Consider the following 55,681-nt stretch of genomic DNA (forward strand, 5'->3'; position numbering starts at 1 on the left):
GCTGCCGGGGGCGCGGCGAGGTCGGTGGTCGGTGTCGTCACCCGGTCGCTCCGCCATCGGGCGAAGGGCGTGCGGACGCTCGCGCGCGGCTTCGGGATGATCGCCGGTGCCGTGGGGTATTCGTACGAGGAGTACCGACGCGTCGACGCCTGAGCGGTGTCCGCGCGCCGGATGGGCTCGAGCAGCTCAGATCGCACGGACGTCGGCCTTCCGCGCAGCGGTGCCGGACGCGTCCGGTCGATCGTGGCCGAGCGCCGATCGATACGCCGCGAGGTGCAGCTCGCCGGACAGATCCCAGTCCCGGGCCGAGAGGTCGGGGGAGCTGCTCCGTGACGGATCGGAGACGATCCGGAGGGCGCGCTCGAGGTCGGCGGCGTCGAGGTCTCCCTCGTACTGCACGACCCAGCCGGGTCCCACCTCTGCGGAGAGGCGCTCGTTGACCGCATTGGACGGGACCAGCACGGGACGGTCGACGGAGAGCGCGGCGAGCGCGCCGCCAGAGTTGTGCATCTCGCGGTAGGGCAGGACGACGAGCTGTCCCTGCCGCGCGACGTCCACGAGCTCGGCGTCGCTCAGGAACTCGAGGCTGAGGTCGATCCGGTCGTCGTCCTCCGCCAGGCCGCGGAGTTCGGCCGCGAGCTCGTCACTGGACGGCCGTCCGGCCACCCGGAGGCTGTGCTCGCCCCCGGGAAGGGCCGTGAACGCACGGAGCAGACCGTCGACGCCCTTGTACCGACGGATGAGGCCGAAATAGCTCAGGCGACCGCTCACAGCGTCCCGCTGCGGGAACCGCGCGTACCAGTCGCGGTAGTGGCCGTGCGGGATGAGGGCGGCACCGACGCCTGCAGGCGGGACCGTCTGCTCGTTGAGCACGATGACGAAGGACGTCCGGCGCTCGAACAGTCCGAGGAGTGCGTGCTCGACCCGCGAGATCCCGGACGGCCGGTGGAGGTTGTGGAGCGTCCGCACGATGGGCGTCCGCGTGAGGGCGAGCCTTGCCAGCAGGACCAGCGTGAGGAGCTGACGGACGGCGCGTTTGGCCGCCGAGGATCCGGACACCAGGATCTCGGGCCAATGGGCGTGGAAGACGTCGTACCGACCGAGGATGGCCCCGCGCCAGGAGAACGTCCGCACCGCGACGCCGGGCGTCGTCGCGAGGTGGTCGCGCAGCATGACGATGTACGGGTTCGTGGTCTGCCGCGGTTCCGGGAAGGACTGCTGGACGGTGATGGTGCTCGGGTGCTTGGTCACGGGAATGGCCTCCGGAGGCGGGGTACTCGCGGTCCGACCGTCGCCGCTAGGCTCGCAGTCGGGGAATTCGAGGATCGGATGGGTCGATGGGACGACTGCGTGCCGTGCGAAAGCACTTCTGGAGCTATGCGCGTGGCGTGCTCCGCGGACACCCGGGCGCCAGGATCGAGGCGGGCGTGAAGCTCGGCGGTCCGGGGACCTACCGGCTCGACCGTGGCTGCACGGTGTCGAAGGGCGCGCAGATGTGGGTCGGCGAGGGCGCGACGCTGCATCTGTCGAAGGGATCGAAGATCGGCATGCGCACCATCGTGAACGTCGAATCGGGCCTGGATATCGGACCGGACGTCCGGATCTCCTGGGAGGTGCAGATCCTCGACACCGATTTCCACTGGACGACGTCGCCGACCGGACGACGCCGCGCCCACACCGCGCCGATCGTCATCGAGCGCAAGGTCCTCATCGGGACGCGCTGCCTGGTGCTGAAGGGCGTGACCCTCGGCGAGGGTGCCGTCGTCGGTGCGGGCTCGGTCGTCCGCCGCGACGTGCCACCGCGCACCGTCGTCGCGGGGAACCCGGCCGTGGCCGTCGGCGAGGTCTCCGACTGGGGCAGCGCCGTCGGCTGACCGGGCCGGCTCAGCGGACATCGGCGTGCCGTCCGCGCGTCGGAGCAGGAGCCGGTCCGCGGAGGAACCCGGGCGCTTCGTAGAGCACCCGTGCCGGCCCGCGCATGGCGGCCCCGCTGACGAGCAATGACCCGGCGATCGCCAGTCCGGCCAGCACCGGCGGGAGCCCGGGGGCCACGACCGCGATCGGTGCGACCCGCGCGAGCAGTGCGAGCAGGTAGGCCATGACGATGATGAGCGGTGTGTGGGTCAGGTAGACCGGTAGGGTGTTCGACCCGATGGACACCAGGCGCGGGATCCGCGCGAGCCAGCGGCTGACGGTCACCCCGGTGACGACGCCGAGGACGCAGTTCACGAAGTACAGGCCGGGCACCCAGCGCAGTCCGAACACGGCGACCACTGCGGAGACCGCGACCCAGGAGACCATCAGGGACACCAGGAGCGCCCCCACTCGCGCGCGGCTCAGGCGGAACACCGCGTCTTTCAGGTAGAGACCGGCGAGGAAGAAGAAGCAGTACTTGATCGAGCCGCTCCACCCGATGTTGGCGGTCTCCCACCCGCTGAGCGCGGCGGCCGAACAGACACCGGCGACCGCCAGCTGGATCCGCCAGTCGATGCGTCGGATGAGCTTCGCGACGACGAAGAAGATCGCGAGCGCCCAGATGAACCACAGCTCGAACCGCGGCGCGATCGGTGAGACGACCAGGTCGCGGATCGTGCCGACGAGGTTGATCGGTTGTCCCTTCATCGTCAGCCCCAGGAGGAACACCGCCGAGCCGATGACCTCCCAGACGAGGAACACCCAGACGAACAGCGAGAGCTTCGAGCGCCACAGGGCCCGCCAAGAGGCGGTCAGCCACTTCGCGGCGAAGAGTCCGGCAAGCATGAAGAACAGCGGCATGCGCAGCGAGGAGAGGGCCTCGTTGACCTGACGCCACCCGTCGATCTCGAACCCGGCCCCGAGGAGCCAGCTCGCCGAGTGGTACGTGGCGACGAGGGTGATGGCGAGCCCCTTGCCGGCGTCGACCCACTCGAGGCGCGGCTTGGCCTCCGGCGTAGCGGCGGTCATCTGCGCACCGCCGACCGGGGGCTCGGCAGGGTGCGCAGCGCGACGGTCCCCGACGGATCGGTCCGGTGCCGAGTCGCCACCGGGACGAAGGCCACCCCGAGGAACAGCATCGTGAGGAGCATGGACGAGTCGATCGGGCTGAAGCACAGGTTCCACAGCATCCTGATCGCGAGCCAGACCACGAGGGCGCTGGCCGCGCGGCGGGCGAGTCCGTCGCCGATGGCGCGGAAGGTCAGGACGAACAGGAGCACGACCAGCGCGGCCCCCAGGAGTCCGAAGCGCACCCACAGGTCGCCGATCATTGAGTGGACCTCGTAGCCGTTGCCGAACATGTACCGCTCGACGTACCCGTTGTTCGGCTGGTAGCCGATGAAGGACATGCCGGTCTTCGCCGACAGGATGTCGGACAGGGTCGGGAGCGCTCCAGAACCGTAGCCGAGCGGACGGTTCGCGACGAGCTCGACGGTGGCGGCGGCCTCAGGCCTGCCGCCCACGATGAGGTTCCCCGAGGTGTCGATCTGCGCCTGGGTGCGTTCCTGGGTCCGCTCACCGAGCAGCCCGCCCAGGATCACGGCCTGCGCGATGGTGTACACGGCCGCGGCGAGGACGCCGAGCCCGAGGAGTGTCCGGACCGTGGAGCCGCGCCCGCCCGGGCTCGACGGACGCAGTTGCCAGAGCACGAGGGCCGCCGTCATCACGAGCATCGCGCTTCCGGAACGGGCGTCGTTCAGGGCGCCGATGACGCCGATGACGGCGATGACCGCGAACTCCATGAGCCGCGAGCCCCAGCGCCACGCCAGGGCCAGGAGCAGGACGGTCAGCGGCAGGGACAGTCCGAAGCGCCAGACGTTGACGCTCGAGAGTCCGTTCCCGAGGGGGATGGCCGCCACCATGCCGAGTCCGAACCAGACCGCGACCGTGGGGGCGCCGATCACCGTACGCGCCCAGAGCAGCGCACCGGTGCCGGCGACGAGCCCCAGCACCATGAAGGAGTTCCCGGCCAGCAGGGTCTGGCTGGTGGACTGTCCGGCGCTGCTGAATGCGGTCAGGACGGCTCCCATGGCGATCGCGGCGAGTCCGAGGACGCCGAACAGGCGGGCCTCGCGGTACCGGGCCAGCACGGGGAGCCACACGGGGATGAGGAGGAGGGCGAAGACGTAGCCCACCTTGAGTCCCTGCGGGAGGTCGATCGACATCGCGAGCAGGACGGCCGCCGTCGCCGCCGCAGCCCGGTCCATCCACGTGTGCGGTCGGAGCGGTCCGCCGGGCTCGACGGCCGTCGGGGTGGGCACGGCCGGGGGAGTGGCGGGGCGGGTCGCTCGGATGCTCGGTCGTGCCGTCATGATCGCCCCCTCATGGCTCCGGTCGGATCGTCGGTTCGCCGGGGCCGTAGGGTTCGAGGACGTTCGGGCGTCGTTCGATTCGGGAGGGCCTGGAGTGGGGATGCGCCGGGTCAGCATCCTTCCACCGGTGCTCCGATTCTACTGAAGGGCACCCCCGAGGGCCTTCCCCCGTTCGCGGGGATGTTGCCCCCAAAGCGAGGGGTGACGACTGAACGGCGTGTGCCGGAGCACACGCCGTTCCGATCATGATCCGAAGGTGATCAGGGGCTGAGGAGGCTCCCCGCCCGCGCCGGGGCGATCCCAGCCTGCAACCCCAGCAGGCCGGCGATGGAGCTCGGCACGGCGACCACGACGAGCGCCGACTGGACGAGTGCCGCCGGCGTCAATTGGTAGCCCGCCGTCGTGACCGCAGTGCCCTCGACGAGTACCGACCGCCGTTCCTGGCCGGTCGCCTTCGTGAACGCGGCCACCGTCGCGAAGCTCTTCGCGGTCGCTGCACCCTGTCCCCAGCGCACCGCGAGCGACGGGGCGTTCGCGGAGGCGCGCTGGTAGACGTTGCCGTTCAGCGTGAGCTTCATCTGCTCGGCAGTGAACTCCTTCGACTGGTCCTCCACGCAGACGAGGCACCCACCGCCGGCACCCGAGATGACGTTGTTCGACACCGTGACGTTCTTGATGATCCACGGCACCGTCATGTCGGGCAGCGGCTGACGCCGGTCGTGGCCCGCGGAGTTCACGTTCGTCTGGCGACGCTTGTCCTGGGTCAGCTGCAGGGCGGCCATCGAGTTGCCCGTGATGGTGTTGTTCCACACCTGCACGTTGCCGGTGTTCCCGATCCACAGGCCGTACCGCCCGTTCGAGGCGATGACGTTGTTCGTCACGGAGAACGTGTCCGAGATCTCGAGGATGATCCCGGTCGCTCCGTTGCCGATGGAACGGTTCCCCGAGACCTTCCCGTTGTACACGGACTCGTCGAGCCAGAGGCCGACGGTGGTGTTCTTCTGGAAGTCGTTGTCGGTGAACGCGACGGTGCGCGAACGCGTGATCTTGAACCCACCGGACACCGGCATCCGGTTGAAGTTCTGCACGTTGTTGCCCGAGATCACGGAGTTCTTCAGCGTGAACTTATCGGCCGAGTTCGCTCCGCCGCCCATCATCCCGTTGCCGGTCGCGGTGATGTTCGCGAAGGTCACGCCGGTGCCCCACGCGTACATGCCGATCGTGGCGTTGTCCTGCACCACGAGGTTCTCGAAGGTGATGGCGTCGTTCTGCGCCGTGATCGCACCCATCTGGTAGACCGAGTTGCCGTAGTTCCGGACACCGAGGCCGCGCACGACGCTGCCGACGCTCTTCACGGCGAGTGCCGTCTGGAGCTTGCTCGCCGTGACGGTCTTCCCGGAAGGGTCCGTCCCGAGGATGAGGCGCTTCCCAACGCGGTCGACGAAGAAGGCACCCGCTCCCACCGCTCCCTCACTGGCGACCTGTTGCTGGGCGACGCCGTCGACCCATACCTGGTCGGGGTAGGCGGCGAGCGGGTAGGCGGGGTTGATGAACTTGATGGCCTCGGCACTGCCGTCCGACGCACCCTTGGTGAAGGTCGGGCTGGTGTCGAAACCGGTGTTCCATCCGGAGACGGCCCATCCGACGGAGCTCTTCTTCCAACCGGTCACGGTGGAGCTGCCGTCGAGCCAGACCGCCTCCTTCGGGTACGACTGGATGGTGAGCTTCTTCGAGCTCGCGATGACGACGCTCTCCCGGTAGGTCCCGGCCCGGAGTACGAGGGTGGAGCCGCTCGGAGCCCGATCGACGGCGTGCGCGAGCGAGGTGTAGGGCGAGGCGAGCGTCCCGGAGCCCCCGGCGCGCGAACCGGGAGACACATAGAGCGCCTTAGCCGGAATGGCGTAGGACGTCGACCCGACCGGTGCTGAACCGCGGCCCGTCGAGGGGACCTGCGAATCGGGAGCAGTGGGTGTGGTCGGCGTGGTGGGCGTCGTCGGTTCGGCCGGCGTGGTGGGCTCCGGCGCCGGTGTCTCCTCGGGGTCCGTGGGTTCCGTCGGCGCGGGGACCTGCGTCGTCGGTTCCGGTTCCGGATTCGCCGACGTCGACGTGACGGGGGCGGCGCTCAGCGCGCTGATGCCGAGGCCCTGCGGTGCGGCCGCGCTCGACAGATACCCCCAGACCCCGATGCCGCCGGACTGGAGACGCTGCGCACTCGCATCAGTGGCGATCCGCTGCCAGGACGGCTTCGCGCCACCGACGACCCACGCACGACTCGCGATCGTCACGGTGGCGGACGATCGGGTGCGGAGGTCCATCTGGAGCGACTGCCCCGGCTGGAGGCCGGAGGCGATGAGTGCCTCCTTGGAGAGCCTCGTCTGGTCGGCGGTGGAGCCGTCGACGCGTGCGGTACCGAGGTAGACCGAACCGTCGGGCGTGACGCGCAAGGTGCTCTGGTAGTACCGCTCGCCGTCGGAGCGGGCTTGCAGCCCGAAGTACAGTCCGCTGCCCGCGGTGGGGAGGGCCGGGACGGTGATCGTCGCGGTCGACTGCACGTCGGCGATCTGGACAGCAGAGAGCAGTGCCTGCCGGGCTGTGCCCGGGGTGGCGAAGGACATGCTGCCTCCACCTGCCACGGCCAGTCCGGTGGTGACCGGGGAGGTGTAGGCGCCTCCGAGCTCTGCGGTGCCGAAACCGCTCGCGACCGTCCGGGCGAAGGTGTCGTTGACGACGGGGGAGCCGACCTTCCAGGTCTCTGTGGCGGCGCTCGCCGGCGTCGCCACCGTGAAGGAGGCGAGGATCAGCGCCCCAGCGGCGGCACCGGCGGCCAGCAGTGAGCCGAGGCGTCGGGTACGTCCCTGTCGCTCAGGTGTCGCGGCTCGGCGGCTCGTCGTCTGGTTCAGGTGCCGGCGGTCGGCGGGGGGACCGGCTGCGTACGGATCGGAAGTCAAAAGGGGGTTCCTCACGGGGATCGGGAGCGTCCGATCCCTCGACGCGGAGCAGGGGCGGGGGTGATGCGATCGCGTCGTGCGGGGCGGACTCGGCCTTCGGGAGGCCGTTTCGGTCGGGTGGCGCTGGAGTGTTGTTGAGGGATGCTACAGCAGGGATCTGTGACGGGTCCATGTTTCGGAGGCGAAGATCCGAGGTGGTCGTCCACCTCCGGACCGGGACGGAGAAGACGCCGGGTACCGAACGGAGAAGTCGGTGGATGCCTAGTGATACGAGGATCGACAGCGCGGTGAGGGAAGGAGGGAGTGCTACCAGCTGCCAGGATGCCATCTCATCGGCGACCGGGTGCAGCGCTCCGGCGACGGCAATCATAGGAAACGTATGTACGAGGTAGATCGGAAGGGTCCTGGTGCCGAGGAAGGCCAGGAACGCCCCCGCGCGCACGCGGGACAACACCACGGCGAGCGCGATGCCGGTCGCGGTCGCTACGAGGCCCGCCCCGAGCAGGACGAAAGGGAGGAACCGCCACTCGGTGCGGAGGACGACGGCGACGATGGCCCCGTAGACCACGACGAGCGCGAGGAGGTGTCTGAGCCGGAGCCGCGGGGCGATCCGTCGGACGAGTGGGGCCGCATGCGCGGCGAGGAGGAAGAAGCAGAAATAGCGCCCTGCCTTCTCCCACGGCACGCCGAGCGACGAGAACATCCCGGTGCCGAACGCAGCGGAGACGACCGCGGCGAGCCCGAGCTGCAGGAGACGAGGCCAGCTGCGGATGAGCCAGGCGATCGTGAAGTAGATCGGCAGGGCGTAGATGAACCAGAGGTTGGGGTGCGGCTGGACGAGGATCGAGGCGAAGGACCACCAGGTCACCGGGTCCGGTATGTCGCTCATGGGGGGCATCACCGCGCCGTATGCGGTCTGCACGGTGCTCCACACCACGTAGAGATAGAGGAGCAGCACCAGACGCTTGCGGAACAGATCCCCGAAGGAGCGGGCGATGGCCGAGGGCGCCAGCAGCCCGGAGACGAAGAAGAACAGCGGCATCCGGAAGGTGTCGAGGGGCGTGCTGGCGAGCGCCCACGGACCGGCGATCCCGGCCACACCGAGGTACATCACGGCGTGGAACAGCACCACGAGGATGATGGCGATTCCGCGTGCGGAATCGATCCAGGTTTCTCGGGAACCGGCGCCCGTGGACGGACCCGGCCGCGCGTGTCGGGCCGTTGCGGACATCGGGCTACCGCTCTCCGGCGGTCTCCGGCATCGGCTCGGAGGCCGAGGACGCGGACGATCGCCGACGCGGGCGGAGGGCGTGGCTGCTCTGACGGGGTCGGGCGTTCTCGTCGTCCGTGTAGTAGGTGGTCCGCTCGTGGTGCCGCACGTCGTTCGCCACCACGCCGAGGACGCGTGCGCCGACCGAATCGAGGTTGGACAGCGCCTTCTGGAGCTGCTGCCGCTTCGTCCGACGCTCTCGGACGACGACGATCGCGCCGTCGGTCTCGTGGACGAGCCAGAGCGGGTCGGTGACCGGGATGACCGGGGAGGTGTCGATCACCACGAAGTCGTATCTCGCTTTGAGCGCCTCGAGGGTGCCGCGCATCGTGTCCGAGGCGAGGAGCTGGTTGGGGTTCGGCGGCACGGCGCCCGCGACGAGGACGTCGAGGCCGGGGACGCCCCAGGGCTGCACGGCGTCCTCGAGCGAGGAGTCGCCCAGAAGCACGCTGGTGAGGCCGACCGATCCCTCGAGGCCGGTGTAGTCGGCGATCGAGGGGTTCCGGAGGTCGCCGTCGACGAGGATGACGCTCCCGCTCGACTCGGCCAACGACATGGCGAGACCGACCGAGACGGAGCTCTTCCCCTCGCCGGGGAGTGCGGAGGTGACCACCACGGAGGCCACGGGCTTGTCGACGTCGGCGAAGGCGAGGCTCATGCACAGCGACCGGAACGCCTCGGCGGTGACGCCGTTCGGGCTGGAGCGGACGACCTGGGCGATGCGCCGGTCGCGCGAGGTGCGGCCGATCTCCGCGAGGAGGGGCAGGTCGGTGACCAGGTCGATGTCGGTGTTGCTCCGGATGCGGGTGTCCACGAGTTGGCGGAGGACTGCCCAAGCGAGGCCGAGCAGGACGCCGACCGCAGCGCCGAGACCGGTGATCAGCCGGACATCCGGCGACACCGGGTTCACCGGTGCCGATGCCGGCGAGATGATGGTGAGCTGCACCGAGGCGGCCTGCGCCGCATCCTTCGGGGAGATGTTCGCGACGGCGTCTGACAACGACTTCGCGATGCCGTCGGCGATCGCCCTGGCGAGCTCCGGGTCGGAGTTCACGACGGAGATGTCGACCACGACGGTGTTGAGCGGGGTGTCGGCCGTGACCGTCCGGGCGAGCTGGGCGACCGTCAGGTCGAGACCGAGGTCGTTGATGACCGGCTGCAGGACGTACGGGGATTTCGCGATGAGGGCGTAGGACTGCACGAGGTTCTGCACGTAGGTCGATCCCTGGACGAGTTCGCTCGTCGACTCGCCGTACGCGGCGGAGGCGTAGGCGCTGCTCGTCGAGCGGTACATGCTCGGCATGGACTGCGCGTAGACGTAGCCGCCCGCTGCGCCGAGGAGCGCCAGGATGAGGATGACGGCCCACTGCTTGCGGATCGCGCCGAGGTAGTCGTGAACGGTCACGTCACTGCCCTTCTGCCGGCACCTGGCCGGGGCTGTGCTGCGGGCGGCGCGGGACGGCCGCCCTGGTGGTCCCACTATCATGTGGGGAGGACGAGGGGAGCAGGGATCTGGACGAGCATCGTGACCAGACACTGTTGGTGGTGTGCGCGGCGAACGTCTGCCGCTCGCCGCTGGCGGAGTTCCTGTTGCATCGACGGTTGAGCGGTCTGGCCGGCTTCGACGGCGTCGTGGTCGAGAGCGCCGGGGTGTCGGCCAGAGCCGGCTCCGAGATCTGCGAACGGGTCAGGCGGGTGGAGCGCGGCGACGGCTTCGCTGCGTTCGCCGGTGCGCACCGCTCACGGCCGGTCTCGCTGGAGATCGTCGAGGGTGCGTCACTCATCCTGACCGCCTCCACGGCCGAGCGGTCGGCCATCGCCGCGCTCGCACCGGCGGCGCGGTCTCGGACGTTCACCCTGCGCGAGGCGGCTGCACTGGCCACCGTGCCGGGCTTCGCCGACGAGGCCGATGTCGAGGCCGACGGGGTGTTGGACCGCTTCGCGACGATCATCCACGGGCGCCGCGGGTTCGCACCCACGAGCCGGAAGCCCACGGGCCTCCGGCGGTTCGGGCGGAGGACGACGCCTGCGGACCCGTTCGACATCGCCGACGGCCACCTGCAGGGGTCGGCCGCCCACGACCGCACCATTGCGCAGGTCGGAGCGGTCGTCGACGCGCTCACGGCCGCGCTGCCGGCCGCGACACCCCGCGACGCCGCCTGACGGGCTCCACCGGAAACTCGACCCGGACGACGGTCGGCGCTACACATGGACGCGTCCGCTCCGCCGTCCCCGGATCGGGAGCCCGACCACGGAGTCGATGATCCGGTCCTGGTAGGAACGGACGGAATGCCGGTCGGCGGCGATTCGCTCATCCGTGATGGCCGCGCTGGAGCGGGTGGCCCAGTCCGACCGGATCTCGGCGAGGGCGTCGGCGATGGCGGTCGCGTCTCCAGGGGTCACGAAGGTCGCGGCACGGTAACCCGCCGCGGCCTCGCGAAGCCCTGAGGTGTCGCTCACCACGACCGGCCGGGCGGCGAGGATGCTCTCGACCGCGGTGTTGCCGAAGGGCTCGTCGAGTCGGGACGGCACGACGAGCACGTCGCTGGTCGCGAGCGCGGCCCACGGAGACGGCTGGAATCCGTGCAGCGTGACGCGCCCCTCGAGCCCACGCTCCGCGATGGAGGCCAGCAGCTCGTCCTCGAACCACTCGTAACCGGGGTAGACGGCGCCGACGATGTCGGCTCGCGCTCGGATACCGCGGCGGGTGAGCTCGTCGACGGCCTCGATCACGAGGTCCGGCCCCTTCCGCGGCGAGAGACGGCCGACGAAGAGCACGCGGAGTTCGTCGAGCACGTCCACGCGGGGCTGCGTCACCGCGTCGGGGCCGGGTACGCCGTTCAGGACGACGCTCGTCCGACCGGCGAGTCGACGGTAGGAGCGCTGGAGCGTCTCGGCGCTGTAGCGGCTGTTCGCGATCAGCCGGTCCGCGAACAGCAGGGGGAAGGCGAGGGCGCGCATGACGACGGGCTTCGCCGAGCCCTCCGCCTCGTGGACGTGCACGACGGACGGCAGGCGGTGCAGGCGGGCGAGTGCCGTCCACAGCGGGATCGTGATGGTGTTGGTCCACACGAGGTCCGGCTGCACCGAGCGGAGGAGCCGTCCTCCTGCTCGCAGCCCGCGGACGGTCTGCGATACGAGCGCGCCGAACCCGCGGGGGGTCAGCAGGCTCTTCCGCAGCACCAGCGTCGGCACGATGTGCACCCGTGCGCCCCGCTCGACGAGCAGCGCACGCAGTGGCCCGTCGGCCGGCATCGTCACGACGACGTCGGAGCCGTCGCGCACGAACGCCTCCACCGTCTCCAGGAACACGCGGTCGGATCCGTACAGGTCCGCGCTCGGATGCGCGAGCAGTAGTGTCCTCCGTCCGGTCGACGCTGCAGTCGACCGGACGGACCCCCCAAGGCCGTTCATCGTCGGATCAGCTCCGGACGTCTGCGGCGGGAGCCGCTCCGAGACGGTCCATGTCTCGGAACCACTTGACGGACGCGAGCAGGAGGTGACCGGCGTTCGCGATGAACATCAGCGTGTAGGCGGCGAAGAAGAGGGGTGGGAAGCCGATGAGGAGGAAGATCATGCAGAGGAAGCCGTAGTCGGTCGGGATGACGAGCAGCGAGCGCATCGGCGAGCTCCGGCGGGCGTCGAGGGCCGGCTTGTAGCCGTAGGCGGCCTTCAGCTGGTCGTTGAGGATCATCGCGAAGAACGAGACGGCGGCGACCACGGTGTAGCCCATCGGGATGAGGTACAGCGCCGGGTTCGTGAAGTCGAAGTGGCGGAAGACCATGATGAGGACCGCGAGGTGCAGGGTGGAGATCTTCGTCGCGTCGACGACGTGGTCCAGCCATTCGCCGCTCGCCGAGCCGCCGCCGCGCAGGCGGGCGACCTGGCCGTCGGCCGAGTCGAAAGCGTACCCGATGGCGAGGGCGAGCCAGACGGCGACACCGACCCACCAGGCGGGTGGCAGGATCGCCAGCATCGCGATACCGGCGAAGGTGAACAGCGCGCTGATCGCGGTGACGACGTTCGGGGTCAGTCCGACCTTGTACGCTCCGGCGGCGAGATACCGCCCCGCCTTGCGGTTCACGTAGATGGAGTAGGCAGGTGCCCCCGGTGCGCGCTTCTTCTGGGCGCCGGCGAGGCGGGCGATGATCTCGGTGTAGGACTCGGTGGTCGAACGGGTGTCGGCAGTGATTCGGGTCATGCCAATCCTCCGGTGCTCTCGGTGATGCGTGTCGGGTGGATGCCGGCGACGGGTTTCGGGTTCCAGTCGATCGGCAGACGGTTGAACCGTCCGGTGCCGTGGATGGTCGCGCCGTCGGCCAGGCGCAGGGCGAGCGCCTCGTAGCCGTCGGCGATGGTGTCCCAGCGGTATACCTCGGCGGCGCGTGCCTGGAGCGCTCCTCCGAGGGCCGCCGTGCCCGCCTCGTCCAGCTCGGCCTGCTCGATGAGTCGGGCGACCTCGTCCGCCGTGGCGAAGAAGGAACCGGTGCTCCCGACGACCTCGTGGTTGAAGACGGAGTCGAAGCCGATGACGGCCGTTCCGGCACCCATGGCTCGGAGCAGCGAGGGGTTCGTGCCGCCGACCGAGTGGCCGTGGACGTAGGTCAGTGCCCCCGCGTACAGCTGATCGAGGAGCTCCTGGTCCCAGACCCCGCCGAGCAGGTGCACCCGGGGGTCGCTGGCGGCCAGGGCCGCGATGCGTTCGCTGTGCTCGGCGCCATAGGGTGCGGAGCCGACCACGACGAGCGGGTGTCGCGCCTCGCTGCGGATGAAGCCCTCGACGATGAGGTCGACGTGGTTCTCCGGTTCGAAGCGGGCGACCACGAGGTGGAACGCACCGGCCTCGACGCCGGCACCGGAGCCGAGCAGATCCGTCCGAGGCTGTTCGAGGATCTTGGCGCCGTAGGTGAGGAGTTCGGTCGGCACGCCGAACTGCTGCTCGTAGTAGTCGGCGATCCCCGCCGCGTCTGCGATGAGCGCGTCGGCGGTGCGCACGGACCGCTCCTCCGCCCACCGGTAGTAGCGCTTGCCGGAGCCGCTCCACTTGGCGCGCTTCCATTCGAGGCCGTCGACGTGCACGGCGGTCGGTACGCCCTTGGCGCGGATGACGGGGACGAAAGGTGCGTTCGCCGCGTTGAAGACGAAGGCCACATCGTGGCGTCGGGTGACCGCCATGTGGAGAACGGACAGAGCGGTGTGGCTGAGGGTCTCGAGGACCTTCTTGCGGACGGCAGGCAGGTGCACGAGTCGCATACCGAGATGCTCGGCCGGTTGCTCAGCCGCGGTGCGGCGGCAGTAGACCGTGACCTCGTGGCCACGCGCGGCGAGCCTGCTGCCGATCTCCTCGACCGCGGTCTCGAACCCGCCGTAAGCCGCAGGGACTCCTCGCGTGCCGACCATCGCGATGCGAAGGGTGCCGTCGGACTGACGTCCGTGGGCGACGCCCCTGCGAGAGTGGCCAGTCATCGGATCGTCGCCGTTTCGCCGGTCGTCGAGCACTGCTGAATGGAGATCATGGGTGAGTTCGGGTTTCTCATGGGTTCGCTTCCGCGGCAGTGTGTCCGGGTCTGCGTGGCGAGGCGGGATGTCGACGCTGCAAGCGTCGTTGCTCGGATGGTGGGCGTCGCGTACCGGGTCGGGTGTCCCTGCACGACGACGATGGTGCAGCGCGTGCGCGTTCGCCCGGTACGTCCGCTTTCGGGTGCGGACGGCGTCGAAGGTCGATTCGCTCGGGTAAGCGTCACGGATATCGATGCACGATCGGGTTCGTGCGCGCGAGCGGCGTCATTGACCAGGTGAACCGACTCGACGGATTCGGGTGTTTCGGGTGTCGAGCGGCTCACCGGTTCGCGGTGATGGAGACGACTGTATCGAACTGTTGTCCCCTCTGGAAGGGGATTTGTCCTCTTTTCGCAGGACACCCCTCGCTTTGGGGGCATCACCGACAGAAGCCCTGGCATCAGTACGCGCCGACCGGTTTCAGGACCACTTTGACCGTCTGCCACATGATCATCAGGTCGCCCGTGATGGACCAGTTCTCGACGTAGTAGAGGTCCAGGCGGACGCTCTCCTCCCAGGTCAGGTCGGACCGTCCGGAGACCTGCCACATGCCGGTCAGGCCCGGCTTGATGTGCAGCCGACGGTGAACATCCTTCTCGTACTCCGCGACCTCGCTCGCCAGCGGCGGCCGGGGCCCGACGAGGCTCATGTCGCCGGTGAGGATGTTCCACAGCTGCGGGAACTCGTCGAGCGAGTACTTCCGCAGGATGCGGCCGACACGCGTGACCCGCGGGTCGTTCTTCATCTTGAAGAGTACGCCGTTCCCCTCGCTCTGCGCCATCAGGGCGGGGAGCGCTGCTTCGGCGTCGGTGACCATCGACCGGAACTTGAACATCGTGAACCGCTCGCCGTTGCGCCCGACGCGCTCCTGACGGAACAGGACGGGGCCAGGACTGTCGAGCTTGACGGCGAGGGCGATGAGTGCCAGCAGCGGCGAGATGAGCAGCATGCCGAGGCTCGTGAGACCGACGTCGAGCGCTCGCTTCATGATGTGGTGGCCGCCGTCGAACTGTGGGATCTCCACGTGGATGAGCGGCAGCTCCTCGACGGGGCGGAAGTGGATGCGCGGGCCGGCGACGTCGGTGAGTCGCGCGGCGAGGACGAGCTCGGTGGCCGTCCCCTCGAGGTCCCACCCGAGTCGTCGGATGTACTCGGTGCCCCCGTCGACGGGGCCGGCGATGATGACGGCGTCGGCGGTGAGGTTCGCCGCGGCCTGGGCGACGCCGTCGATGTGCGCGATGACCGGGACGGAGCTTCCGCGGCTGGAGAACGGTTCGGCCGTCTCTTCGTCGGTCACGGCTGCGCCGACGACGGTGTAGCTCATGCTGTGCTGCTTCGCGACCTGTTCGAGGACGTAGGCGACGTCGTCCCGCTTGCCCACGACGACGGTCCGTGCGGTGTACTCACCGACTCGGCGACGGCTGAGGAGCCAACGGCGCCACATCCAGCGGGAGACGAGGAGCGCGAGTGTCCCCGCGGGGAGCGCGAGGATGAAGTACCCCCGTGCGATGTCGATCTTCAGGATGAGGAAGGCGATGGCGAGGATGCCGAAAGCGAACGCACTGGCGTTGACGACACCCTTGTACTCGGCGACGCCGGAGCCGATGATGCGGCTGTCCCGGGTCCTGGTGAACCCCAGGAAGGCGAGCCACACGAGCACGATGACGCCTGACAGGAGAGCGTAGAGCTGCTGCGCCTCCGGGCCGACGGGTTCGTCTCCGAATCGCACGACGAAGGCCGCTGAGACGGCGAAGAGCGCGATCGCGCTGTCGGTGAGGACGACCCGACGACGGTATCGCTTCGACCACTCGCGTTGCGTCAGCGAGGCGACCGCGGCGGGGGAGGAGGCCGCGACGGCTCGACGCCGGCGCAACCCGATGGGGCTCGCGATCGGACCGGTGATCGGGAAGGCGTGTTCGTTGACGTCGGTGCTCACGCGCTGGTCCACCGTTCCGAGCGGTGCGGGAGGGTGGCCGCGGTTCGGGTGTGCGGACATGGGCGTCGGAGGGTCCGACGGCGGTTCGGGTACGTCGTCATGAGGGCTGCTATCCACTTGTGGGGTCGGGTGTGATGCTGGTGCGCGGTGCGCACGGGCGGTTCGGGCCGCCCGCGGAGAACGCGACGTCACTCGTGTGCCCACGACCGACCGGTGAACCCGGTCGAGATGAGCGTCCCCCTTAGATATCCCTCAACTGTAGGAAGCGGGGGTCATCGGCGGATCCCCCACTCCAGGGGGGTACCGGCCCCCAATTCTGGGGGTGAGGGCGATGCTGGACGCGTGATTCCGTCGTCATTCGTCGATCTGGCCACGGACCCCGTCGGCCGCTCTCGTCACCACCTGGTGGGGGACAGCACGGGCCACCGTCGTCACGCCGGTGGTGAGTGGCGGCTCGGCCGGACGCGCAGCGACTACATTGGTGCCATGGATGGAGCGCGCGCGACGGATGGCGTGATCGCCGACGATGCCCGCGATCCCATGGCCGATTGGCCCACCGGGCGCCTCCTGTCCACGGCCTCGCGACTGATCGAGCACACCTGGCAGCAGGCCCTCGACGGCATCGGTGTCACCCACGCCGGTCTCATCGTGCTGCACCTGCTCGACAGCGGCCCCGCCAGTCAGAAGGAGCTCGCCCGACGAGCCCGCGTGCAGAACCAGACGATGTCCCGAACGCTCGACCGACTCGAACGGGCCGGTCACATCGAGCGCATCGCCGCGGCCGACGACCGTCGTCGTCACGTGGTGAGCCGGACGCAGGCGGGCGACGAAGCCTGGTTGGCCGCACATCGACTCGAAGCCGACGTGTTCCCCGAACTGCCCGACGAGTCGGCGTTGCGGTCCCAGTTGCTCGCGATCATCCGTTCCGGCGAGTCCGCCCGCTGGTCGCCGGAGGACGTCGAACCCGCCTGACCTGCCCGCCAGATCGCCCTTCCCCGGTCGCTGAGCGTGCCCTCACCCGGTCGCTGAGCTTGTCGAAGTGTCCCCGGGGAACCGTCGTGATGCGGGGGTGTCCGGCCGGGGCTGCCCTTCGACAGGCTCAGCGACCGGACAAGGTCCGGGTGCACCGTTTCCGGTCGCTGAGCTTGTCGAAGTGCCCCCGGGAACCGTCGTAATGCGAGCGTCTCCGGCTGCGGCTGCACGTCGGGCGTCCACTCGGGGGTCGATCCTGGCGCACGCGTACCCCGTCCGGGGGCATTCGAGCTGGTGCTCCGGGACGAGAGTGGCTAGTGTGATCAAAGTTTCTATTGTGACTGTTGTGACAGGATGACGGCCGCGACCCGCCGAGGTCGCCGTGATCGTGTCGTCGGACTGGAGAATGATGACCCCCGCACGAACGCCCGGAGCGCAGTACGGCCGCCGCCGTCCCTGGCTGGCGATGGCCCTCTCCGTCGGCGTCGTCACGGCGTCACTCACCGTCGGTGCCCTGCCCGCTCACGCGGACGACTACCCGAGCTGGGCCGACGTCGAAGCGGCCAAGTCGAGTGAGTCCGCGAAGGCCGCCGAGATCACGAACATCACCGCACTCATCACCTCGCTGCAGGAGCAGTCCGACGCCGCGTTCCGCACCGCGCAGATCGCCGCAGAGGCCTACCGTCAGGCGCAGGACGCCGTGACCGAGGCGACCGCCCGCGAGTCTGCGCTGCGTGAGCAGGCCGAGGCTGCCGCGGCCGCCGCCAAGGTCTCGAAGCAGCGCGCCGGTGCGCTCATCGCGCAGCTGTCGCGCGGCGGTGGTGGCGACGTCTCGCTCGACCTCGTCCTCGGCGCGGGGAAGTCCGACGACCTGCTGTCGCGGCTGTCCGTCATGGACAAGCTGGGCGAACGGAACGCCGCGAGCTACGCCGAGGCGGTGACCGACCGCAACGCGGCGAGCGGCCTGACCGACCAGGCGGAGGTCGCCAAGACGGAACGCGAACGCCTCGAGGGCGAGGCGCAGACGAAGTACGACGAGGCGGAGAGCGCCTCGGCGGCGGCATCCGCAGCGGTGGCGGCACAGGAGCAGCAGGCCGACCAGCTCTACGCGCAGCTCGCCTCCCTGAAGAACACCACCGCCGAGACCGAGCGCGGGTACGCGGCCGGCGAGTCCGCTCGCCAGGCGGCGGAAGCGGCTGCAGCGGCGGCAGCGGCGGCCAACACCCCTCCCGCGTCGTCCGGCGGTTCGTCCGGCGGCGGTGGATCGAGCGGTGGTGGTGGCGGCGCGTCCAGCGGCGGTGGCGGCGGTGGCGGCTCGGTCGCACCTCCGAACTCCGCCGGCGTCGAGTCGGCGATCGCCTTCGCGCTCGCCCAGGTCGGCAAGGGCTACCAGCTCGGCGGTTCCGGCCCGAACGTCTGGGACTGCTCGGGCCTCACCCGCGCTGCCTACGGGAGCGGCATCGGCACGCACTCGGCGACGAACCAGTACTACACGATGCAGTCGCAGGGACGCCTGGTGCCCTACAGCCAGAAGCAGCGTGGCGACCTCATCTTCTGGTCGAGCGGCTACGACTACTACCACGTCGCCATCTACCTCGGGAACGGCCAGATCGTCGAGGCGGCCAACGAGCGAGCCGGCACCCGGGTCGGCGGTATCTGGGGATCCGGCGACGTCGCACCCTACGTCGGTCGCCCGACGGGTTGATCCCATGAGCTCCGCCGAGGTCGACGCCTACCTCGCCTCCCTCACGCACCAGCTGAAGCCGGCGGTCGTCCGCTTGCGCGAGGCGATCATGGCCTCGGACGAGGGCTTCTCGGAGCACCTGAAGTGGAAGGCGCCGAGCTTCGTCTACGACGGCGAGGACCGCGTCACCTTCGCGCTTCACCCGGCCAACCGCATCCGGATCATCCTGCACCGGGGCGTGCAGCTGCGGGACGACGCCAACGCCTTCCGCTTCGACGACCCCTCCGGTCTCGTGGTGTGGGCAGCACCCGACCGCGGTGTCGTGACCTTCGCCAGTGCCAAGGCAGCGGCCGAGGCGGAGGCCGCGCTGCTCGAACTCATCTCGCGGTGGGTCCGGACCTGAGTCGCGCTCCGTCCGCGCCGGGCGCCCGGCCACCCGAGCGGTCCGGTCACCCGAGCGGCAGCACCCGGAGGTCCCGGAAGGACACGGTCGTGGTGGCCGCGGCGGAGCCCGAGAGGTACAGGCCGAGCCCCACGGCTCCGGCTCCCTGTAGCGCCGGGGTCTCATCGACCACCGCTAGCTGGAACGCCGTCGGTTCGAGGTCCCCGGTCCACGCCTTCGCCTCGATCGTGGTGCCGCCGGCGCCGCTGGTGCCCGTCGTCCGGGTCACGAGGTGGACCTCGGCACCCGCGCCCACGGACGTCCCGGCGAGGTTGGTCGCGGCGATCGTGCTGCCGTTCCGCTGCACCTGCACCTGGATGACGCCGGACGCCTGGATCCATGCGCGCGTGACGTATCGGTCGGAGCCGATTTGCCGGGTGATGAGCGAGATGAACTGCCCGCCGCCGCTCGGTGCCTGGTCGAGCGAGAAGGTCACCGAGGTCTCGGCCGCTGCGACTGTCGTCGCCGAGAGCACGGCCGTCCGGGTGGCACCCGGGGCGGCGGCGATCGTGCCACGGTTCGACGAGACGCCGAAGCCGGTCCGGCCGCCGGCGAGCGTCCAGGTGCCACCGAGGTTCGCGTCACCCCAGCCGCTGGTCACCTCGCGGGTGAAGTCGTCGGAGACGACCGCCGCGGGCTCGGCGGGCGTCGTCGGGTCCGTCGGCGTGGTCGGATCCGTCGGGGTGGTCGGATCCGCTGGCTCGACAGGCTCGGCAGGATCCGTCGGCTCCGCGGGCTCCGTCGGCTCAGGGGCGGGCGCCGCGGTCTCGCGACCACCGGCAGGGACCGCGTCGAACGCGTCGATCGTGAACGTGACCGGCCCGTTGCTCGCCGAGGCGGACACGTAGCCGGAGAGCCCGACCGCACCCGGCGCCTGGAGCGCCGCAGTCGTGTCCGCCGCCATGACCTGCCACTCGGCGGGTTCGGGGGAGGACCCGGCCCACACCTTCGCGGTGAGGCTCGTCGCCCCGTCCACCGGTGCACCGGCGACGGCTCGGAGGTGGAGCGCCCCGCTCGCCGTCAGCCCGTCGATCCGCTGCGAGACGAGCACCGTCGAACCGGCGAGCAGCTGCAGGCGCACGTCGTTCGCCGCGCGGTACCAGAGCCGGGCGGAGTACGCGGCGGAGCCGACCTGGCGGGTGATCACCGAGGCGTAGGCGCCGCCGCCGTTCGCGACGATCGACGGGGCGACGTCCGCGAGCACGTCGGCGGAGGCCTCGGCGACGCCGTTGAGGCGAGCGGTGCGGAGGCCTGCTGCGGGAGTCTGGATCGTCGCAGTCGAGTCGGACACCGCGAAGGCGGTCTTCCCACCGGCCACGGTCCACATGCCGCCGACGACGGCGTCGCCCCAGCCGTTCGTCGTGGAGCGCTCGAACGCGTCCGAGGCGAAGGGCTGAGCGCCCGGCTCCGGGTCGACGACCGGATCGGTCACCGTCACCACCTGCGTGACGCTCGCCGTCGCCTGGCCGTCGTCGGTGACGGTGAGCGTCACGGGGTAGTCGCCGGCTGCGGTGTAGGCGTGGCCCGCCGTGGCGCCACTGGCGGTCGCTCCGTCGCCGAAGTCCCAGGCGTATCCGGTGACGGTGCCGTCGGCGTCGGTCGAGGCGGTGCCGTCGACGGTGAGGTCCAGCCCGTCGACCGTCGGGGTGAACGCCGCGGTAGGTGCCTGGTTCGGCGGCTGCGGGGCGATGCCGTCGACCCCGACCGAGTGGTGCGCGGCGATCTGCGCGCCGGTGAGCGCCCGCGGGTAGACCGCGACGTCGTCGAGGCGGCCGTTCAGGTGGTCGCTCGACGGACGGTCCGGCCAGCCGGACAGCGAGGTGCCGCCGACCGTCCAGTAGCCGCTGTAGTCCTGCGCCCGTACCGTGCTCCGGTCCTCGGCCTCGAGGGTGCCGTCGATGTAGAGCTGCTGGCCAGTGTTGCCGAGGACCGCGACCACGTGGTGCCAGGCGCCGTCGTTGACCGCGCTGGCCGAGCTGACCGTCCGGACGGCCCCGGGGTAGAGGCCGAAGCGGACGCGCCCGTCGTTGCCGAGATAGACGAGGCGATCGCGGTTGCCGGAGCCGAGCGCGGTCCCGTTCGAGGCGCCGATGATCGGTCCGCCACTGGTCGACGTCGTCTGCACCCACGCCTCGAGGGTGAAGCGGTTCGTGAAGGGCTCGGTCGTCGCCGTCACCCCTCGTGCGTCGCCGCCGAACGAGGTCGAGGTGCCGCTGCCGTCCGACTCCGCGCCGGGCTGGTCGCGCCCGAGGGTCGAGCCGGTCAGCTGCAGATCGGCGGCGCCCACCCAGTCACCGCCGATCGTCCCCGTGCGCTCGTTGAGCGACCAGTAGTGCGAGGGGCTGTCCGCGAGGACCGTGCGGTCGAGGTCGGTGGAAGTGATCGGTGCTCCGCCGGCGGCCGTGAACGTCAGGTTGTCGCCCCAGGCTACGTTGCCGGTGGCGTCGGTCGTCTTCACGCGGTACCGGTACTCGCGACCGACGGTGAGGCCCTGGTCGACGAAGGTCAGGTCGAGCTTGTCCCAGAAGGACGACGCCGCGTTCACCGTGAACACGGGCGATGCCGTGTCGTCGTCGCGGATGACGTCGTACCGGAGCACCTCGCTGTCGCGGTCCACGTTCGACGGCCAGGTGACCTTCGCCGCGCCGTCGCCGATCGCAGTCACGGTCGGCGCCATCTTGGAGCCGCCGAGTTGCGGGCCCTGGGCGTTCGTCGAGACGGCACGCGTGCCGAACCGGGCGAGGCCCTGCTGCGGTGCGCCGTTCACCGTGGTGAACTCGCCGGCGTACAGCACGTAGTCGCCGCCTGCAGTGACGTCCCACGGCCCCTGGGTCACGCCGGTGAAGCTGCCCGCGTTCAGGTCGGGGAACCAGTGGAGCAGCTCCGTGGCCGGGTTGCCCTCGAAGTTGCCGTAGGTCCAGCCCCCGGGCGGGGTGTTGTGCGCGACCCGTCCGTTGCCCTGCTTCGAGAACGCGACCGCGCGGTGGTAGCCGTCGGAGTTGGGGAAGCCGCCGGTGTTGTCGCAGGCGTGCGCGTGCCCGGCCGTGTAGACGACGTCGCCGACGACCTGCACGGAGTAGCTGTCGCCGTGGCAGTCGGCCAACCACAGGAGACTGCCGTCCGCCCAGCTCATGCGGAAGGTGCCCTCGGTGGCCTTCCCGCCCTGGCTGTGCTGGTAGCCGACGCCGTAGACGCTGTCGGCGTCGGCGGACAGCGAGAAGACGGCGGACTTGGCGCCGCCGTTGCGGATCACGGAGTTGGCCGCCCAGGGGAGGACCGCACCGGAGTCGCCGGTGACGGCGCCCATGCCGAGTCCCGGCTCGGCCGAGCCGCCGATCGAGGTGAACCCACCGCCGAGTACCACCTTCGACGCGTCCGGGGAGACGACGATCGCCTTGACCGAGCCGCCGAGGACCACGGGGTTCCAGGGCTGCAGGGCTGCGTTCGTCGCACTGAGCGCGGCCCCGCGGAGCCGCTCGTTCTTCTGGACGGACGTGAAGATGCCGCCGAGATAGACGGTCGTGGAGGTGGCCGCGATGGACTCGACGGTGGCGTTCACCGTGGGTGCGAAGGTGGACACGAGGGTCATGGTGGGGAGCGAGAAGGCGGCGACGCGATAGCGGGTCGTACCGTCCACCTTCGTGAACGAGCCGGCCACGTACAGGCGCGACTGGTCGGGGGAGACAGCCATCGCTCGGATCTGACCGTCGAACGACGTCGCGACGTCCGCACGCAGTTGACCGGTCGCGAGGTCGTAAGCGAGGAAGTTGGAGCGGGCGACCGTGCCGACGCCGGCTGCGGCTCCGGCCGGGCGCGCCGTCGTGAACTGGCCGCCGACGTACACCGTCCCTCCGGCGACGACCTGGTCCCAGACCACGCCGTCGATCTGCGGAGCGGGCAGCGAGTCGGCGGTCACGGTGGCTGGGGTGAGCGGATCTGACGGATCGACCGGAGCGCTGTCGGCGACCGCGGCGGAGACCGGGACGAGCGCGCCGAGCAGCAGCGCCGCCGTCGTCACGGATCCCGCGAGGACGCCGGCCCATCGGCGGGTCGGCCGCGTCCGCGACTCGTCGGATCGTTCGGTTCGCGGTCGACCCACGGTGTTCCCCTCTTCCGGTGGTGGTGGCGCACCGGAAGAGCAGGCGGCCAGAGCACCACGCATCTGCTTCGGCACGTCTTTCGATGCTGTCAGTCCCCTGCGAGGGTTCCAAGCGCGGTGATGCCCCCAATTCGGGGCGATCTCGCGGGGACCGGCCGGTGCAACGGGCCGCGACGGCGGACGCGACGGACGTATGATCGACTGCCGAGCGGGCGACAGCGCACCGACGGACCGGTGGTGAAGGAGGCCTCGTGCGCAGTGCCGTGCTCGGCGTCGTGCTGCTCGTCATCGGGACGATCGCGATCCTCACCGGTGTCCTCCCCGCCCCGGAGGCACTCGGCATCGCGGACCGCGTGTGGCCGATCCTCCTGTTCGTCGTCGCGATCACCGTCGTCGCCGAACTCGCTGCCGACGCCGGCCTGTTCACCCTCGTCGCCTCCCGGCTCGTGCGCTGGGGCCGGGGGAGTACCTGGCTGCTGTGGGTGCTCGTCGTCGCGCTGGCCACGCTCAGCACCGTCTTCCTCTCGCTCGACACCACGGCGGTCCTCCTGACCCCGGTCGTCATCACGCTCGCGCGGCACGCCGGGCTGTCGCCGGTGCCGTTCGCCCTGACCACCGTCTGGTTGGCGTGCACGGCGTCGCTGTTGTTGCCGGTGTCGAACCTCACCAACCTCCTTGCGGAGCACGCGATCGACGAGGCTGCCACGGCCTCAGGTGGCGGCCCGCTCGGCCCCGGCGGATTCGCAGCGCTCATGGTCGTCCCGGCGATCATCGCGGTCGTGGTCCCGTGCGTGGTCCTCGCGATCGTGTACCGCCGCCAGCTCGCCGGTGCCTACACGGTGGACGTGGAAGCGCAGGACGACGACCGGGTGCTGCTGTGGACGTCCGGGCTCGTGGTACTCGTGCTCCTGCCGCTGCTGGTGTCGGGCATCCCGGTGTGGATGTCGGCGGTCGGTGCGGCGGTGATACTCGTCGTGGTGTTCCTCATCCGGCGTCCGGCGGCGCTGCGTCCGGCGCTCGTCCCATGGCAGCTCGTCCTGCTCGCCTCAGGACTGTTCCTCGTGGTCGAGGCGGCTCACGCTCTGGGGCTCGCGCGGGCGCTCGCGTCAATCGCGGGGTCCGGCGACTCCCTCCTGGCGCTCCTGCAGCTGGCGGGGGTCGGCATGGCGAGTGCCAACCTCGTCGACAACCTCCCGGCGTACCTCGCCCTCGAGCCGGTGGCCGGCGACCCCGTGCGCTTCGCCGCCCTGCTCATCGGGGTGAACGCGGGCGCGCTCATCACCCCGTGGGCGGCCCTCGCGACCCTGCTCTGGCACGCGCGGCTCCAGGCTGCTGATGTCGAGTTCGGTTGGGGCCGGTTCATCGCGCTCGGGTTCGTGGTCGCACCGCTGACGGTGGCCCTCGCCACCGTCGGGCTCTGGCTGGCGCAGGGTGCCGGCGCGATACTGCCGTGAGGTCCCTGAGCACTCTTCCCCGGTCCCCGAGCACCCTTCCCCGGTCCCTGAGCACCCTTCCCCGGTCCCTGAGCCTGTCGAAGGGTGGCGACGCGTCGCTCTCCCTCAGTGCTCGTGGCGTGCGTCCGCCGCCCGGCGCCGCTCCAACAGCTCCGCGACGATCCGGTCGATGAGGTCGAAGGGGATCGGTCGACTGAACGGGAACTGCAGCGTGTCCTTCGCCGCCCGGTAGTCGGCGACGGCGTTCTGGAGGGGCCCGTCGAACGGCGGGATCGAGTACAGGGCGATGTGGTGCTTCCAGGCGCCGAGGTAGAGCAGGTAGCGGTCGTCGAGCATGAAGGTCGGCATGCCGTAGCGGATGGCCTCGGTGACTCCAGGCACGATGCGGTGGACGCGGAGTCGGATCTCCTCGATGGCGTCCGCCGCGTCGGTGGGTTGCGCGGCGAGGTAGTCGTCGATCGTGGTGGGTGCACCCGGCATGTCTCTCCTCGTCGGAACGGAGACGGCACGGGAGCCGCTGCCCCCGTGCCGTCATCGTCCCATGTCCGCGTCTCGCGCGACAGTGGTGGTTCTACCGCTTCGCGAGGGCGCGCCGCACGTCCTCCTGGACGAGGTCGGCGTTCATGATCGCGCCGGCCATCGATCCGGCGGCCGCCGCCTGCAGGACCTGGGTCCGCAGGTTGGTGACGTCTCCGGCCGCCCAGACGCCCGGCACCGAGGTGGCGCCCAGCTCGTCGACGCCGATCGCATCGCCGAACTCGGCGCCGCGCGGGTGCGGTCGCGTGTGGAGCCCGAGACCGGTGAACGCCTCGGCGCGCACCCGGTTGACCGGGGCGACGGCCAGCGCCTCGACGGGGACGGTGCGGCCGTCGTCCAGGCGCACGCCGACGAGCCGGTCGTCGGCGATCTCGAGCCGCTCCACGACGCCGTCGACCACCTCGATGCCCCGCGCCGCGAACGCCGCCTCCTGCTCCGCCGTGAAGGCGCCCGCGGTGTTGCGGAGCACGACGACCCGGTCGCTCAGCTGCCGGAACAGCTGCGCCTGGTGGGCTGCGGCCTCCGCGTTCGTGCCGAGGACACCGATCACGCGGTCCTGGACCTCCCACCCGTGGCAGTAGGGGCAGTGGAGGGCGTCGCGGCCGAACCGCTCCCAGAGGCCGGGGATGGGCGGGAGCTCGTCGGCGGTGCCGGTGGCGATGAGGAGGCGGCGGCCCCGGACGATCGCGCCGTCCGCCGTCGTCAGGATGAACCCGTCGTCGTCGCGCCCGGCATCGACGACCTGGCCGTCGACGACGCGGACGCCGTACGACGCCACCTCCGCGCGGCCGAGGCGCAGGAGCTCGCGAGGCGGGGTGCCCTCTCGGGTCAGGAAACCGTGGACGCCGTCGGCGGGTGCGTTCCGGGGCTGGCCGCCGTCGACGACGATCACGGACCGTCGTGATCGTCCGAGCATGATGGCTGCGCTGAGCCCGGCGGCGCCCCCGCCGACGATGACGGCGTCGACGAGGTCGGTGGTGGTTGCCGGGGTGAGGGGAGTGCTCATGGATCGTTCCGTTCGGTCGACGTGCTGGGAGGTGTCCAGGGTGCGCCGACCGGTGCCGAAGTGGCAAGAATACTTGCCGGAGCGGCAACGCGCGAGCGAGAATCGACCCATGGCGCATGCACACGACGAGCAACGGTCCATCGACGGCGTCCTGGATGCCGTGGGGCCGAGGCTGCGAGCCATCCGGCAGCATCGCGGCACCACCCTCGCCGCACTGTCGGCCGAGACGGGGATCTCGGTATCCACCCTCTCCCGGCTCGAGTCCGGACAGCGCCGACCGAACCTCGAGCTGCTCCTGCCACTCGCCAAAGCGCACCAGGTGCCGCTCGACGACCTCGTCGGCGCTCCGCAGACCGGTGATCCCCGCGTCCACCTGAAGCCCGTCCAGCGGCACGGCCAGACGATCGTGCCGCTGACGCGTCGATCGGGCGGCCTCCACGCGTTCAAGAGCATCATCCACGGCGGCGACGGTCCGCAGACGCCTGAGACGCAGAAGGTCCACGAGGGCTACGAGTGGCTCTACGTCCTCAACGGTCGGTTGCGGCTCCTCCTCGGCGACCAGGACATCGTCCTCACCGCGGGTGAGGTCGCCGAGTTCGACACCCGCGTCCCGCACTGGTTCGGCCGGGCTGAGGCCGCTGCGGTGGAGTTCCTCAGCCTGTTCGGCAAGCAGGGCGAACGGATGCATGTCCGTGCGACGTCGACGAGGAGGAGCGCGTGATCGGACACGATGACGAGGAGGGTGCCCGCCCACCCGAGGACGACCGGCCGTTCGCGGAGCAGGTCCTCGAACGCCGTGGGTTCGCGATCACGGCGGCCCTGTTCGTGATGCTCGGAGGGCTCGTCGTGCCGTTCGTCGGCTGGGTGGCCGGCATGGTCATGCTGTGGCGGTCGCGCGCCTGGACCACCAAGCAGAAGCTCTGGGCCACCGGCGGACCGATCCTCGCGAGCGCCGCGGTGCTGCTCGTTCTGGCCCTCCTCACCGCGAACGGGAAATCGACGGATGCCGGCGTCGGTGGCTCGCCGGTGATCCCCGTCGTCTCCGACCTCGGGTCGACGGCCGTCGTGCTGCTGTTGGTCGCGTACGCGGCGGCGGGCACCTGGTTGCTCTGGCTGGCGCTCCGGCCTGTGGGCCGGCGCGCCTGATTCGCGGTCGTCGCTCAGGTGGACCGGGCAGAGTGGAGAGATGCCCGACTCCTCGCGATTCCGCCGCCCTCTGCCCGTCCAGCCCGGACCCGGTGAGGAGTCCGTCTGGGAGTACCCGCGTCCGCCGCGGGTCGAGCCGCGCGACGAGCGCGTCGTGATCCGCTTCGGCGGCACGGTCATCGCGGAGTCCACGGCCGCGGTCCGGGTCCTGGAGACGAGCCACCCGCCGGTGTACTACGTCCCGGCGGCGGACTTCTCGCCGGGGGTCCTGGTGCCGGTCGACGGGACGACCATGTGCGAGTTCAAGGGCGAGGCCCACTACCTCGACGTCCGGGTGGGCGACGCGGTCGCCGCTGCCGCCGCCTGGACCTACCCCGACCCCCGCCCGGGATTCGCGCCGCTGTTCGGCATGATCGCCGTCTATCCGGGACGCATGGACGCGTGCGAGGTCGACGGGGTGCCGGTGCGGGCGCAGGAGGGCGACTTCTACGGCGGATGGATCACGCCGGGGATCGTCGGGCCGTTCAAGGGCGCCCCGGGCACGCGCGGCTGGTGATCGGGCGCCGACGGACGGCTCTGCCTACACCCGCTCGACCCACGCGTGCAACGTCTGGGGCACCGGTCGTCCCCGTGCCACGCTGAGCGACAAGCGTCGACGACGACGAGGCGCGCAGGAGGCGGTCGGGGCCATGGACGTGTTCGATGAAGCAGCGGACCCGGGTTGGTCCCTCCTCCGTGTCGTCCCGCTGTTCGGCCTCGCCGTCAGCGTCGGAGCGGTCGCCGGGGCGACCCTCGCGGCCGGTGCAGAGCTCTTCGGGGCGGTCGGGACCGTCTCGATGCATCCAGCCGATCTCGGCGGGATAGCCGTCCTCGTCGGCGGGCTGGTCGGCGGGATGCTCGCAGCCGTCGGGGCGGTCGGTGCGCTGCTGGCGCTCGGCATCCTCGACCACTGGGGCGAGCGAGGTCCGGTCCATCGGGCCTGGATCGCCGGTAGTGGTGCGGCCTTCCTCGTCCTGATCGTCGGCGGGCTCATCGCCGCACCCATCGGACTCGCCTCGACGATCGGGGTCGTCGTGTTCGCGGTGCTCGCCGCCGGGGTGGCGGCCGGCGGTGGGCTCTACGCCTTCGAACGGGCCCTGGCGCGTCGTCGAGGCGGGTGGGCCGGCTTCAGCCGCTAGCCCGGACGGTCAGTCGGCGAGCTGCCGGAGTCGCGCCCGGTGCCAGTCGGTCTGCGTGAGGGCCGAGACGCGGAGGAGACCGGTCAGTGCGTCCCATCCGGCCGACCAGCCGATGCGGGAGGCGATCGTCCACACGCTCGCCTCGGGGTCGTCCGCGAGGACGGCCTGGACCTCGTCGGCTCGCCGCAGATGGTGCGCGGCCAGCTCGTCGCAGCGGTCCGCGAGTCCCGTGAACCGGAAGCCGTGTCCGGGGATCACCTGATCGCCGTCGTAACCACGGACGCGTTCGAGCGACGACAGGTAGGCCGAGACCGGGTTCTCCGAGGTGCGCGCCCCGAGCCCGAGGCCCGAGAAGATCGTCGGCAGCACGTGGTCACCCGTGAACAGGTAGCCGCGGTCCTCATCGCGCAGGGTGAGGTGACCCGTCGTGTGGCCGGGCGTGTGCAGGACCCTGATCGAGCGACCGGGGAGCGTCAGGACATCGCCGTCCTCGAGCGTCCGATCCGCGCGGGTGTCGCCGAGGTGTCCGGCGGGTGCCGTCGCACCCGCGGCCCAGGGGCGCACGGTCGTGTCGTCCGCCGGGACACCCCACTCGTCCAACGCTGCAGCGAGGTCGGCCGGGCCCGGTGGCGTCGAGCCGGCCGCCTCGTCCTCGAGGCGGTGCATGAGGATCGGTGCGGCGAGCTCGTCGCGGAGGGTGCCGGCGAGCCCCAGGTGATCGGGGTGCAGGTGGGTCACGACGACGCCCGTGAGCGTCGTCACGCCGATGCCGCGGAGCTCCCGCAGCAGGTGTTCGCGGCCTTCGGGGGTGTCCGTTCCGGGGTCGACGACGATCGCGCGTCCGTCGGTGCCGAAGAGCACCGAGCAGAGGGTGAACGGATTGCCGGGGTCGCCGGTCGGGACGGCGATGACGACCGTGTCGGCGTCGAGATGTTCCGTCGCAGGGATCCGGCCGTCGCGGAAGGCGGCAGCCTGAGACTCGCTCGATGGGGTGATCATGGTGCTGCTCCGGGTGGGTGTCGGGGGACGGACCAACCCTAGTCGTGGGGCCCGTCGGGTTCAGTACGATGGGTGCATGACCGTGAACGACATCCTCATCGGCGTGATCGCCCTCATCTCCGTCTTCGGCGGCATCGGCCTGGTCGGGGCGCTCGTCGCCATGGCCAAGTCGGGCTACCACGGCTGATCCTCCCCGCAGGAGGCTCGGCCGGTCCCGTGGCGGCTCAGCGGGCGACGGCTTCGTCCGTGGCTCGCTGCACCGCCGCGAGCGCTGCCGCGACGGCCGAACGCTGCAGTGAGCCCTTCCTCGCCGTCGCGACGATCTTCCGCTCGCTCATCCCGGCGATGGGCTTCCGCACGACGTCCGTCCGCGAGCCGATCGCGATGTCCGGGAGGACGGCGATCGACAGCCCGGCCGCGACGTGGTCGATGACGACCTCGTAGCTCGTGAACCGTCCGGCGACCCTCGGCTCGAACCCCGCACGACGACAGATCAGCGGGACGAGTTCGCCGAGGTAGGTGCCCGGTGCGTCGAGGGCCCACGACTCCGTCTGCAGCTCGCTGAAGGCGACCTGCTCCTGCGCGGCCAACCGGTGGTCGAGCGGCGCGATGAGCAGGAGTGGGTCGGTGGTGAGGGGCACGCTGTGCACGGAGGGGTCGAGGAGGAACCCGTCCTCCTGATCGACGGTGATCACGACGTCGCAGGTGCCCCGCTGGACGGCGGTGGTGCTCTCGTGCGGTTCGACCTCGATGAGTTCGACCTCGAGTCGCGGGTACTGCCGCGCGAGGGAGCGCGCGGCGGGGATGAGGATGGGGGCGATGACGCTTGCGAACCCGGCGATGCGGAACCGACCGGACGGCTCCGACTCGACCTCGGCCAGTTCGACCTCGATGGCGTCCATCTGCGCGAGTAGGGCCCGAGCTCGCTCGACGAGCAGCGCGCCGGTCGGCGTCAGGGTCAGCGTCCGTCCGCGTCGTTCCAGGAGCGCGGCGCCGGTCTCGGCCTCGAGCACGGAGAGCTGCTGTGAGACGGTCGAGGGGCTGAGGTCGAGCTCACGGCCGACGGCGCGGATCGTACCGAGGCGGTCGAACGCCTCGAGCAGTCGCAGTCGCACGGGGTTCAGGGCCATGCTGCAACAGTATCGAGCGCGCCAGGGCGCCCTCCACACGGGTCGCAGTCCGATCCGGGTCCCGTGGCTCCCGGAGGGTGCTGACCGTCGCCGTCGGGTCACTCCCAGGCGAGCTCCTCCGGCAGATGGCCGGGCTCGGCGAGTCGGGCGTTCCTGAGCACCGCACCGTCGGGGCCGAGCGAGAGCGCGGTCACCGAGAGCGAGGCGAGGCGCAGGCCGTCGTGGTCGTCGATGCGGACGATCGCTTCGTCGGCGTCGGCGGGGACACTCGTCGTGGAGCGCAACGTGCGCAACCACGGCTCCCAGGACGCGGCCGTCTCACCGTCCAGCGGCCCGATGGGCGACGGGACGTCGAGGAAGGCCGGCCGCCACCGGTGGACCCGTGGGACGTCGAGGTGGTCGGGGCCCTCGTGCGTCACGAGGTGGAGACCCGGTGCGACGTCGATCGACCGGAGCGAGGTACCGTCCCAGCTCGTCACGGCGACGCGGTCAGGACGCAGCTCCACGAGGTTCCAGGATCGAGCGCTGCGGGCGTCGTCCGCATCGACGCCGGTCGTGACGGCCTCCAACGGCAGGACGCCTCGTGAGGTCCACCCGGCGGCGGGCATGTGGAGGTCCTCGCGACGGTTGAGGACCACCGCCGCCCGGGGGCCACCCGCGGCGTCGTCGTTCGTCGCCAGCCACGCGCCGCCCGCTTCGCGGTCGTGGATGCCGCGGACGCTGTCACCGAGTCCGGGCCACCACGCGCCGGGCGGGTCCCAGGCGCGCCCCGGCTGCTCGTCCCGTAGCCCGAGGACGGCGATCGGCCACGCGCGCCCCGGCTCGAAGTCGATGATGACGGTGCACACCCTGGTTCCTCCTCGGCCGGCCGGACTAGGACAGACTAGACGAGGACCGGGCGCGGGAGCGCCGGAAGCAAGGAGGCGGCATGGGCGGGCAGGACGCATCGCGGGAGGCGGCAGGGCGCACGGTCGTCGTCGGGATCACGGGCGGGATCGCCGCGTACAAGGCGGTCGGCGTCGTCCGTGGATTCGTGCTCGCGGGATTCGACGTCCACGTGGTGCCGACCGAGAGCGCCCTCCGGTTCGTCGGCCTGCCGACCCTCGAGGCGATCAGCCGGAACCCCGTCACGACCTCGCTGTACGACGGCGTCGCCGAAGTCCGGCACGTCGCTCTCGGGCAGCGCGCGGAGCTCATCGTCGTCGCGCCGACGACGGCCAACACCCTCGCGAAACTGGCGGCGGGACTCTCCGACGACCTCCTCGGCACCACCATCCTGGCCAGCCGCGCACCGGTCCTCCTGGCGCCGGCGATGCACACCGAGATGTGGCAGCACCCGGCGACGACCGCGAACGTCGCCCTCCTGCGGTCGCGCGGGGTGGCCGTCATCGGGCCGGCGCACGGGGCGCTGACGGGCGGCGACACGGGGCCGGGACGCATGAGCGAACCCGACGACATCGTGGCCGCCGGCCTGGCTCTGCTCGCCGGACATGCCCCCGGAACCGACGCGCGCCCGGACGACCTGCGGGCCGAGCGCGTCGTCGTCTCGGCCGGCGGCACCCGTGAGCCGCTCGACCCGGTGCGGTTCCTCGGGAACCGGTCGAGCGGTCGGCAGGGGCTCGCCATCGCTCAGGCCGCCGCCGAGCGCGGGGCCGAGGTGGTGCTCGTCGCGGCGCACCTGGACGCCGATGTCGCGGCCGAAGCGGCTGCGGTCGACGGTCTGCGGGTCGTCCCGGTCGGCACCGCAGCGGAACTCGCGGTCGCCGTGGAGGACGTGGCGGCCGACGCGACGCTCGTGGTCATGGCGGCCGCCGTGGCGGACTACCGCGCCGCCGAGATCGCCGAACGGAAGATCAAGAAGGACGACACCGGCGACGAGCTCACCCTGCGACTCGTCCGCAACCCCGACGTGCTCGCCGGACTCGCCGCGGCCCGGGTGCCCGGACGACTGGTCGTCGGGTTCGCTGCGGAGACCGCCGCCGACCGCGAGGAGTTGTTGGCCCTCGGCCGGGCCAAGGTGGCACGCAAGGGCGCCGACCTCCTCGTGCTCAATCGTGTGGGGTGGACCGACGGCTTCGGCACGCCCGACAACGAGGTCGTCGTCATCGACGGCGTCGGCGAGGTGGTCGGCGAGGCGACCGGCTCGAAGCGCAGCATCGCCGACCGGCTGCTCGACCTCGTGCTCGCCCACCGGGCGGAGCCGGTTCGTTCAGAGGCGGGCGAGCCTCCCCCCGAACAGGGCTGACCACTGCCACGATGGCAGCATGCCACGCCTCCGTCCCGCGCGCCGTCGCGCCTCCATCGCCGCGGCGCTCGCCGGAGTCATCGTCCTCTCGATGGGTCTCGCGCAGCCGGCCGCCGCTGCGGAGTACCCCAGCTGGGAGGACGTCGAAACGGCCCGCTCGAGCGAGTCCTCGAAGCAGTCGACCATCGGTCAGATCGAAGGGCTCGTCCAGCAGCTGAAGACCGCTGCGGCGCTCGCGGAAGCTGAGGCCGTCCTCCGTGCCGACGAGTACGAGGCCGCTCAGCTGGCCGTCGACGAGGCGAGCTACCGTGCCGTCTCGCTGCGCGAGCAGGCCGTCGCCGCGACGACCGCGGCACAGGCCTCCAAGCGCCAGGCCGGTGCGCTCGTCGCCGCGTGGTTGCGGTCGGGGAACGTCGACCTCAGTACCGCCGCATTCCTCGACGGCCAGGAGCCGGAGTCGCTCCTCGGGCGCTTGAGCACGATCACGAAGCTCAGCGAGTCCACGGACGGCACCTACGACCGGGCGAAGACCGACGCGAACACGGCGTCGCTCCTCACCGAGCAGGCGACCATCGCCGAGGCCGCCCTCGGCGAGCTCGCCGCGGCGGCCGAGACCGCGCTCGGGGACGCGGTCGCAGCCCGTGCCGACGCCGAGACCGCCGTGTCCGAGCAGCAGGAGTACCTCGCGACGCTCGAGGCCCAGCTCGTGGTCCTCAAGGAGAACCGCGCAGCCACCGAGGCCGACTACCGCAAGGGCGAGGAAGTGAAGGCGGCTGCGGCCGCCGCTGCTGCAGCCGCGGCGGCCGCGGCTGAGGCTGCCAGGGCGGCTGCCGAGGCCGCTGCGAACGCCGGCGGGGGCGGGGGCGGTGGCGGCGGCGGTGGCGGTGCCTCGGGTGCCGTCGGGAGCCAGGGATGGGCCCTGCCGATCTCCGGCCGGATCACCGACAACTACGGACCGCGACCCGGCCGCCCCGTGCCCGGCGTCAACCCGTTCCACTCGGGCACCGACATCGGAGCGGGTTGCGGGCGAGCGGTCTACGCCGCGAACGCCGGCACCGTGGTCTACGCCGGCTGGCTCGGCACCTACGGCAACTGGGTCCTCGTCGACCACGGCGGCGGCGTCATGACCGGGTACGCGCACAACAGCAGCATCCTCGTCGGCGAGGGTCAGTGGGTGTCCGCCGGTCAGAACATCTCGCTCGTCGGGTCGACGGGTGCCTCGACCGGATGCCACGTGCACTTCGAGGTCAGGATCGGCGGTTCGCGCGTCGATGCCGTCCCGTTCATGGCGGACCGGGGCATCCGGCTGGGCTGAGCCGTGTCGGACGCCCGGGCGTCAGAGTCCGAGGCGGTCGAGTTCGGCGTCCATCCGGCGAGCCATCGCCGCGTACCCCTCGTCGTTCGGGTGGAGGCCGTCTGCGGCCATCCACTCCGGGTGTCCCTCGATCCAGTGCGACGCCCCTGGGATGGTGTCGGCGTCGATCTCCTGCGCGGCGTCGGCCACCCAACCGATGATCGTCTCGATCGACTGCGGTCGCTCGTCGGTGTACCAGAACGGTTCGACGACGATGAAGCGGGCCTCCGGGAGGGCGTCGCGGAGGCGATGCAGGTCCGTCGTGATCTGTTCGTGGATCCGGTCGGCGGCGTCGTCGAAACTGAACGCGTCGTTGAGGCCCATCGTGACGAAGACGATGTCGGGCTGCTCGGCGATGATGAGGGAGGGCAGGTCGCCGCTGCCGTCGCCGAAGCGGTCGCGGTGGTTCACGAACCCGAGGCCGTTGACGCTGGGGTTGAACTCCCGCCAGCCGCGTTCCTCGCTGACGACGGTGGACCAGCGGTTGGCCGGGTCGCTCGCTCCGGTGCCGAGGGTGTACGAGTCGCCGTAGAACGCGACGAGCGGTCCGTCGCCCGTGGCGCCGCCGGTTCCTGAGTCCGGCGATGCGCAGGCGGAGAGGCCGGTGGCGAGGGCGAGCAGGGTGACGGCGGCGAGCAGTCGTGATCTCATACGGATGCTTCGGAGCGGTGGGCGTCGCGGAGGGCCGAAGCGCCGGTCGACTGCCGACGGCCCGGAGCGCGAATGCGGTTACGGTTATGTCGTAGCAACGCGAATGCGTGCACTAGCCTGTCTCCATGCCGCAGATCCGTATCCGAGACGCCGCCCTGTTCCTCGGGGTCAGTGACGACACCGTTCGTCGCTGGATCGACCAGGGCGCACTCGTCAGCGCGAAGGACGACGCGGGCCGAGCGGTCGTCGACGGCCTCTCGCTCGCTCGGCTGGCCCGGGAGAACGCCGTCCTCCCCGTCGACCCCTCGGAGATCGGACGCTCCGCACGCAACCGCTTCGTCGGCATCGTCACCGACATCACGATGGACACGGTCATGGCGCAGGTCGAACTGCAGTGCGGCCCGCATCGCGTGGTGTCGCTCATGAGTAGTGAGGCCGTGCGCGAACTCGGTCTCGAACTCGGCTCGACGGCCATCGCCGTCGTCAAAGCCACGACGGTCCTCATCGAGACCCCGAAGGCGAGCTCATGAACCGCGCCGCATCCCGTCGATCCTTCCGGCTGCTCAGCGCACTGGCCCTTGGCACCGCGGTTCTGCTCGCCGCGTCCGCCTGCACCGCGCCCGCCGCGACGTCGACACCCACCGCCTCGGCCACGACGGACGAACTTAGCGGCTCCATCACGGTCTACGCGGCGGCGTCGCTCAAGACGACCTTCACCGCGCTCGCGGAGGACTTCGAGGAGGCGCACCCCGGTACGACCGTCGAGCTGACCTTCGCCGGCTCTTCCGACCTCGTCACGCAGCTCACGAACGGTGCTCCCGGCGACGTGTTCGCCTCCGCAGACGAGAAGAACATGGCGAAGCTGACCGATGCCGACCTCGTCGAGGGTGACCCGGTCGACTTCGCGACCAATGTCCTGCAGATCGCCGTGCCCCCGTCGAACCCCGCCGACGTGAAGACCTTCGCCGACCTCGCCCGTCCGGGCGTCAAGACGGTCGTGTGCGCGCCGCAGGTCCCTTGTGGAGCGGCCACCGTCGCCGTCGAGGACGCCACGGGTGTCGCGCTGAGCCCGGTCAGCGAGGAGTCGTCGGTTACCGACGTCCTCGGCAAGGTGACCTCGGGCGAGGCCGATGCGGGGCTCGTCTACGTGACCGATGTCATCGCGGCCGGCGACGCCGTGCGGGGCATCACCTTCCCCGAATCGTCGAAGGCCGTCAACATCTACCCGATCGCGCCGCTCGAAGGGAGCGCGAACCCCGCCGTCGCGGCGGCCTTCGCTGCCTACGTCGTGAGCGCCGAAGGACAGCGGGTGCTCGCCGACGCCGGCTTCGGCGCACCGTGACCCCGTGAGAGAACTCGGCTCGGGGGTGCCCCGCTGGATCGTCGTCGTCGCCATGGTCGGCGGGGCGTTCGTCCTGCTGCCACTCGTCGCGATCGTCCTGCGGGTGGACTGGGCGGACTTCGGTGCACTCGTCACCTCGGAGTCGTCGGTCGCGGCGCTCGGGCTGAGTCTGCGGACGTCGTCACTCGCGACGGCCCTCTGCATCGTGTTCGGCGTGCCGCTCGCCCTCGTCCTCGCGCGCACCCGGTTCCCGGGGCAGCGGCTGTTGCGGTCGCTCGTCCTCCTCCCACTCGTGCTCCCGCCCGTCGTCGGCGGGATCGCCCTGCTCTACACCTTCGGTCGGCTCGGCCTGCTCGGACCGGCACTCGCGGACGCCGGGATCGACATCGCGTTCTCCACGACCGCCGTCGTCCTCGCCCAGACGTTCGTCGCGCTTCCGTTCCTCGTGCTGAGCCTGGAGGGGGCGATCCGCACGACCGGCTCGCGGTACGAAGCCGTCGCCGCGACGCTCGGCGCTCGTCCCACCACCGTCTTCCGCACCGTCACGCTGCCGCTCCTCGCGCCCGCCGTCGTGTCGGGCGCGATCCTCTCGTTCGCTCGGGCCCTCGGTGAGTTCGGGGCGACCCTCACCTTCGCGGGCAGCCTCCAGGGGGTCACCCGGACCCTGCCGCTCGAGATCTACCTGCAGCGCGAGACCGATCCCGACGCCGCGGTCGCGCTGTCGCTCGTCCTCGTCGTCGTGGCCGTGCTCGTCGTCGGCGTCGCTGGGGCGCAGGGGTCGATCCGCCGTGGACGGACCGTCGCCGGAGTGGTGCGATGACCGGGGCGGCGCTGAAGTTCCGAGCGACGCTGCGTGAACGTGACTGGGAGCTCGCCGTCGACCTCGCCGCGGGGGAGAGCGTCGCCGTGCTCGGCCCCAACGGCGCCGGCAAGTCGACGCTGCTCGCGGTCCTCGCCGGGCTCCTGCGTCCGGACACCGGTCACGCGACCCTCGCCGGCCGCGAGCTGTTCGCGGTCGGTGGATCGGGTCGCGACCGGTGGTTGCCGCCGCATCGGCGGGGGATCTCGCTGCTGGCGCAGGAGGCGCTGCTCTTCCCGCACCGCTCCGTGCTCGACAACGTCGCCTACGGCCCGCTGGTCGCCGGTGCGTCGCGCGGCGAGGCTCGGAACGTCGCCCGACGACGACTCGCGGAGGTCGAGGCGTCCGAGCTCGAGGGGCGCCGTCCTGCCGAGTTGTCCGGCGGCCAGGCGCAGCGGGTGGCGCTCGCCCGCGCGCTGGCCCCGGACCCCGCCCTCCTCCTCCTCGACGAACCGATGGCCGCGCTCGACGCGACCGTCGCTCCACACCTGCGCCGCATGCTCCGCGACCAGTTGCGTGGGCGGACGACCGTGCTCGTGACGCACGAGGTGCTCGACGCGTACACGCTCGCGGACCGGGTGATCGTCATGGACGCCGGGCGCATCGTCGAGCAGGGGCCGACGGCGGAGGTGCTCGAGCGGCCGCGGACGGCATTCACCGCGGATCTCGCGGGACTCGAACTGCTGACGGGCGTCCGCACGGCACGCGGGCTCCGTCTGCCGGACGGAACGGAGGTCGAGGTGGACTCCTCCGCGGAGGGGGATCCGATCACGGTCGGGGCCGCCGTCGCCTGCGCGTTCCGCCCGTCCCGCGTCGAGGTCCGCGAGGCTGACGGGTCTGGCGGCCCGAGTGCGTCAGGCGCCCTCCGCGCGACGATCACCGACCTCGAGCCGCGGGGCGACGTCGTCCGGGTCCGCTCGGCGGTCATCACCGCCGACGTCGCCGTGCAGCAGCTCGCGTCCGCGGGGTGGTCGACGGGTGACGTCGTCGACTTCGTGGTCGACCCGCGGGCAGCGGTCCTCTACCCACGCTGAGCCGTTCTGCACCGGGACACGGCCGGGACGTGACAGAGTGAGTCGATGAGCCGATTCTGGAGACGCTGGTGGCCGCTCGTCGTCGGGGCCGCCGGCACACTCGCGATCGGCGGGATCTGCGCGGCGCTCGTCGCCATGGGGCTGGTGCGGCCGAACACCATCCTGGCCGCCTCGTACGCGGTGCGCGGTGTCGATGTCTCCTCGTACCAGGGCGAGATCGACTGGGACGTCCTCGCGGCTCAGCGCATCGACTTCGCGATCATGAAGGCGACCGAGGGATCCGGCGATCAGGACGAACGGTTCGCCGCGAACTGGGCGGGCGCGCAACGGGCGGCCGACGAGACCGGCTTGCTGATCGGGGCGTACCACTTCCTGAGCTTCGACAGCCCGGCCGAGACGCAGGCCCAGAACATCTTCGACACCGTCCCGGTCACGGCTGGCGCTCTCCCGATCACCATCGACCTCGAATGCTACGCCGACTACTGCCGGACGCCACCGAGTGCCGAGCGGGTCGCCGCGGTACTCGATCCGCTCCTCGCGGCGCTCGAGGAGCACTACGGTCGGCCGCCGATCATCTACGCCACCATGCGGTACTACGACGCGTTCCTCGCGGGCTCGTACGAGCTGAACCCGATGTGGATCCGCTCGGTCGTCACGCCGCCTGTCTTGTCGGACGGGCGGGCGTGGGACCTCTGGCAGTACACCAGCCGGGAGCGGCTGCCCGGCTACGTCGGCAAGGAGGAGTTCATCGACGTGAACGTCTTCGACGGCTCCCTGCGCGACCTCCGGGGACTCGTCGGCCCCTGAGCCGCGGCGTCAAGAGATGCCTCGGGTCACGGGGCGGGAGCGGGACCGGTGGTCGGCTCGGCGACGGGAAGGAACGTGTCCTCGCCGTCGACCTCCTGCTCGATGGAGTCCTCGGTGGTCTCGTGGTCCTCGGGGAGGTTGTCGTCGTTCGCTGCGTGCTTACTCATACGACCACGATACGACGGGTGTCGCGCTGGGCAATGGGGTTGCGTGCCGACGCCGGGCGCTGCTCGACGACCGCGATCAGGAGGCGAAGGCGAGCGAGCGGGCTGCGAGTTCGGCGGTCAGGACGTCCACGGCCTTCGGACCGACGCCGTGGATGCGGAGCAGGGCGGCCGGGGAGACCCGCGTGAGCTGCTCGAAGCGGGTGAACCCGTGCGCGCTGAGCGCTTCGTGGGCGACCGCACCGATGGCGGCCGGGTACTCGGACGCCTCGGCCGGTACCAGTTCGACGAACAGCGCAGCGATGCGCTCCTCGATGTCGTCGCGGATGCGTCGGACGACCTCGATCCCTTGCCCGGCCGGGTCCTCGAGTTCCCAGTCCTCGTAGCGCTTGCCGGGGAAGATCGGGCAGGCGTCGCCGCAGCCCATCGTGATGACCGCGTCGGACGCCTTGACGGCCTCGGTCGTGAGGATGCGGGGGACGGCCGCGGTGATGTCGATGCCGTGTTCGGCCATCGCCTCCACCGCCACGGTGTTGATCCGGTCCTTCGGTTCGCTCCCGGCCGACAGCACCTCGACCCGGTCGCCGGCGAGGGCGCCGAGGAAGCCGGCTGCGATCTGGGAGCGACCGGCGTTGTGCACGCAGACGAAGAGGACGGTGGGGGTGGTGGGCGTGATGGTCATGGCGTCTCCTGGAGGTGGCGTGATCCGAGCGCGGACGAATGGTCGAGCAGGTCCACGAGGGCAGCGTAGCTGGTGGCGGGGTCGGCGCCGCGGGTGAAGCCGCCGACGAGCTCGAGGGACACGAAGCCGTGGAGGGCCGCCCGGACGATGCGTCCGGCGTCCGTCATCGCCACGCTGTCGAGACCGCGCCCCGCCAGTGCCCGTTCGACGAGCATCACGAGCTCGCGGTCGGCGGCTTCGCCGTTGTCAGCCGTGACCTCCGGGATCGAGAACGCGAGGGCGTACCGGCCGGGATAGGTGAGGGCGAAGTGGCGGTATCCGTCGGCGAGCGCGGTGAGGGCGGGTGTCCCACTCAGGCCGGTCGTCGCGATGTCGAGTCCGCTGGACAGTTGGGCGAGGGCCTGTGCGGCGACGGCGGCGCGTAGGTCCTCGGTGCTCCGGACGTGCTTGAGGAGGGCCGGTGCCGAGGTGTCGAGTTCGCGGGCCAGGGCGGCGAGCGTGAGGGCGTCGGCGCCGCGCGTGTCGGCGAACTCGGCGGCTCCGACGATCACCCGTTGGCGGGAGAACTTGGTCCGGGAAACGGGTGCATCGGTCATCGGATCGAGCCTAACGGCCTGCAGCCCCGGTGCCGTGCGGCGTCAGAGCGTCGGCGGTGTGGCCTCGTGGTGGGGCACGCCGTGCGTGCGGCGGTCCTCCTTCATGGCGGCTTCCGCGAGGTGGCGTCGGCCGCCCGCCAGTTCGTTGCGAACCTCAGCCTCGAGTTCGCGGAACGGTTCCCAGTAGTTGCCGTCGTAGTCTTCGACGATCTGGAACGTCCAGCGCCCGTCGATGACGTTGCGTCCGACCAGCTCGGTGTCGATGCGATCCGCGAGGGCGTCGTGTCCGGCTTCGCGCAGGGCGTCCGCGGCTTCGCCGAGCGCGAGGTCCGCCTTGCCGGTGAGGCGGTGGAAGCCGTAGAGCATGCCGCGCGCCTGCTCGACCACTTCGAGCGCCTCGGTCACCTTGCCGACTGCTTCCACGGTCGCGTCGTCGACCCCTGCGGGGACTCGGTGGGCGTCGTCGGGGCCGTCGGTAGTGCGGTCGTCTGCGGTACTCATGCCACCAGTCTGCCGCGATGGTCTCCGGATGTCTGGGGCTTGCGGATGATCGTGCACGAGGTGAGCCGGCTGAAGTCCTCCCGCGCATCGAGCGAACGCACCCCGACTGCCCTTCGACAGGCTCAGGGACCGGAGCCATCCGGGCACACTTGTTCCGGTCACTGAGCCTGTCGAAGTGCCCACGAGGGACCCTTCGACAGGCTCAGGGACCGGCGGGGGTCAGAACGGTGCGGGGTCCGGTTCCGTCCGGTGGTGTTTGCCGTCGGGTGTCGTCCAGTCGAGTACCCCACCCGGCTGGTGGTCGAGGTTCCATCCGGGGAGATGCTTCATCCGGTGGTGATGTCGGCAGAGGCAGGCGAGATTCCCGACATCTGTTGTCCCGCCGTCTTCCCACGCGACCGAATGATCGAGATCGCAGGCCCGCGCTCGTTTCCCGCAGCCTGGTGCGCGACAGGTGCCGTCCCGCTGCCGCACCGCGCGCTGGAGATCGGCCGGGACCCGGTACTGATTCCGTCCGACCGAGAGCACCGCACCGGTCTCGGGCTGAACGAGGATCCGCGTGAAGCTGGGCGCGTTCACCGCGATACGAGCGGCAGTCTCCGGGTCGATGGGCCCGTAGCCGTCGAGCGTCGCCGGGGCGTCAGAGACACCGGCCACGGTGAGCGCCGGGACGGTGATCTGCACGGTTGGCTTGATGTGCTCCTGCACCTCGATCGGGTGCGGGAGCACGGGGCTCGACATCACGCTCTCCGGGGTCACGCCAGTGAGGGCGAGGGCTGCGAGGGCGTCGGCCTGCAGCTGGGCGCAGGTGCGGGTGTCGCCGGCGTTGCCCGATTCCGCGGCCGCTGTTTCGACCCGCTCGATGATGCCTTGCACGATGGGTGCGGTGGTGAAGAGGCGCACCCAGGCCATGCCGTCGGCGGCCGCCTCGAACTCCACCCGACGGTCCGACTCGGACCGAACCGCGCGTGTCGTGATGGACTCGGGGTGGAGGCGCTCGCGCAGGATGCGGGCGCGCTTCCGGAGGTTCGCATCGGTGGACTCTTCCGCGACGGGCAGGACTTCGGCGAGGAACACCGCGCGCTCTGCGGTCGGTACATCGCTGAGTTGGTCGATGATCGTCTGCGCGTGCCGGGCCGAGATGCGGCCGGCCTCAAGCGAGGCGAGCACGGCTGGTGCGTCGTTCACGAGGCGCTCCGCGTCGTTGGTCGCCCGCTGCACGGTCTGCTCGGGCATCCGGGTCGCCATCGCGAGGGCCGCACAGGTCGATCGGCGGGAGAGCGCCTGACGCTCGGCCGGCGGGAAGATCGCCGGGACCGTGGCGTCGGCGAAGGCATCCGCGTACGCGGCGGAGCGGGCGAGGAGGCGCGCTTTGCGTGCGTCCAGGACCGCTTGTTGCCGGTTGAGCTCAACCCATTCATCCGAGAATTCCGCGAGCTGCGCGGCGTATTCATCGCCGGCGCGGATCGCGGCGGAGGTGGTCTCGGTCATGGAACCAGTCCACCATGGACCACTGACATTCCAGATGCCGAGTCGGCACGGATGTGGAAGTTCGCCCGTGGGCCCTTCGACAGGCTCAGGGACCGGGGGAGGGTGCTCAGGGACCGGGAAGGGGTTGCTCAGGGATCGGCGGGGCATCGCTGATGGGGGAGGTGGCTCGGGTGCCCGTCGACAGGCTCGGGGAGCGGGAACGTGAGACGCGGCTGGTCGAGCGGAGGGCGAGCCTGGGGTGCTAGTAGTTCAGACAGCGATCCGGGTCCTCGGGCTCCGGAGGATCACCCTGATACAGGGTGAAGAAGTTCTCGGCCGGGCCGGACAGGGATCCGTGGGCGTGGATGCACAGTCGCGAGAGATCGTCGTCGCTCCGCACATCGGAGGTGATCCGGGACGTCTCGCACGCACCTCCATCGGGTTTCAAGATCAGGCCCCGATTGGTCCCCTCGCTGTCCATCATCCAGACCCCGGAGAAGTCGATCGGGTCGTCCTCGCGGGGATCGTCATCGCGACTGCATTGGACCTGCGAGGGCCAGGCGGTGGCCTCGAAGGTTCCGTCGTCGGCCAGCTCGAGCCGGGTGTCTCCAGTCCGCCACGTGCCGACGGTTTCGTCCGGTGGCAGTCCGTACCTCGTGTTCGAGCAGGCGACGAGCGACGTACCGAGCAGGACTGCCAGCACGGACACTGCGATCGAGGATGCGCTCCGGGTGATCGCGCGCGGGACTCGGCTGATCGCTCGACGTGCCGGTCTCGGTTCCACGCTGCGAGTCTGGACGCCGTGGCCGGTGAGTGGCAAATCGGGCGGTGGTGCGGTGGCCCGGCGTCAGGGCAAAAAAGAACCCCCACCATGTAGAAGCTAGGTGGGGGTTCCGTGGCTCCGACGGGCGTCGATCCCGTGACCTCACGATTTTCAGTCGTGCGCTCTACCAACTGAGCTACAGAGCCGAGTACATCAGCTGCACGAACGGCGACGATGTCTCAAAAGCAGAAGCCCTCCCTTGCGAGAGGGCTTCCGACCTTTTGCGACCCTGACGGGACTTGAACCCGCGACCTCCGCCGTGACAGGGCGGCACGCTAACCAACTGCGCTACAGGGCCATACATGTTGAATTGCTGGTGATGCGAACTGCGGTGATGCTGGTGTTCCTCGGTGCTTCTCGCAGTCGCGCAGACTCACTATACCTGAATCCGAGCGGCTGTTTTTCCAGTAGTCGGTGGTGACCCCAACGGGATTCGAACCCGTGCTGCCGCCGTGAAAGGGCGGTGTCCTAGGCCGCTAAACGATAGGGCCGCGAAGCCCTGAAGCTTCATGACTACCGAGCGACAAGCATACGGATGAAACCGCTGAATCCAAAATCGGGGTCGTGGAGCAGGGTTCGGCGCTCCACGCCGGATGTGACGACAGGCACCGAATGACCGCTCCACGGCCCCCGGCCGGGGTTAGCCTCTGGCGTGGACCACTCCCGGATGTCACGGCCGACGGGAGTGTCCGCAGCCGGTCCCGACCCCCGTCGGGCTAGCGTGGACAGTGGTACCGATGTGACCGATGTGACTGCAGCGAACCGAGATGGGCCCCTACTTCATGAGCAAGAAGCTTGCCGGCGCTTGGCGCCGGAGCCGGACGACCAACGCCGGATCGGCGTCCTCAGCGCGGTGGCGAGGACGCCTCACCGCCGCCATCGTCATGTCGCTCGCGATCGTCGGGTCCTTCGGCGTCGCCGGTCCGGCGTCGGCAGCCGACTACCCCTCGTGGGACGACGTCCAGGCCGCGAAGGGCAACGAGGCCGCCAAGGCCGCCGAGGTCACGAACATCAAGAACTTCATCGTCCAGTTGCAGGACGAGCTGCAGGTCGCCCAGGACGAGGCCGAGAAGCGCGGTACGGAGTTCCAGGCCGCTGAGGAGGCCTTCTTCGAGGCCGACGCCCGAGCCACCGCGATCCAGTCGCAGGCCGATGCCAAGACGGCCGAGGCCGACACCGCCACGAAGCAGGCCGGTCGGGTCGCGTCACAGCTCTACCGCTCCGGCGGCGCCGACCTCAGCCTGAGCCTCTTCCTCGACGGCGAGAGCAAGGGCGCGACGGACCTCCTGTCGAAGCTCGGCAACATGAACCAGGTCGCCGAGCACAGCAACGGCGTCTACGAGCAGGCGGTCGCTGCACGCAACACCGCGGCTGCGCTCGGTGAACAGGCCGGTGTCGCCCGCGACGAGCGCGAATCGCTCCGACAGGCAGCACAGACGGCCATGGAGGCAGCGCAGGCGGCGGCGTCCGCGGCGGCGGACAAGCTCCAGAAGAACCAGGAGCTGATCGTCACGCTCAACGCCCAGCTGACCGCGTTGCAGGACACGACGGCGAAGACGGTCAAGGAGTTCGAGGCTGGTGAGGCGGCGCGGAAGGCCGCTGAGGCCGCGGCCGCGGCTGCGCGCGGCGAAAGCGCCGACGGCGGTCAGCTCAGCAGCCAGGGCTGGGCGATCCCGGCCTCCGGCAGCATCTCGGGCACCTACGGCTACCGCGATCCGATCTCCACCGGCGGCGGCAGCTCAGGCAGCTTCCACCGCGGCACCGACATCGCAGGCGGCTGCGGGATCCCGATCTACGCGGCGACCTCCGGCACCGTGACCTACGCCGGTTGGTACGGCACGTACGGCAACTTCATCCTCATCGACCACGGCTCCGGCGTCTCGACCGGCTACGCGCACATCGTGAACGGCGGCATCCAGGTCGGCGTCGGCTACCAGGTCTCCGCCGGACAGGTCATCGCCTACGTCGGCACGACGGGCGCTTCCACCGGCTGCCACCTGCACTTCGAGGTCCGTATCAACGGCAGTGCGATCGACGCCCAGCCGTTCATGGCCGACCGCGGGGCGCCGCTCGGCTGATCGAGCAGATCGACCCGCACGACGAAGCGGCCGGCACCCGAGGGTGCCGGCCGCTTCGTCATGCGGTGTGCGGAGGTCCGCAGGGGGTCAGTGCCCCTCCGCCTTGAGCTTGTCGAAGCCCGCGAGGATGATCTTCTCGGCCGCGGCGGCGTCGCCCCAGCCGTCGATCCGCGCCCACTTGCCGGGCTCGGTGTCCTTGTAGTGGACGAAGAAGTGCTCGATCTCGTCGCGCGTCGCCTGCGGGATGTCGTTCAGGTCCTGGATGTGCGACCAGCGCGGGTCCTTGTACTGCACGGCGATGACCTTGTCGTCGCCGCCGCCGTCGTCCGTCATGTGGAGCACGCCGACGGGGCGGACCTTGATGCCGACGCCCGGGAAGGTCGGGAAGTCGAGCAGGACCAGCACGTCGACCGGGTCGCCGTCCTCGCCGAGGGTGTTCTCGAAGAAGCCGTAGTCGGCGGGGTAGACGAAGCTCGTGAACAGGACGCGGTCCAGGAAGACCCGACCGGTCTCGTGGTCGATCTCGTACTTGTTGCGGCTGCCCCGCGGGATCTCGATGACGGCGTCGTACTCGGCCATAAGCCTGCTCCTTGCGCGGTTGGATGACGTTGAGTCGGCGCGGTCGCCGACGAGGACCAACCATAACCGATGCGTCCCGGAGCGGACGGTGTGGGGAGGAGCTCGGCGCGGTGCAATAGCGTGGTCCGCGTGAACGACGTCCGACCCCCGCTCCACCCGTCCGTCGCCGCCCTGCGGAAGGCGGTGCGCGACGCGATCGGGGGCACGGCGCCAGCGGCGTCACGTGACGTCGCCGGTGCCGACCTGCTCGTCGCGCTGAGCGGTGGCGCCGACTCGCTCGCGCTCGCCGCCGCGACCGCGTTCGAAGCCGGAAAGCTCGGGCTGCGGGCCGGCGCCGTGATCGTCGACCACGGACTGCAACCGGGCTCGGCCGACGTCGCGGCGCGTGCCGCGGACCAGGCGCGTGCCCTCGGGCTCGGCCCCGTCCTCGTCCGTGTCGTCGAGGTGGGCTTCGAGGGTGGCCCGGAGGCTGCGGCACGGGAGGCCCGGTACACCGCGCTCGACGCCGCGCGGGTCGAGGTCGGTGCGTCCCTGGTGTTGCTCGCGCACACCCTCGACGACCAGGCGGAGACCGTCCTCCTCGGCCTCGCCCGAGGGTCGGGCACCGGCAGCCTCCAGGGCATGGCGCCCGTCTCCGGTGCGCTCCTCCGACCGTTGCTCGGGATCCGGCGCTCCCAGACCCGTGAGGCGTGCGCTGCCGAAGGACTCGAACCGTGGCACGACCCGCACAACACCGACGACGCCTACGCGCGGGTCCGGGTCCGCGAGCGGGTCCTGCCGGTGCTCGAGGCGGAACTCGGGCCGGGGATCGCCGAGGCCCTCGCCCGCACCGCCGACGCCGCGCGGGAGGACGCCGACGCGTTCGAGGAGATGATCGAGGAGACCATCGAAGAGCTCGTCGAGCACGCCGAGGCCGGGATCTCCGTCAGTGCCGGGGCCCTCGCCGCCAACCCGGCGGCGCTCCGCCAACGGATCATCCGGTACATCGTGCAGAGCGAGTTCGGCGTCTCGCTCACCAGGTCACAGACGATCGAGGTCGCGCGGCTCGTCACCGATTGGGCGGGCCAGGGGCCGATCGACCTGCCCGGCCTGCAGGCGTCGCGGCACGCGGGGCGCATCGTCTTCGCCGCCCGCTGACCACGGCTTCCCGGGCAGCAGGCGCACGGGTGTCCGGGTCATCTCGCATACACTCGACGCATGGAGCAGAGCGACATTTCGGACGACCTCACGACCATCCTCGTCACCGAGCAGGAGATCCGCGACAAGCTCGCCGAACTCGCCCGGCAGATCGAGACCGACTACGCAGGCAAGGACGTCCTGCTCGTCGGTGTGCTGAAGGGTGCGGTCATGGTCATGGCCGACCTCGCGCGCGAACTCCGCATCCCGCTCTCGATGGACTGGATGGCCGTCAGCTCCTACGGTGCCGGCACGAAGTCGAGCGGTGTCGTCCAGATCCGCAAGGACCTCGACGCCGACCTCACGGACCGCCACGTCCTGATCGTCGAGGACATCATCGACTCCGGCCTCACGCTCTCCTGGTTGCTCGAGAACTTCGCCTCGCGCGGAGCCGCGTCCATCGAGGTCTGCGCGCTCCTCCGCAAGCCCGAGGCGGCCAAGGTGCACGTCGAGTGCAAGTACGTCGGCTTCGACATCCCGAACGACTTCGTCGTCGGGTACGGTCTCGACTTCGACGAGAAGTACCGCAACCTCCGCGACGTCGGCGTCCTCGCCCCGCACGTCTACGCCTGAACCACTCCACCGACCTCACACCGCACCCCCGTTAAGCCCACGGCAAACACAGGGGAGGCATCCAGCGGCGAGGGGGTAGCCTGATTCGCGACGCGGCTCCGCCCGTCGACCCCTCCTGCAGAAAGGGAACGGGCCAGCCCCGGCCTCTCAACTTATGAACGTCAAGCGTCTCTTCAAGGGTCCCATCCCGTACCTCATCATCGCCGCCCTGGTCTTCTGGATCGGCATCAGCCTGATGAGCATGAACGGCTTCCGAGAGGTCTCCACGCAAGAGGGTCTCGCCTTCCTCGAGAAGGGTCAGGTCAAGGAGGCCGTCATCACCGACGGCGACCAGCGCGTCGACCTCACGCTGACGAAGGCCGACGACGAGTTCGGCAAGCAGGTGCAGTTCTACTACGTCGGCGCCCGCGCAGCCGACGTGGTCGAGGCCGTCGACGCCGCAGACCCGTCCGGTGGCTACAACGACAAGGTGCCCCAGCCCAGCTGGCTCCTGTCGATGCTCGGACTCCTCCTCCCGCTGCTCCTCATCGGTGTCTTCTTCTGGCTGATGCTCTCCGGCATGCAGGGCGGCGGCAACAAGGTCATGCAGTTCGGCAAGTCGAAGGCGAAGCTCGTCTCGAAGGAGTCGCCGAAGGTGACCTTCGACGACGTCGCCGGTGCCGACGAGGCGATCGAGGAGCTCGAGGAGATCAAGGACTTCCTCAAGGAGCCCGCGAAGTTCCAGGCCGTCGGTGCCCGCATCCCGAAGGGTGTCCTGCTGTACGGCCCTCCCGGAACGGGTAAGACGCTGCTCGCCCGCGCCGTCGCCGGTGAAGCCGGTGTGCCGTTCTACTCGATCTCCGGCTCCGACTTCGTCGAGATGTTCGTCGGTGTCGGTGCGAGCCGCGTCCGCGACCTCTTCCAGCAGGCCAAGGAGAACTCGCCCGCGATCATCTTCGTCGACGAGATCGACGCCGTCGGTCGCCACCGCGGTGCCGGCATGGGCGGCGGCCACGACGAGCGCGAGCAGACCCTCAACCAGCTCCTCGTCGAGATGGACGGCTTCGACGTCAAGACGAACGTCATCCTGATCGCCGCGACCAACCGTCCCGACATCCTCGACCCCGCGCTGCTGCGCCCGGGCCGCTTCGACCGTCAGATCGGCGTCGACGCCCCCGACCTCGCCGGCCGCAAGAAGATCCTCGAGGTGCACGGCAAGGGCAAGCCGCTCGCCGCGAGCGTCGACCTCGAGGTCGTCGCCCGCAAGTCTCCCGGCTTCACCGGTGCCGACCTCGCCAACGTCCTCAACGAGGCCGCGCTGCTCACCGCGCGCTCCAACGCCCAGCTCATCGACAACCGCGCACTCGACGAGGCCATCGACCGCGTCATCGCCGGTCCGCAGCGCCGCACGCGCGTCATGCGCGAGCAGGAGAAGCTCATCACCGCGTACCACGAGGGCGGACACGCGCTCGCTGCGGCGGCGATGAACAACACCGACCCCGTCACGAAGGTCACGATCCTCCCGCGCGGCCGTGCCCTCGGCTACACGATGGTGCTGCCCCTCGAGGACAAGTACTCCGTCACGCGCAACGAGCTGCTCGACCAGCTCGCCTACGCGATGGGCGGCCGCGTCGCCGAGGAGCTCGTCTTCCACGACCCGACCACGGGCGCGTCGAACGACATCGAGAAGGCAACGGGGATCGCTCGCAAGATGGTCACCGAGTACGGCATGACCACCGACGTCGGCGCCGTGAAGCTCGGGCAGTCCTCGGGCGAGATGTTCCTCGGTCGCGACATGGGCCACCAGCGCGACTACTCGGAGGAGATCGCGCAGCGCGTCGACGCCCAGGTGCGCGAGCTGATCGAGGCCGCACACGACGAAGCCTGGCAGGTCATCACGACCAACCGGGCCGTGCTCGACCGCCTCGCCGCCGAGCTGATGGAGAAGGAGACGCTCGACCACAACCAGTTGGCCGAGATCTTCAAGGACGTCAAGAAGCTCCCGCCGCGCCCCGTCTGGCTGTCCAGCAAGAAGCGTCCCATCGGGTCGGGTTCGGCCGTCGGTTCCGCGTCCTTCACCGCACCCATCGACTCCGGTGCGGCCGACGGTGGCGTGAGCTCCGAGCCCGAGCCCGAGGCCCCCGTGAAGCCCAAGCGCACCCGGGCGACGAAGCCGCGACCGGCGACCGCCTAGCCCGCATGACCCACGGCGAGCACACCGCGGACGACGCGGTCGTTGCCGCGCAGGCCGAGCCCGATGCGGGCTCGGCCTTGCGGTCGTCCGTGGACCGCGAGCGGATCGCCGCGGCGGTCCTCGAGATCCTCGAGGCGATCGGCGAGGACCCCTCCCGCGACGGCCTCGCCGACACCCCGAAGCGTGTCGCCGACGCCTACGCGGAGTTCTTCGGCGGCGTCGGTCAGGACGCCGGTGAGCATCTGGCCCGCCCCATCCCGATCGAGGCGGGCGCGACCAGCGACGTCGTGCTCGTCCGCGACATCGCCTTCCGCTCGGTCTGCGAGCACCACCTGCTCCCGTTCCTCGGCACGGCGCACATCGCCTACCTGCCCGACGAACTCGTCATCGGCCTCGGCGCGCTGCCGAAGCTCGTCGACACCCTCGCCTCGCGCCCGCAGGTCCAGGAGCGGCTGAGCGAGCAGATCGCCGACACCCTCGTCGAACGGCTCGCGCCTCGCGGCGTCCTCGTCGTGCTCCAGGCCGCACACGGCTGCGTCTCGATGCGCGGTTCACGCCAGCTGACGAGCACCACCGTCACCATCGCCAGCCGTGGAGCCCTGGCCGATCCGGCTGCACGGGCCGAGCTGATGGTCCTGATCGGCGCGTCCGCCGACCAGGCGGGGTGATCGCATGTTCCAGATCATGGGCGTCGTCAACGTCACACCCGACTCGTTCAGCGACGGCGGCCGGTACCTCGACGTCGACGAGGCCGTCGCCCACGGGCTCGAGCTCATCGCGGCCGGCGCGACCATCATCGACGTCGGCGGCGAATCGACCCGGCCCGGTGCCGCCCGGGTCGACACCCGCGAGGAGCAGCACCGGGTCGCACCCGTCATCGCCGCACTGGCCGCCGCTGGTGCGCGAGTGAGCATCGACACGATGAACGCGGAGACCGCCCGTGCCGCAGCCGACGCCGGTGCCTCGATCATCAACGACGTCTCCGGTGGCCTCGCCGACGACCGCATGCCGGGCGTCATGGCGACGTCCGGCCTCGACTGCGTCATCAGCCATTGGCGCGGGCATTCGGCCGACATGGTGAGCCGCGCCACGTACACCGACGCGGCGGTCGACGTCGCTCGGGAACTCGACGACCGGGTGACGACCCTCCGCGGTCAGGGCGTCGATCCCGGCCGGATCGTCGTCGATCCCGGCCTCGGGTTCTCCAAGCACGCCGAGCACAACTGGCGCATCCTCGCCCGACTCGACCTGCTGCGCGAGCTCGGGTACCCCGTCCTGGTGGGCGCGTCCCGCAAGCGGTTCGTCGGAGCGCTCCTCCCTGAGGACGCACCGATGGAGGCGCGCGACCTGCCGAGCGCCGTGGTGAGCGTGCTGGCCGCGCAGGCCGGAGCCTGGGGTGTGCGCGTCCACGACGTCGCCGCCACCAGACTCGCTCTCGATACCCTCGATGCATGGCAAGGTGGAGCCGATGACTGATTCGATCACCCTCACGGGCCTGCGGGCGTTCGCGCACCACGGCGTCTTCGACTTCGAGCGCGAGGCCGGACAGGAGTTCGTCATCGACGTCACCGTGTCACTCGACCTCCGCCCGGCCGCCGGCGGCGACGAGCTCGGCGCGACCATGCACTACGGCGAGCTCGCCGAGGCGGTCGTCGCTGCCGTGGAGCGCGACCCCGTCGACCTCATCGAGACCGTGGCCGAGCGCATCGCCGACGTGGTGCTCGCGAACGAGCGCGCGGAAGCGGTCCGGGTCACGGTGCACAAGCCGAGCGCGCCGATCACCGTGCCCTTCGCTGACGTGGCGGTGACGATCGAGCGAACCCAGGCCGATCGCACCGCGACCGGGCGGGTCGTCTGATGGTCTCGCGCACACCGATCCACGACCCAGCCCGTCGACCCGGACCACCGAAGCCGCGTGCCGTCTGGGCCGTCGTGGCCCTCGGGGCCAACCTGGGGGACCGCCGCGCGACGATCGCACGGGCCGTGGACGACCTCGCCGCCGTCGACGGGGTGCTCGAGGTGCGGCCGTCACCGCTCGTCTCGAGCGCGGCCGTCAAGCCCGCCGGTGTCGACGAGTCGGCTCCCGCCTACCTCAACGGTGTCGCAGCAGTCCGCACCCGTCTCCAGCCGCACGCGCTCCTCGACGAACTCCAGCGGATCGAGCTCGCGCACGGCCGCGTCCGCGAAGAGCGCTGGGGCGATCGGACGCTCGACCTCGACCTCATCGCCTACGACGACGAGACGATCGACGACGATCGACTGACGGTCCCGCACCCGCGAGCCGCCGAGCGCGGGTTCGTCGTCGTGCCCTGGCTGCTCCTCGACCCCGACGCGACGTTGCCCGGCGTCGGCCGCCTCGACACCTTGGCGGCCGCCAAGGACGGCTCCGTGGTCCCCGACGACGGCACGCACCCGTGACCCGCACCACCGCGACGCCGCTCATCGTCCTCGCCGGGGTCGGCGTCGTCTTCGGTTTCCTCGTCGAGGTCGCGATGGTCTCCGGCGGGCGTGCGTCGATCATTCCGCCCGTCACCCTCGCGGTGTCGCTCGTGGCGGTCGCGATCATCCTCATCGCCCTGTCCTGGCCGATCCGCCGCAGCACGACCGGTCGCGCCACCCGTCGGATCGATCCGTTCCGCGCCATGCGGGTCGCCGCGCTCGCGAAGGCCTCGAGCCACGCGGGCTCCCTGGTGGCGGGGGCGACCGTCGGGATCCTGCTCTTCGTCCTGACCCGCCCGATCCTGCCCGCGATAGGCTCGTTGTGGCTGGTGATCGCGTCCATCGTGGGATCCGTCGCACTCGTCGCCGCCGCCTTGGTGGCCGAGTGGTTCTGCACCGTTCCGAAGGATGATGATGACGACGCCGCACCCGGGGGAGCCCCGTCCCACACCTGATCAGCCCGCCGAACGGCCGCTGATCGAGACGCCGCTCGAGGAGCTGTCGTCGCCGGAGACGGTCCAGGACGGCCCCGCGGAGCAGAGCGGCAAGCGGCTCGAGCTGCCTGACGCCGAGTGGCGCCGCGTGAGTCGCAAGCTCATCGCCGTCGAGTTCATCTCCGAGGGCGCCGGCCTCGTGCTCGTCACGGCGGCCGTGGTCTTCGTTGCGCTCGTCTGGGACTGGACCTGGATCTGGTGGCCGTTCGCCGCCTTCGCCGTCATCTCCCTGATCGTCGCGGCGTTCATCCCGCGCCGTATCCGGTCGATCGGGTATCAGCTGCGTGCGGACGACCTGCTGTTCCGCCGCGGCATCATGTGGCAGCGCTTCGTCGCCGTGCCATACGGGCGCATGCAGCTCGTCGACATCAACCGCGGGCCCCTCTCGCGGGCGTTCGGCCTCGCCGACCTCAAATTCGTGACCGCCTCCGCCTCGACCGGAGTGGTGATCAACGGGTTGCCGGAAGCCGAGGCCGAGGGGCTGCGCGACCACCTGGTCGCCGTGGCGGAGAGCCGGCGGACCGGACTGTGAGCGAGCACCAGGCGGCAGGGCCGCCGGAGCGGTTCGAGGCTCCGGCCTCGAGTCCCCGGGTGAAGCCGACGGCCGAGGCGATCGTCCCACGCGTGGCCGGACAAAGTCTCGTCGACGGACAATGGCACCGGTTGCACCCGGCGACGCCGTTGCTCCGAGGCGGGATCGCGTTCGTCGCCATCCTCGGCATCGTCATCGCGAACCTCCGCGAGCGGCTCATCGAGTTCTTCATCCCCGCTCCGGGGATGGAGCAGCCGACCGACCCGATCGACTACATCCTCAACCACGGCTTCGTCGGGTGGGTGCTCCTCGCGATCGCCGTCGGGCTCATCGTGGTGATCGCCGTGTTCTGGTTCTCATGGCGCATGCACACCTTCCGCGTCACCGACGAGGCGGTGGAGGTGCGCAGCGGCATCCTGTTCCGCACCAACCGCAAGGCCAAGCTCGACCGCATCCAGGGCGTCTCCATCGAGAAGCCGCTCCTCGCCAGACTCATCGGCGCCTCACGCATCAACGTGAGCGTCGCGGGCCAGGACGCGAACGTCAAACTCGAGTACCTGTACGGTGCCGACGCCGACGGGCTCCGCCGGGACGTGCTCACACTCGCGAGCGGGGTGAAGCTCGCCGAACGCCGGCAGGCCGCCGCTGCCGGCGATCCGGCCGACCCGACCCAGCCGCCGCGACCGGCGCCCGACGGCACCGGTGGGGTGTCCCGGTTCGTCACCGAGCGCGTCGACGACTTCATCTCGCCCGAACTCGACCCGGAGGAGGCGGTGCCGGACTCCGTCGTGCGCCTGACGCTCGGGCGCCTGGTCGGGTCCACGCTGCTCAGCCCGTTCACCGTGATCGTCCTGATCTCGGTCGTGGTCGGCGTGATCCTCCTCGCCAACGGCCTGGACTGGGCCTGGTTCTGGCTCGTCCCCATGGTGCTGAGTCTCGGGGCCTTCGTCTGGTCGGGCGTCACGAAGTCGCTGCGGTACAGCATCGCGGCGACGCCGTCGGGCGTCCGCATCGGCTTCGGGCTCTTCTCGACGACGAACGACACCGTCCCGCCCGGCCGGATCCACGCGATCGAGGTGTCGCAGCCCATCATCTGGCGTCCGTTCGGCTGGTGGCGGGTGCGGATCAACAAGGCGGGCCTCTCGCTGGAGCAGGCTGCTCGCGGTGCAACGAGCAACACGGTGTTGCCGGTCGGGTCGCTCGTGGACGCCGCCCAGGTCGTGGAGCTCATGCTCGCGGGCCGGATCGACGGCAGCGCCTGGGCGCCCTTGCAGTCGGCCCTCGCCACGCGCGACGGCGTCGGTTTCGTGGGATCGCCCCGCCGCTCGCGATGGATCAACTGGTTCTCGTGGCGTCGTACCGGCTACGCCCTGCGCGACGGGATGCTGCTGTTCCGGCAGGGGGTGGTCTGGCGCAAACTCCACATCCTCCCGCTCGCACGCCTGCAGAGCCTCCGGATCAACCAGGGACCGCTCCTGCGCGCGCTTGATCTCGCCTCCGCGACCGCGCACACGGTCCCCGGCCCGGTGATCGCCAAGCTCCCGGCCATGGCCCGCGACGAAGCGGTGCGGATGTTCGGCGCGGCGTCGGCGGCGATCGTGGTCGCGCAGTCGACCGACCGCAGTCACCGATGGGCGAGCTTCGACCCCGAGCACCAGCCGTCCGAGGCGCAGGCGACGGCGCCCTACCTCGGCGAGCCGGTGTCGCCGTCGGACACCCAGCCAATGACGGAGGCGGACGCCGAGCCGTGGCAGGGGCAGAGCCCGGCACCGTCCGTCCCGCTCCCGACGACCGACCACGACCGGAGGAACACATGAGCGCGGAACGACGGAGCGCCAGGCTCGGCGTCGGCATCATCGGGAGTGGTCGCGTCGGCCCGGTCATCGGAGCGGCGCTCGGGGGAGCGGGACACGCGATCGTCGGCATCACCGCGGTGTCGGAGGAGAGCCTCGAACGGGCGAACGCGCTGTTGCCGGATGTGCCGGTGCTCGATCCGACCGAGGTCGTCGAGCGGAGCGAACTCGTCGTCATCGCCGTACCCGATGCGCAACTCGCGTCGTTGGTCGAGGGGCTCGCGGCGGTCGGTGCGTGGCAGCCGGGTCAGCTCGTCGCCCACACCTCGGCTCGGTTCGGGACCGCGGTCCTCGCTCCGGCCGCGCGTGCCGGTGCCATCCCGCTCGCGATCCACCCGGCCATGGTGTTCACCGGGACGAGCCTCGATCTCGCGCGCCTGCACGAGACCTCGTTCGCCGTGACCGCACCGGCCCCGGTCCAACCGATCGGGCAGGCGCTCGTGGTCGAGATGGGCGCGGAGCCCGTGATCATCGCCGAGGCCGATCGAGCGGCCTACGCCGAAGCGGTGGAGACGGCCGCGAGCTTCTCCCGCGCGGTCGTGCAGCAGGCGACGGGTCTGCTCCAGGACATCGGCGTGGAGAACGCCGGCGGCTTCCTGTCGTCGCTCGT

Annotated in this window: 53 protein-coding genes, 3 tRNA genes and 1 pseudogene (2 of these 57 running past the window's edge); 30 read left to right on the forward strand and 27 right to left on the reverse strand. The window is 70.6% G+C overall.

Features of this window, described 5'->3' with window-relative positions; translation table 11 throughout:
* Nucleotides 1–153 carry the final stretch of a glycosyltransferase family 2 protein gene (locus tag QRN19_RS01870; protein WP_285024883.1) on the forward strand. Its footprint begins 831 nt before the window's first position, so 153 of the gene's 984 nt are visible here — the last part of the coding sequence; the start codon falls outside the window, past its left edge; its stop codon occupies nt 151–153.
* A 33-nt stretch (nt 154–186) separates the two neighbouring features.
* On the opposite strand, the gene QRN19_RS01875 is transcribed toward QRN19_RS01870, so the two are convergent.
* A complete protein-coding gene (locus tag QRN19_RS01875) occupies nt 187–1,251 on the reverse strand; it encodes a glycosyltransferase family protein (protein WP_285024884.1) in 1,065 nt (354 codons plus the stop codon).
* Nucleotides 1,252–1,355: 104 nt separating this feature from the next.
* Between QRN19_RS01875 and QRN19_RS01880 the strand changes: the two genes are divergently transcribed.
* Nucleotides 1,356–1,874 (forward strand): acyltransferase, encoded by a 519-nt coding sequence (locus tag QRN19_RS01880; RefSeq protein WP_285024885.1) that lies wholly within the window; start codon nt 1,356–1,358, stop codon nt 1,872–1,874.
* Nucleotides 1,875–1,884: 10 nt separating this feature from the next.
* On the opposite strand, the gene QRN19_RS01885 is transcribed toward QRN19_RS01880, so the two are convergent.
* The 5 genes from QRN19_RS01885 to QRN19_RS01905 all read right to left on the reverse strand — a co-directional run bounded on the left by QRN19_RS01885 (nt 1,885) and on the right by QRN19_RS01905 (nt 9,909).
* Nucleotides 1,885–2,943, reverse strand: coding sequence for an acyltransferase family protein (locus tag QRN19_RS01885; protein WP_285024886.1), 1,059 nt, complete (start codon nt 2,941–2,943; stop codon nt 1,885–1,887).
* Nucleotides 2,940–4,286 carry a hypothetical protein gene (locus QRN19_RS01890; RefSeq protein ID WP_285024888.1) on the reverse strand — a complete coding sequence of 449 codons (1,347 nt, stop codon included), beginning with the start codon at nt 4,284–4,286 and terminating at the stop codon, nt 2,940–2,942. Before QRN19_RS01890 ends, QRN19_RS01885 begins: the two co-directional genes overlap by 4 nt.
* 260 nt (nt 4,287–4,546) lie before the next feature.
* Nucleotides 4,547–7,234: a right-handed parallel beta-helix repeat-containing protein gene (locus tag QRN19_RS01895; RefSeq protein WP_285024889.1), complete on the reverse strand. Its 2,688-nt coding sequence runs from the start codon at nt 7,232–7,234 to the stop codon at nt 4,547–4,549.
* Nucleotides 7,149–8,465 carry an acyltransferase family protein gene (locus QRN19_RS01900; RefSeq protein WP_285024891.1) on the reverse strand — a complete coding sequence of 439 codons (1,317 nt, stop codon included), beginning with the start codon at nt 8,463–8,465 and terminating at the stop codon, nt 7,149–7,151. The genes QRN19_RS01895 and QRN19_RS01900 overlap by 86 nt, the downstream gene beginning before the upstream one ends.
* Before the next feature lie 4 nt (nt 8,466–8,469).
* Nucleotides 8,470–9,909: a tyrosine-protein kinase domain-containing protein gene (locus tag QRN19_RS01905; protein ID WP_285024892.1), complete on the reverse strand. Its 1,440-nt coding sequence runs from the start codon at nt 9,907–9,909 to the stop codon at nt 8,470–8,472.
* 140 nt (nt 9,910–10,049) lie between these two features.
* On the opposite strand from QRN19_RS01905, the gene QRN19_RS01910 reads away from it, so the two are divergent.
* Complete coding sequence (locus QRN19_RS01910) at nt 10,050–10,667, forward strand: arsenate reductase/protein-tyrosine-phosphatase family protein (protein WP_285024893.1); 618 nt, start codon at nt 10,050–10,052, stop codon at nt 10,665–10,667.
* Nucleotides 10,668–10,706: 39 nt separating this feature from the next.
* Here the strand turns inward: QRN19_RS01910 and QRN19_RS01915 are convergent, their stop codons facing one another.
* From QRN19_RS01915 to QRN19_RS01930, 4 genes are all read right to left on the reverse strand, one after another.
* The gene (locus QRN19_RS01915; protein WP_285024894.1) at nt 10,707–11,816 is read right to left on the reverse strand and encodes a glycosyltransferase; all 1,110 of its coding nucleotides are present in this window, start codon (nt 11,814–11,816) and stop codon (nt 10,707–10,709) included.
* A gap of 109 nt (nt 11,817–11,925) precedes the next feature.
* Complete coding sequence (locus tag QRN19_RS01920; RefSeq protein ID WP_285024896.1) at nt 11,926–12,705, reverse strand: CDP-alcohol phosphatidyltransferase family protein; 780 nt, start codon at nt 12,703–12,705, stop codon at nt 11,926–11,928.
* On the reverse strand, nt 12,702–13,970 hold the full coding sequence (locus QRN19_RS01925) for a glycosyltransferase (protein ID WP_285024898.1): 1,269 nt from the start codon (nt 13,968–13,970) through the stop codon (nt 12,702–12,704). The genes QRN19_RS01920 and QRN19_RS01925 overlap by 4 nt, the downstream gene beginning before the upstream one ends.
* 493 nt (nt 13,971–14,463) lie before the next feature.
* Nucleotides 14,464–15,999: a sugar transferase gene (locus QRN19_RS01930; RefSeq protein WP_285024899.1), complete on the reverse strand. Its 1,536-nt coding sequence runs from the start codon at nt 15,997–15,999 to the stop codon at nt 14,464–14,466.
* A gap of 486 nt (nt 16,000–16,485) precedes the next feature.
* On the opposite strand from QRN19_RS01930, the gene QRN19_RS01935 reads away from it, so the two are divergent.
* The 3 genes from QRN19_RS01935 (at nt 16,486) to QRN19_RS01945 (ending at nt 19,058) form a co-directional block, all read left to right on the forward strand.
* Nucleotides 16,486–16,971 carry a MarR family winged helix-turn-helix transcriptional regulator gene (locus QRN19_RS01935; protein WP_285024900.1) on the forward strand — a complete coding sequence of 162 codons (486 nt, stop codon included), beginning with the start codon at nt 16,486–16,488 and terminating at the stop codon, nt 16,969–16,971.
* Between the two features lie 409 nt (nt 16,972–17,380).
* Entirely contained in the window at nt 17,381–18,676 is a 1,296-nt protein-coding gene (locus tag QRN19_RS01940) for a C40 family peptidase (RefSeq protein WP_285024902.1), read from the forward strand.
* Nucleotides 18,677–18,680: 4 nt separating this feature from the next.
* Nucleotides 18,681–19,058 carry a DUF1801 domain-containing protein gene (locus tag QRN19_RS01945; protein WP_285024903.1) on the forward strand — a complete coding sequence of 126 codons (378 nt, stop codon included), beginning with the start codon at nt 18,681–18,683 and terminating at the stop codon, nt 19,056–19,058.
* A gap of 46 nt (nt 19,059–19,104) precedes the next feature.
* On the opposite strand, the gene QRN19_RS01950 is transcribed toward QRN19_RS01945, so the two are convergent.
* The gene (locus tag QRN19_RS01950) at nt 19,105–23,196 is read right to left on the reverse strand and encodes a LamG-like jellyroll fold domain-containing protein (RefSeq protein ID WP_285024905.1); all 4,092 of its coding nucleotides are present in this window, start codon (nt 23,194–23,196) and stop codon (nt 19,105–19,107) included.
* Nucleotides 23,197–23,447: 251 nt separating this feature from the next.
* Here QRN19_RS01950 and QRN19_RS01955 point away from each other — a divergent pair, with 251 nt between their 5' ends.
* Nucleotides 23,448–24,650 (forward strand): SLC13 family permease, encoded by a 1,203-nt coding sequence (locus tag QRN19_RS01955; RefSeq protein ID WP_285024906.1) that lies wholly within the window; start codon nt 23,448–23,450, stop codon nt 24,648–24,650.
* A gap of 105 nt (nt 24,651–24,755) precedes the next feature.
* Here QRN19_RS01955 and QRN19_RS01960 read toward each other — a convergent pair whose 3' ends face one another.
* The gene (locus QRN19_RS01960; protein WP_285024907.1) at nt 24,756–25,130 is read right to left on the reverse strand and encodes an iron chaperone; all 375 of its coding nucleotides are present in this window, start codon (nt 25,128–25,130) and stop codon (nt 24,756–24,758) included.
* 91 nt (nt 25,131–25,221) lie between these two features.
* Entirely contained in the window at nt 25,222–26,193 is a 972-nt protein-coding gene (locus tag QRN19_RS01965; protein WP_285024908.1) for an NAD(P)/FAD-dependent oxidoreductase, read from the reverse strand.
* A 109-nt stretch (nt 26,194–26,302) separates the two neighbouring features.
* Between QRN19_RS01965 and QRN19_RS01970 the strand changes: the two genes are divergently transcribed.
* The 4 genes from QRN19_RS01970 to QRN19_RS01985 all read left to right on the forward strand — a co-directional run bounded on the left by QRN19_RS01970 (nt 26,303) and on the right by QRN19_RS01985 (nt 28,517).
* Nucleotides 26,303–26,914, forward strand: coding sequence for a helix-turn-helix domain-containing protein (locus QRN19_RS01970; RefSeq protein ID WP_285024909.1), 612 nt, complete (start codon nt 26,303–26,305; stop codon nt 26,912–26,914).
* Nucleotides 26,911–27,339 carry a hypothetical protein gene (locus QRN19_RS01975; RefSeq protein ID WP_285024911.1) on the forward strand — a complete coding sequence of 143 codons (429 nt, stop codon included), beginning with the start codon at nt 26,911–26,913 and terminating at the stop codon, nt 27,337–27,339. Before QRN19_RS01970 ends, QRN19_RS01975 begins: the two co-directional genes overlap by 4 nt.
* Nucleotides 27,340–27,379: 40 nt before the next feature.
* The gene (locus tag QRN19_RS01980) at nt 27,380–27,895 is read left to right on the forward strand and encodes a DUF427 domain-containing protein (RefSeq protein ID WP_285024912.1); all 516 of its coding nucleotides are present in this window, start codon (nt 27,380–27,382) and stop codon (nt 27,893–27,895) included.
* A 133-nt stretch (nt 27,896–28,028) separates the two neighbouring features.
* Nucleotides 28,029–28,517 carry a hypothetical protein gene (locus QRN19_RS01985; protein ID WP_285024913.1) on the forward strand — a complete coding sequence of 163 codons (489 nt, stop codon included), beginning with the start codon at nt 28,029–28,031 and terminating at the stop codon, nt 28,515–28,517.
* 9 nt (nt 28,518–28,526) lie between these two features.
* Here the strand turns inward: QRN19_RS01985 and QRN19_RS01990 are convergent, their stop codons facing one another.
* The 3 genes from QRN19_RS01990 to QRN19_RS02000 form a co-directional block, all read right to left on the reverse strand.
* Entirely contained in the window at nt 28,527–29,516 is a 990-nt protein-coding gene (locus QRN19_RS01990) for an MBL fold metallo-hydrolase (RefSeq protein ID WP_285024914.1), read from the reverse strand.
* Nucleotides 29,517–29,740: 224 nt separating this feature from the next.
* Nucleotides 29,741–30,646 (reverse strand): LysR family transcriptional regulator, encoded by a 906-nt coding sequence (locus tag QRN19_RS01995; RefSeq protein WP_285024915.1) that lies wholly within the window; start codon nt 30,644–30,646, stop codon nt 29,741–29,743.
* A gap of 98 nt (nt 30,647–30,744) precedes the next feature.
* Complete coding sequence (locus QRN19_RS02000) at nt 30,745–31,494, reverse strand: NRDE family protein (protein WP_285024916.1); 750 nt, start codon at nt 31,492–31,494, stop codon at nt 30,745–30,747.
* An 80-nt stretch (nt 31,495–31,574) separates the two neighbouring features.
* Here QRN19_RS02000 and coaBC point away from each other — a divergent pair, with 80 nt between their 5' ends.
* Both coaBC and QRN19_RS02010 read left to right on the forward strand, forming a co-directional pair.
* A complete protein-coding gene (gene coaBC / locus QRN19_RS02005) occupies nt 31,575–32,891 on the forward strand; it encodes a bifunctional phosphopantothenoylcysteine decarboxylase/phosphopantothenate--cysteine ligase CoaBC (protein WP_285024918.1) in 1,317 nt (438 codons plus the stop codon).
* Nucleotides 32,892–32,910: 19 nt separating this feature from the next.
* Nucleotides 32,911–34,206 carry a M23 family metallopeptidase gene (locus tag QRN19_RS02010; protein ID WP_285024919.1) on the forward strand — a complete coding sequence of 432 codons (1,296 nt, stop codon included), beginning with the start codon at nt 32,911–32,913 and terminating at the stop codon, nt 34,204–34,206.
* A 21-nt stretch (nt 34,207–34,227) separates the two neighbouring features.
* On the opposite strand, the gene QRN19_RS02015 is transcribed toward QRN19_RS02010, so the two are convergent.
* Nucleotides 34,228–34,896 (reverse strand): SGNH/GDSL hydrolase family protein, encoded by a 669-nt coding sequence (locus QRN19_RS02015; RefSeq protein ID WP_285024920.1) that lies wholly within the window; start codon nt 34,894–34,896, stop codon nt 34,228–34,230.
* A 125-nt stretch (nt 34,897–35,021) separates the two neighbouring features.
* Here QRN19_RS02015 and QRN19_RS02020 point away from each other — a divergent pair, with 125 nt between their 5' ends.
* Genes QRN19_RS02020 through QRN19_RS02040 form a run of 5 tightly spaced genes read left to right on the forward strand, consistent with a single transcriptional unit; the run spans nt 35,022 to nt 38,938 of the window.
* Nucleotides 35,022–35,426 carry a TOBE domain-containing protein gene (locus QRN19_RS02020; protein WP_274499449.1) on the forward strand — a complete coding sequence of 135 codons (405 nt, stop codon included), beginning with the start codon at nt 35,022–35,024 and terminating at the stop codon, nt 35,424–35,426.
* Nucleotides 35,423–36,238, forward strand: coding sequence for a molybdate ABC transporter substrate-binding protein (gene modA, locus QRN19_RS02025; RefSeq protein ID WP_285024923.1), 816 nt, complete (start codon nt 35,423–35,425; stop codon nt 36,236–36,238). Before QRN19_RS02020 ends, modA begins: the two co-directional genes overlap by 4 nt.
* Before the next feature lie 52 nt (nt 36,239–36,290).
* Nucleotides 36,291–37,058 carry an ABC transporter permease gene (locus tag QRN19_RS02030; RefSeq protein WP_285025255.1) on the forward strand — a complete coding sequence of 256 codons (768 nt, stop codon included), beginning with the start codon at nt 36,291–36,293 and terminating at the stop codon, nt 37,056–37,058.
* Nucleotides 37,055–38,131, forward strand: a complete 1,077-nt coding sequence (locus tag QRN19_RS02035) for a sulfate/molybdate ABC transporter ATP-binding protein (RefSeq protein ID WP_285024925.1) — start codon at nt 37,055–37,057, stop codon at nt 38,129–38,131. Before QRN19_RS02030 ends, QRN19_RS02035 begins: the two co-directional genes overlap by 4 nt.
* A gap of 45 nt (nt 38,132–38,176) precedes the next feature.
* A complete protein-coding gene (locus QRN19_RS02040; protein WP_285024926.1) occupies nt 38,177–38,938 on the forward strand; it encodes a GH25 family lysozyme in 762 nt (253 codons plus the stop codon).
* A 26-nt stretch (nt 38,939–38,964) separates the two neighbouring features.
* On the opposite strand, the gene QRN19_RS02045 is transcribed toward QRN19_RS02040, so the two are convergent.
* The 9 genes and pseudogenes from QRN19_RS02045 to QRN19_RS02085 form a co-directional block, all read right to left on the reverse strand.
* Complete coding sequence (locus QRN19_RS02045) at nt 38,965–39,105, reverse strand: hypothetical protein (protein WP_153303386.1); 141 nt, start codon at nt 39,103–39,105, stop codon at nt 38,965–38,967.
* A 268-nt stretch (nt 39,106–39,373) separates the two neighbouring features.
* Nucleotides 39,374–39,784, reverse strand: a pseudogene (locus QRN19_RS02050) (arsenate reductase ArsC); the annotation flags it as partial.
* Entirely contained in the window at nt 39,781–40,380 is a 600-nt protein-coding gene (locus QRN19_RS02055; RefSeq protein WP_285024928.1) for a TetR/AcrR family transcriptional regulator, read from the reverse strand. The pseudogene QRN19_RS02050 and the gene QRN19_RS02055, both read right to left, overlap by 4 nt.
* Before the next feature lie 42 nt (nt 40,381–40,422).
* Nucleotides 40,423–40,881, reverse strand: a complete 459-nt coding sequence (locus QRN19_RS02060; protein WP_285024929.1) for a hypothetical protein — start codon at nt 40,879–40,881, stop codon at nt 40,423–40,425.
* 219 nt (nt 40,882–41,100) lie between these two features.
* Nucleotides 41,101–42,372 carry an HNH endonuclease signature motif containing protein gene (locus QRN19_RS02065; protein WP_285024930.1) on the reverse strand — a complete coding sequence of 424 codons (1,272 nt, stop codon included), beginning with the start codon at nt 42,370–42,372 and terminating at the stop codon, nt 41,101–41,103.
* A gap of 241 nt (nt 42,373–42,613) precedes the next feature.
* Complete coding sequence (locus tag QRN19_RS02070; protein ID WP_285024931.1) at nt 42,614–43,060, reverse strand: hypothetical protein; 447 nt, start codon at nt 43,058–43,060, stop codon at nt 42,614–42,616.
* A gap of 187 nt (nt 43,061–43,247) precedes the next feature.
* Nucleotides 43,248–43,320, reverse strand: a tRNA-Phe gene (locus QRN19_RS02075).
* A gap of 78 nt (nt 43,321–43,398) precedes the next feature.
* Nucleotides 43,399–43,472, reverse strand: a tRNA-Asp gene (locus QRN19_RS02080).
* Nucleotides 43,473–43,589: 117 nt separating this feature from the next.
* Nucleotides 43,590–43,665, reverse strand: a tRNA-Glu gene (locus QRN19_RS02085).
* 291 nt (nt 43,666–43,956) lie between these two features.
* Between QRN19_RS02085 and QRN19_RS02090 the strand changes: the two genes are divergently transcribed.
* The gene (locus QRN19_RS02090) at nt 43,957–45,252 is read left to right on the forward strand and encodes a M23 family metallopeptidase (protein ID WP_285024933.1); all 1,296 of its coding nucleotides are present in this window, start codon (nt 43,957–43,959) and stop codon (nt 45,250–45,252) included.
* 87 nt (nt 45,253–45,339) lie between these two features.
* Here the strand turns inward: QRN19_RS02090 and QRN19_RS02095 are convergent, their stop codons facing one another.
* A complete protein-coding gene (locus QRN19_RS02095) occupies nt 45,340–45,831 on the reverse strand; it encodes an inorganic diphosphatase (RefSeq protein WP_064294335.1) in 492 nt (163 codons plus the stop codon).
* A 129-nt stretch (nt 45,832–45,960) separates the two neighbouring features.
* Between QRN19_RS02095 and tilS the strand changes: the two genes are divergently transcribed.
* From tilS to QRN19_RS02150, 11 genes are all read left to right on the forward strand, one after another.
* Complete coding sequence (tilS, locus tag QRN19_RS02100) at nt 45,961–46,968, forward strand: tRNA lysidine(34) synthetase TilS (RefSeq protein ID WP_285024936.1); 1,008 nt, start codon at nt 45,961–45,963, stop codon at nt 46,966–46,968.
* Nucleotides 46,969–47,028: 60 nt separating this feature from the next.
* Nucleotides 47,029–47,580, forward strand: a complete 552-nt coding sequence (hpt, locus tag QRN19_RS02105; protein ID WP_285024938.1) for a hypoxanthine phosphoribosyltransferase — start codon at nt 47,029–47,031, stop codon at nt 47,578–47,580.
* Between the two features lie 154 nt (nt 47,581–47,734).
* On the forward strand, nt 47,735–49,753 hold the full coding sequence (ftsH, locus tag QRN19_RS02110) for an ATP-dependent zinc metalloprotease FtsH (RefSeq protein WP_285024940.1): 2,019 nt from the start codon (nt 47,735–47,737) through the stop codon (nt 49,751–49,753).
* A gap of 5 nt (nt 49,754–49,758) precedes the next feature.
* Complete coding sequence (gene folE / locus QRN19_RS02115; protein ID WP_285024943.1) at nt 49,759–50,421, forward strand: GTP cyclohydrolase I FolE; 663 nt, start codon at nt 49,759–49,761, stop codon at nt 50,419–50,421.
* Between the two features lie 4 nt (nt 50,422–50,425).
* Nucleotides 50,426–51,229 (forward strand): dihydropteroate synthase, encoded by an 804-nt coding sequence (gene folP / locus QRN19_RS02120; RefSeq protein WP_285024945.1) that lies wholly within the window; start codon nt 50,426–50,428, stop codon nt 51,227–51,229.
* A complete protein-coding gene (folB, locus tag QRN19_RS02125; protein ID WP_175116326.1) occupies nt 51,222–51,611 on the forward strand; it encodes a dihydroneopterin aldolase in 390 nt (129 codons plus the stop codon). The genes folP and folB overlap by 8 nt, the downstream gene beginning before the upstream one ends.
* Complete coding sequence (folK, locus tag QRN19_RS02130; RefSeq protein ID WP_285024947.1) at nt 51,611–52,171, forward strand: 2-amino-4-hydroxy-6-hydroxymethyldihydropteridine diphosphokinase; 561 nt, start codon at nt 51,611–51,613, stop codon at nt 52,169–52,171. Before folB ends, folK begins: the two co-directional genes overlap by 1 nt.
* Nucleotides 52,168–52,647, forward strand: coding sequence for a DUF3180 domain-containing protein (locus QRN19_RS02135; RefSeq protein ID WP_079705159.1), 480 nt, complete (start codon nt 52,168–52,170; stop codon nt 52,645–52,647). Before folK ends, QRN19_RS02135 begins: the two co-directional genes overlap by 4 nt.
* Nucleotides 52,604–53,218 (forward strand): PH domain-containing protein, encoded by a 615-nt coding sequence (locus QRN19_RS02140; protein ID WP_502928016.1) that lies wholly within the window; start codon nt 52,604–52,606, stop codon nt 53,216–53,218. The genes QRN19_RS02135 and QRN19_RS02140 overlap by 44 nt, the downstream gene beginning before the upstream one ends.
* Nucleotides 53,215–55,035, forward strand: coding sequence for a PH domain-containing protein (locus QRN19_RS02145; protein WP_285024951.1), 1,821 nt, complete (start codon nt 53,215–53,217; stop codon nt 55,033–55,035). The genes QRN19_RS02140 and QRN19_RS02145 overlap by 4 nt, the downstream gene beginning before the upstream one ends.
* Nucleotides 55,032–55,681, forward strand: the 5' portion of a protein-coding gene (locus tag QRN19_RS02150) for a Rossmann-like and DUF2520 domain-containing protein (protein WP_285024952.1). Its footprint extends 64 nt past the window's final position; 650 of the gene's 714 nt are visible here — the first part of the coding sequence; the start codon lies at nt 55,032–55,034; its stop codon lies off the right edge, out of view. Before QRN19_RS02145 ends, QRN19_RS02150 begins: the two co-directional genes overlap by 4 nt.

The sequence above is a fragment of the Plantibacter sp. ME-Dv--P-122b genome (genome assembly GCF_030209375.1).
Taxonomy (GTDB): domain Bacteria; phylum Actinomycetota; class Actinomycetes; order Actinomycetales; family Microbacteriaceae; genus Plantibacter.

Bases quoted from the DNA above. Each gene is read 5' to 3' on its own strand.
- QRN19_RS01885 (WP_285024886.1), bottom strand. From the start codon at position 2,943: ATGACCGCCGCTACGCCGGAGGCCAAGCCGCGCCTCGAGTGGGTCGAC.
- QRN19_RS01890 (WP_285024888.1), bottom strand. From the start codon at position 4,286: ATGACGGCACGACCGAGCATCCGAGCGACCCGCCCCGCCACTCCCCCG.
- QRN19_RS01900 (WP_285024891.1), bottom strand. From the start codon at position 8,465: ATGTCCGCAACGGCCCGACACGCGCGGCCGGGTCCGTCCACGGGCGCC.
- QRN19_RS01920 (WP_285024896.1), bottom strand. From the start codon at position 12,705: ATGACCCGAATCACTGCCGACACCCGTTCGACCACCGAGTCCTACACC.
- QRN19_RS01925 (WP_285024898.1), bottom strand. From the start codon at position 13,970: ATGACTGGCCACTCTCGCAGGGGCGTCGCCCACGGACGTCAGTCCGAC.
- QRN19_RS01935 (WP_285024900.1), top strand. From the start codon at position 16,486: ATGGATGGAGCGCGCGCGACGGATGGCGTGATCGCCGACGATGCCCGC.
- QRN19_RS01940 (WP_285024902.1), top strand. From the start codon at position 17,381: ATGACCCCCGCACGAACGCCCGGAGCGCAGTACGGCCGCCGCCGTCCC.
- QRN19_RS01945 (WP_285024903.1), top strand. From the start codon at position 18,681: ATGAGCTCCGCCGAGGTCGACGCCTACCTCGCCTCCCTCACGCACCAG.
- QRN19_RS01960 (WP_285024907.1), bottom strand. From the start codon at position 25,130: ATGCCGGGTGCACCCACCACGATCGACGACTACCTCGCCGCGCAACCC.
- QRN19_RS01965 (WP_285024908.1), bottom strand. From the start codon at position 26,193: ATGAGCACTCCCCTCACCCCGGCAACCACCACCGACCTCGTCGACGCC.
- QRN19_RS01970 (WP_285024909.1), top strand. From the start codon at position 26,303: ATGGCGCATGCACACGACGAGCAACGGTCCATCGACGGCGTCCTGGAT.
- QRN19_RS01980 (WP_285024912.1), top strand. From the start codon at position 27,380: ATGCCCGACTCCTCGCGATTCCGCCGCCCTCTGCCCGTCCAGCCCGGA.
- QRN19_RS01985 (WP_285024913.1), top strand. From the start codon at position 28,029: ATGGACGTGTTCGATGAAGCAGCGGACCCGGGTTGGTCCCTCCTCCGT.
- QRN19_RS01990 (WP_285024914.1), bottom strand. From the start codon at position 29,516: ATGATCACCCCATCGAGCGAGTCTCAGGCTGCCGCCTTCCGCGACGGC.
- QRN19_RS01995 (WP_285024915.1), bottom strand. From the start codon at position 30,646: ATGGCCCTGAACCCCGTGCGACTGCGACTGCTCGAGGCGTTCGACCGC.
- coaBC (WP_285024918.1), top strand. From the start codon at position 31,575: ATGGGCGGGCAGGACGCATCGCGGGAGGCGGCAGGGCGCACGGTCGTC.
- QRN19_RS02010 (WP_285024919.1), top strand. From the start codon at position 32,911: ATGCCACGCCTCCGTCCCGCGCGCCGTCGCGCCTCCATCGCCGCGGCG.
- QRN19_RS02015 (WP_285024920.1), bottom strand. From the start codon at position 34,896: ATGAGATCACGACTGCTCGCCGCCGTCACCCTGCTCGCCCTCGCCACC.
- QRN19_RS02020 (WP_274499449.1), top strand. From the start codon at position 35,022: ATGCCGCAGATCCGTATCCGAGACGCCGCCCTGTTCCTCGGGGTCAGT.
- modA (WP_285024923.1), top strand. From the start codon at position 35,423: ATGAACCGCGCCGCATCCCGTCGATCCTTCCGGCTGCTCAGCGCACTG.
- QRN19_RS02030 (WP_285025255.1), top strand. From the start codon at position 36,291: ATGGTCGGCGGGGCGTTCGTCCTGCTGCCACTCGTCGCGATCGTCCTG.
- QRN19_RS02035 (WP_285024925.1), top strand. From the start codon at position 37,055: ATGACCGGGGCGGCGCTGAAGTTCCGAGCGACGCTGCGTGAACGTGAC.
- QRN19_RS02040 (WP_285024926.1), top strand. From the start codon at position 38,177: ATGAGCCGATTCTGGAGACGCTGGTGGCCGCTCGTCGTCGGGGCCGCC.
- QRN19_RS02045 (WP_153303386.1), bottom strand. From the start codon at position 39,105: ATGAGTAAGCACGCAGCGAACGACGACAACCTCCCCGAGGACCACGAG.
- QRN19_RS02055 (WP_285024928.1), bottom strand. From the start codon at position 40,380: ATGACCGATGCACCCGTTTCCCGGACCAAGTTCTCCCGCCAACGGGTG.
- QRN19_RS02060 (WP_285024929.1), bottom strand. From the start codon at position 40,881: ATGAGTACCGCAGACGACCGCACTACCGACGGCCCCGACGACGCCCAC.
- QRN19_RS02065 (WP_285024930.1), bottom strand. From the start codon at position 42,372: ATGACCGAGACCACCTCCGCCGCGATCCGCGCCGGCGATGAATACGCC.
- QRN19_RS02090 (WP_285024933.1), top strand. From the start codon at position 43,957: ATGAGCAAGAAGCTTGCCGGCGCTTGGCGCCGGAGCCGGACGACCAAC.
- QRN19_RS02095 (WP_064294335.1), bottom strand. From the start codon at position 45,831: ATGGCCGAGTACGACGCCGTCATCGAGATCCCGCGGGGCAGCCGCAAC.
- hpt (WP_285024938.1), top strand. From the start codon at position 47,029: ATGGAGCAGAGCGACATTTCGGACGACCTCACGACCATCCTCGTCACC.
- ftsH (WP_285024940.1), top strand. From the start codon at position 47,735: ATGAACGTCAAGCGTCTCTTCAAGGGTCCCATCCCGTACCTCATCATC.
- folE (WP_285024943.1), top strand. From the start codon at position 49,759: ATGACCCACGGCGAGCACACCGCGGACGACGCGGTCGTTGCCGCGCAG.
- folP (WP_285024945.1), top strand. From the start codon at position 50,426: ATGTTCCAGATCATGGGCGTCGTCAACGTCACACCCGACTCGTTCAGC.
- folB (WP_175116326.1), top strand. From the start codon at position 51,222: ATGACTGATTCGATCACCCTCACGGGCCTGCGGGCGTTCGCGCACCAC.
- folK (WP_285024947.1), top strand. From the start codon at position 51,611: ATGGTCTCGCGCACACCGATCCACGACCCAGCCCGTCGACCCGGACCA.
- QRN19_RS02140 (WP_502928016.1), top strand. From the start codon at position 52,604: ATGATGACGACGCCGCACCCGGGGGAGCCCCGTCCCACACCTGATCAG.